50 protein-coding genes (2 of these 50 only partly in view) are annotated in these 57,671 nt (G+C 59.2%); 27 read left to right on the top strand and 23 right to left on the bottom strand.

All coding sequences use genetic code 11. From position 1 onward, the window contains the following. The 3 genes from N2601_RS27680 to N2601_RS27690 form a co-directional block, all read right to left on the bottom strand. Positions 1–407, bottom strand: partial view of a glucoamylase family protein gene (locus tag N2601_RS27680; protein WP_104827979.1) — the 5' portion only. Its footprint begins 913 nt before the window's first position; 407 of the gene's 1,320 nt are visible here — the first part of the coding sequence; it begins with the start codon at positions 405–407; its stop codon lies beyond the left edge, outside the window. Positions 408–530: 123 nt separating this feature from the next. Beyond that, positions 531–2,993 carry a phosphoketolase family protein gene (locus N2601_RS27685; RefSeq protein ID WP_104827573.1) on the bottom strand — a complete coding sequence of 821 codons (2,463 nt, stop codon included), beginning with the start codon at positions 2,991–2,993 and terminating at the stop codon, positions 531–533. Positions 2,994–3,472: 479 nt separating this feature from the next. Further along, a complete protein-coding gene (locus tag N2601_RS27690; RefSeq protein WP_260304406.1) occupies positions 3,473–3,607 on the bottom strand; it encodes a hypothetical protein in 135 nt (44 codons plus the stop codon). A gap of 265 nt (positions 3,608–3,872) precedes the next feature. On the opposite strand from N2601_RS27690, the gene N2601_RS27695 reads away from it, so the two are divergent. Both N2601_RS27695 and N2601_RS27700 read left to right on the top strand, forming a co-directional pair. After that, positions 3,873–4,562 carry a GntR family transcriptional regulator gene (locus N2601_RS27695; protein ID WP_104827575.1) on the top strand — a complete coding sequence of 230 codons (690 nt, stop codon included), beginning with the start codon at positions 3,873–3,875 and terminating at the stop codon, positions 4,560–4,562. Positions 4,563–4,564: 2 nt separating this feature from the next. Beyond that, a complete protein-coding gene (locus tag N2601_RS27700; RefSeq protein ID WP_245464128.1) occupies positions 4,565–5,269 on the top strand; it encodes a GntR family transcriptional regulator in 705 nt (234 codons plus the stop codon). A gap of 2 nt (positions 5,270–5,271) precedes the next feature. On the opposite strand, the gene N2601_RS27705 is transcribed toward N2601_RS27700, so the two are convergent. Beyond that, complete coding sequence (locus N2601_RS27705) at positions 5,272–7,161, bottom strand: bifunctional sugar phosphate isomerase/epimerase/4-hydroxyphenylpyruvate dioxygenase family protein (protein ID WP_260304407.1); 1,890 nt, start codon at positions 7,159–7,161, stop codon at positions 5,272–5,274. Positions 7,162–7,393: 232 nt separating this feature from the next. Here N2601_RS27705 and N2601_RS27710 point away from each other — a divergent pair, with 232 nt between their 5' ends. From N2601_RS27710 to N2601_RS27740, 7 genes are all read left to right on the top strand, one after another. Beyond that, positions 7,394–8,224: a transporter substrate-binding domain-containing protein gene (locus tag N2601_RS27710; RefSeq protein ID WP_104827577.1), complete on the top strand. Its 831-nt coding sequence runs from the start codon at positions 7,394–7,396 to the stop codon at positions 8,222–8,224. A 114-nt stretch (positions 8,225–8,338) separates the two neighbouring features. Continuing rightward, the gene (aroQ, locus tag N2601_RS27715; protein ID WP_104827578.1) at positions 8,339–8,788 is read left to right on the top strand and encodes a type II 3-dehydroquinate dehydratase; all 450 of its coding nucleotides are present in this window, start codon (positions 8,339–8,341) and stop codon (positions 8,786–8,788) included. Beyond that, the gene (locus N2601_RS27720) at positions 8,785–9,453 is read left to right on the top strand and encodes an amino acid ABC transporter permease (RefSeq protein WP_104827579.1); all 669 of its coding nucleotides are present in this window, start codon (positions 8,785–8,787) and stop codon (positions 9,451–9,453) included. The genes aroQ and N2601_RS27720 overlap by 4 nt, the downstream gene beginning before the upstream one ends. Positions 9,454–9,460: 7 nt before the next feature. Beyond that, on the top strand, positions 9,461–10,105 hold the full coding sequence (locus tag N2601_RS27725; RefSeq protein ID WP_104827580.1) for an amino acid ABC transporter permease: 645 nt from the start codon (positions 9,461–9,463) through the stop codon (positions 10,103–10,105). Between the two features lie 79 nt (positions 10,106–10,184). Beyond that, positions 10,185–10,913, top strand: coding sequence for an amino acid ABC transporter ATP-binding protein (locus tag N2601_RS27730; protein ID WP_104827981.1), 729 nt, complete (start codon positions 10,185–10,187; stop codon positions 10,911–10,913). Between the two features lie 18 nt (positions 10,914–10,931). Continuing rightward, positions 10,932–12,011 (top strand): Gfo/Idh/MocA family protein, encoded by a 1,080-nt coding sequence (locus tag N2601_RS27735; RefSeq protein ID WP_104827581.1) that lies wholly within the window; start codon positions 10,932–10,934, stop codon positions 12,009–12,011. After that, entirely contained in the window at positions 12,004–12,831 is an 828-nt protein-coding gene (locus tag N2601_RS27740; RefSeq protein ID WP_104827982.1) for a shikimate dehydrogenase family protein, read from the top strand. The genes N2601_RS27735 and N2601_RS27740 overlap by 8 nt, the downstream gene beginning before the upstream one ends. 49 nt (positions 12,832–12,880) lie before the next feature. On the opposite strand, the gene urtE is transcribed toward N2601_RS27740, so the two are convergent. From urtE to urtA, 5 genes are all read right to left on the bottom strand, one after another. Continuing rightward, a complete protein-coding gene (gene urtE / locus N2601_RS27745) occupies positions 12,881–13,576 on the bottom strand; it encodes an urea ABC transporter ATP-binding subunit UrtE (RefSeq protein WP_104827582.1) in 696 nt (231 codons plus the stop codon). A gap of 1 nt (position 13,577) precedes the next feature. Further along, positions 13,578–14,333, bottom strand: coding sequence for an urea ABC transporter ATP-binding protein UrtD (gene urtD / locus N2601_RS27750; RefSeq protein ID WP_104827583.1), 756 nt, complete (start codon positions 14,331–14,333; stop codon positions 13,578–13,580). A 4-nt stretch (positions 14,334–14,337) separates the two neighbouring features. Next, a complete protein-coding gene (gene urtC, locus N2601_RS27755; RefSeq protein ID WP_104827584.1) occupies positions 14,338–15,507 on the bottom strand; it encodes an urea ABC transporter permease subunit UrtC in 1,170 nt (389 codons plus the stop codon). After that, positions 15,504–17,129 (bottom strand): urea ABC transporter permease subunit UrtB, encoded by a 1,626-nt coding sequence (gene urtB, locus N2601_RS27760; protein ID WP_104827585.1) that lies wholly within the window; start codon positions 17,127–17,129, stop codon positions 15,504–15,506. The genes urtC and urtB overlap by 4 nt, the downstream gene beginning before the upstream one ends. A 150-nt stretch (positions 17,130–17,279) precedes the next feature. Further along, positions 17,280–18,569: an urea ABC transporter substrate-binding protein gene (urtA, locus tag N2601_RS27765; RefSeq protein WP_260304408.1), complete on the bottom strand. Its 1,290-nt coding sequence runs from the start codon at positions 18,567–18,569 to the stop codon at positions 17,280–17,282. Between the two features lie 217 nt (positions 18,570–18,786). On the opposite strand from urtA, the gene N2601_RS27770 reads away from it, so the two are divergent. From N2601_RS27770 to N2601_RS27795, 6 genes are all read left to right on the top strand, one after another. Next, positions 18,787–22,176, top strand: coding sequence for a hybrid sensor histidine kinase/response regulator (locus N2601_RS27770; RefSeq protein WP_104827587.1), 3,390 nt, complete (start codon positions 18,787–18,789; stop codon positions 22,174–22,176). Next, positions 22,169–23,092 (top strand): response regulator transcription factor, encoded by a 924-nt coding sequence (locus N2601_RS27775; RefSeq protein ID WP_104827588.1) that lies wholly within the window; start codon positions 22,169–22,171, stop codon positions 23,090–23,092. Before N2601_RS27770 ends, N2601_RS27775 begins: the two co-directional genes overlap by 8 nt. Before the next feature lie 279 nt (positions 23,093–23,371). After that, a complete protein-coding gene (locus N2601_RS27780; RefSeq protein WP_260304409.1) occupies positions 23,372–24,376 on the top strand; it encodes a murein L,D-transpeptidase catalytic domain family protein in 1,005 nt (334 codons plus the stop codon). A 227-nt stretch (positions 24,377–24,603) separates the two neighbouring features. Continuing rightward, the gene (locus N2601_RS27785; protein ID WP_260304411.1) at positions 24,604–25,653 is read left to right on the top strand and encodes an isopenicillin N synthase family dioxygenase; all 1,050 of its coding nucleotides are present in this window, start codon (positions 24,604–24,606) and stop codon (positions 25,651–25,653) included. A gap of 115 nt (positions 25,654–25,768) precedes the next feature. Continuing rightward, on the top strand, positions 25,769–26,104 hold the full coding sequence (locus N2601_RS27790) for a hypothetical protein (protein WP_104827591.1): 336 nt from the start codon (positions 25,769–25,771) through the stop codon (positions 26,102–26,104). A gap of 122 nt (positions 26,105–26,226) precedes the next feature. Continuing rightward, positions 26,227–26,484: a hypothetical protein gene (locus N2601_RS27795; protein WP_260304413.1), complete on the top strand. Its 258-nt coding sequence runs from the start codon at positions 26,227–26,229 to the stop codon at positions 26,482–26,484. Here N2601_RS27795 and N2601_RS27800 read toward each other — a convergent pair. Beyond that, the gene (locus N2601_RS27800) at positions 26,466–27,704 is read right to left on the bottom strand and encodes a cytochrome-c peroxidase (protein ID WP_104827592.1); all 1,239 of its coding nucleotides are present in this window, start codon (positions 27,702–27,704) and stop codon (positions 26,466–26,468) included. The genes N2601_RS27795 and N2601_RS27800 overlap by 19 nt on opposite strands. 161 nt (positions 27,705–27,865) lie before the next feature. Between N2601_RS27800 and N2601_RS27805 the strand changes: the two genes are divergently transcribed. Next, a complete protein-coding gene (locus N2601_RS27805; RefSeq protein ID WP_104827593.1) occupies positions 27,866–29,437 on the top strand; it encodes an acid phosphatase in 1,572 nt (523 codons plus the stop codon). A 435-nt stretch (positions 29,438–29,872) separates the two neighbouring features. Continuing rightward, positions 29,873–31,903 carry a methyl-accepting chemotaxis protein gene (locus N2601_RS27810; RefSeq protein WP_104827595.1) on the top strand — a complete coding sequence of 677 codons (2,031 nt, stop codon included), beginning with the start codon at positions 29,873–29,875 and terminating at the stop codon, positions 31,901–31,903. Between the two features lie 162 nt (positions 31,904–32,065). Here N2601_RS27810 and N2601_RS27815 read toward each other — a convergent pair whose 3' ends face one another. The 3 genes from N2601_RS27815 to N2601_RS27825 form a co-directional block, all read right to left on the bottom strand. After that, the gene (locus N2601_RS27815; protein WP_104827596.1) at positions 32,066–33,433 is read right to left on the bottom strand and encodes an acetyl-CoA hydrolase/transferase family protein; all 1,368 of its coding nucleotides are present in this window, start codon (positions 33,431–33,433) and stop codon (positions 32,066–32,068) included. Between the two features lie 992 nt (positions 33,434–34,425). After that, positions 34,426–34,728, bottom strand: a complete 303-nt coding sequence (locus N2601_RS27820) for an alkylphosphonate utilization protein (RefSeq protein WP_104827597.1) — start codon at positions 34,726–34,728, stop codon at positions 34,426–34,428. Between the two features lie 474 nt (positions 34,729–35,202). Beyond that, on the bottom strand, positions 35,203–36,090 hold the full coding sequence (locus tag N2601_RS27825) for a LysR family transcriptional regulator (RefSeq protein ID WP_104827984.1): 888 nt from the start codon (positions 36,088–36,090) through the stop codon (positions 35,203–35,205). 135 nt (positions 36,091–36,225) lie between these two features. Here N2601_RS27825 and N2601_RS27830 point away from each other — a divergent pair, with 135 nt between their 5' ends. Further along, positions 36,226–37,005 (top strand): alpha/beta fold hydrolase, encoded by a 780-nt coding sequence (locus tag N2601_RS27830; RefSeq protein ID WP_104827598.1) that lies wholly within the window; start codon positions 36,226–36,228, stop codon positions 37,003–37,005. A gap of 304 nt (positions 37,006–37,309) precedes the next feature. Here N2601_RS27830 and N2601_RS27835 read toward each other — a convergent pair whose 3' ends face one another. Continuing rightward, entirely contained in the window at positions 37,310–38,029 is a 720-nt protein-coding gene (locus N2601_RS27835) for a GntR family transcriptional regulator (protein ID WP_104827599.1), read from the bottom strand. 156 nt (positions 38,030–38,185) lie between these two features. Here N2601_RS27835 and N2601_RS27840 point away from each other — a divergent pair, with 156 nt between their 5' ends. From N2601_RS27840 to N2601_RS27855, 4 genes are read left to right on the top strand one after another with little or no spacing between them, the layout of a single operon-like run. Continuing rightward, a complete protein-coding gene (locus N2601_RS27840; protein ID WP_445945020.1) occupies positions 38,186–39,001 on the top strand; it encodes an ABC transporter ATP-binding protein in 816 nt (271 codons plus the stop codon). 13 nt (positions 39,002–39,014) lie between these two features. Further along, a complete protein-coding gene (locus tag N2601_RS27845) occupies positions 39,015–40,010 on the top strand; it encodes an ABC transporter substrate-binding protein (protein ID WP_104827600.1) in 996 nt (331 codons plus the stop codon). A 10-nt stretch (positions 40,011–40,020) separates the two neighbouring features. Continuing rightward, the gene (locus N2601_RS27850) at positions 40,021–40,791 is read left to right on the top strand and encodes an ABC transporter permease (protein WP_104827601.1); all 771 of its coding nucleotides are present in this window, start codon (positions 40,021–40,023) and stop codon (positions 40,789–40,791) included. Positions 40,792–40,803: 12 nt separating this feature from the next. Continuing rightward, entirely contained in the window at positions 40,804–43,176 is a 2,373-nt protein-coding gene (locus N2601_RS27855; RefSeq protein ID WP_104827602.1) for a hypothetical protein, read from the top strand. A 156-nt stretch (positions 43,177–43,332) separates the two neighbouring features. Here the strand turns inward: N2601_RS27855 and N2601_RS27860 are convergent, their stop codons facing one another. From N2601_RS27860 to N2601_RS27900, 9 genes are all read right to left on the bottom strand, one after another. Next, positions 43,333–44,580, bottom strand: coding sequence for an SfnB family sulfur acquisition oxidoreductase (locus N2601_RS27860; RefSeq protein ID WP_104827603.1), 1,248 nt, complete (start codon positions 44,578–44,580; stop codon positions 43,333–43,335). Between the two features lie 32 nt (positions 44,581–44,612). Continuing rightward, positions 44,613–45,407 carry an ABC transporter ATP-binding protein gene (locus N2601_RS27865; RefSeq protein ID WP_104827604.1) on the bottom strand — a complete coding sequence of 265 codons (795 nt, stop codon included), beginning with the start codon at positions 45,405–45,407 and terminating at the stop codon, positions 44,613–44,615. Positions 45,408–45,496: 89 nt separating this feature from the next. Beyond that, positions 45,497–46,831, bottom strand: a complete 1,335-nt coding sequence (locus N2601_RS27870; RefSeq protein ID WP_104827605.1) for an ABC transporter substrate-binding protein — start codon at positions 46,829–46,831, stop codon at positions 45,497–45,499. A 95-nt stretch (positions 46,832–46,926) separates the two neighbouring features. Continuing rightward, positions 46,927–47,970, bottom strand: a complete 1,044-nt coding sequence (locus tag N2601_RS27875; RefSeq protein ID WP_104827606.1) for a branched-chain amino acid ABC transporter permease — start codon at positions 47,968–47,970, stop codon at positions 46,927–46,929. A 1-nt stretch (position 47,971) separates the two neighbouring features. Beyond that, positions 47,972–48,868, bottom strand: coding sequence for a branched-chain amino acid ABC transporter permease (locus tag N2601_RS27880; protein ID WP_104827607.1), 897 nt, complete (start codon positions 48,866–48,868; stop codon positions 47,972–47,974). After that, on the bottom strand, positions 48,868–49,779 hold the full coding sequence (locus N2601_RS27885; RefSeq protein ID WP_104827608.1) for an ABC transporter ATP-binding protein: 912 nt from the start codon (positions 49,777–49,779) through the stop codon (positions 48,868–48,870). The genes N2601_RS27880 and N2601_RS27885 overlap by 1 nt, the downstream gene beginning before the upstream one ends. Before the next feature lie 120 nt (positions 49,780–49,899). Then, the gene (sfnG, locus tag N2601_RS27890; RefSeq protein ID WP_260304414.1) at positions 49,900–51,009 is read right to left on the bottom strand and encodes a dimethylsulfone monooxygenase SfnG; all 1,110 of its coding nucleotides are present in this window, start codon (positions 51,007–51,009) and stop codon (positions 49,900–49,902) included. Positions 51,010–51,041: 32 nt separating this feature from the next. Next, the gene (gene msuE, locus N2601_RS27895; RefSeq protein WP_104827610.1) at positions 51,042–51,617 is read right to left on the bottom strand and encodes an FMN reductase; all 576 of its coding nucleotides are present in this window, start codon (positions 51,615–51,617) and stop codon (positions 51,042–51,044) included. Between the two features lie 290 nt (positions 51,618–51,907). Continuing rightward, positions 51,908–52,621, bottom strand: coding sequence for a GntR family transcriptional regulator (locus N2601_RS27900; RefSeq protein WP_104827611.1), 714 nt, complete (start codon positions 52,619–52,621; stop codon positions 51,908–51,910). A 263-nt stretch (positions 52,622–52,884) separates the two neighbouring features. Between N2601_RS27900 and N2601_RS27905 the strand changes: the two genes are divergently transcribed. The 5 genes from N2601_RS27905 to N2601_RS27925 form a co-directional block, all read left to right on the top strand. Beyond that, positions 52,885–53,973, top strand: coding sequence for an ABC transporter ATP-binding protein (locus tag N2601_RS27905; RefSeq protein WP_104827612.1), 1,089 nt, complete (start codon positions 52,885–52,887; stop codon positions 53,971–53,973). A 29-nt stretch (positions 53,974–54,002) separates the two neighbouring features. Beyond that, a complete protein-coding gene (locus N2601_RS27910) occupies positions 54,003–55,301 on the top strand; it encodes an ABC transporter substrate-binding protein (RefSeq protein WP_104827613.1) in 1,299 nt (432 codons plus the stop codon). 69 nt (positions 55,302–55,370) lie between these two features. Further along, positions 55,371–56,282, top strand: a complete 912-nt coding sequence (locus N2601_RS27915; protein WP_104827614.1) for an ABC transporter permease — start codon at positions 55,371–55,373, stop codon at positions 56,280–56,282. 1 nt (position 56,283) lies between these two features. Further along, the gene (locus N2601_RS27920) at positions 56,284–57,105 is read left to right on the top strand and encodes an ABC transporter permease (protein WP_104827615.1); all 822 of its coding nucleotides are present in this window, start codon (positions 56,284–56,286) and stop codon (positions 57,103–57,105) included. A 4-nt stretch (positions 57,106–57,109) separates the two neighbouring features. Then, positions 57,110–57,671, top strand: the 5' portion of a protein-coding gene (locus N2601_RS27925) for an aspartate/glutamate racemase family protein (protein WP_104827616.1). The gene runs 182 nt beyond the window's last position; only the first 562 of its 744 coding nucleotides appear in the window; the start codon lies at positions 57,110–57,112; its stop codon lies beyond the right edge, outside the window.

Here is a 57,671-nt window from a genome sequence, read left to right on the forward strand (position 1 = left end):
GCACCGGCAAACAGAAAGGTCGAGTCGATCGTCGACAATTCGCATTGCCACACCCGCCGCCCTGTCTCGATGTCGAGGAAATGATAGAAGAAGCCCTTGTAGCCCGAGGCATCAGGTTCCGGCCCCTGGTGGCAATGCATCAGAAATTCCAGTCGCCGCCGAGCGATCTTGGCGGCAAACTCGCGAATGACGACGCCGCGCTCAACCACGACCGGGATAGTGGCAAGCCCCATGCCGACAGCGGCGATGCTTGCCGGTGCGCCCGCTTGTGTCTTGTCGCGCACTAGCCCGTTGTCTGGGTTGGTGCATTGGAGATAGTAAAGCAACGTCGTGAACTGAAGGCGACCGAGATCCTCTTCGGTTGGCATTCGGTTCAGATCGGGATCGGTCGACTGTAGTTCCGACATGACCGACCCATCACCAAAACGCAATCGGAAGGCGGACGGCTGGTTGGCCTCCAGATGTTTCAATTGCGGTCGACCGCAACATATGTCCGCCTCCTTGTTTAACGGTCATCGGCTTATCGCCATTTAAGTATTGTCGCCTTCCGTGGACGTCGTTCCCTTCACCTGCTCCATACTCTTGACGCCCCATTTCCAGCCGCTGATCTGAGGCATGTCATCGCCATGCTCCTCGATGTACTGCCGGTGCTCAATCAGCTTCTCGCGGATCGCCTGCTTGAAGTAGGCCGCGCGAGCGCCGAGTTGCGGCAGTCGATCGATGACATCTTCGACAAGGTGGAAGCGATCGAGCTGGTTAAGAACGACCATATCGAACGGCGTCGTCGTTGTTCCCTCCTCTTTGTATCCTCGAACATGCAGATTGTCGTGGTTGGTGCGCCGGTAGGTCAGGCGATGAATCAGCCAGGGATATCCATGGAACGCGAAAATGATCGGCTTATTCTTGGTGAAAAGCGCATCGAAATCGCGATCGGGAAGCCCATGCGGGTGCTCGTTCGAAGGCTGCAGCTTCATGAGGTTGACAACGTTGACGACGCGCACCTTCAATTCGGGGATATGCTCACGGATGAGTTGGACTGCCGCAAGCGTCTCCAGCGTCGGCACGTCGCCGCAGCATGCCATCACGACGTCGGGCTCCGATCCCCGATCGTTGCTGGCCCACTCCCAAATACCGACACCTTCGGCGCAGTGCTTGATCGCCTGATCCATTGTCAGCCATTGCGGAGCCGGTTGCTTGCCAGCCACGACGACGTTCACGTAGTTGCGGCTGCGCAGGCAATGATCGGTGACGGAAAGCAGCGTGTTTGCATCCGGCGGCAGATAGACGCGGATGACCTCGGCCTTCTTGTTGACAACGTGATCGATGAAACCGGGATCCTGGTGGCTGAAGCCGTTGTGGTCCTGCCGCCAGACGTGCGAACTCAGGAAGTAGTTCAGCGAGCCGATTGGCCGTCGCCAGGGAATGTGGTTGCACACCTTCAGCCACTTGGCATGCTGATTGAACATCGAGTCGATGATGTGGATGAAGGCCTCGTAGCAAGAGAAGAAGCCGTGGCGTCCCGTCAGCAGATAACCTTCCAGCCAGCCTTGGCACTGATGTTCGCTCAACACCTCCATCACACGGCCATCGGGCGACAGGTGATCGTCCTCCGGATAAATCTCCGCCATGTAGCAGCGGTCGGTGACCTCCAGCACGTCCTGCCAGCGGTTGGAGTTGTTCTCGTCAGGGCTGAACAGCCGGAAGTTCTTGCTGTCCATATTCAGCTTCATGATATCCCGCAGAAACTTACCCATGACGCGAGCGGATTCAGTCGTTACCGATCCGGGGCTGGGCACCGAGACGGCGTAGCTGCGGAAGTCCGGCATCTTCAAATCGCGCAGCAGCAGACCGCCGTTTGCATGCGGGTTGTCGCTCATCCGGCGATGACCCGATGGTGCCAAGGAGGCAAATTCGGTGCGCAACTTGCCATTCTCATCGAAGAGTTCTTCAGGCTTGTAGGTTTTCATCCAGTGTTGAAGGATCTGGATGTGCTCCGGCTTGTTCATGTCGCCCATCGGAACCTGGTGCGACCGCCAATAGTCTTCGCATTTCTTGCCGTCGATTTCGCTTGGGCAAGTCCACCCCTTGGGGGTGCGGAAGACGATCATGGGCCAAGCCGGACGGCTGACATTCCCTTTCCCTCTAGCGTCCGCCCAGATCCTCTTGATCTCCGCGACTGCCGTGTCCATGGCTGCGGCCAGTTGCTGCTGGACCTGGTCGGGCTCATGCCCTTCAACGAAGAGGGGGGCATAACCCATCCCCTCGAAGAATTTCCGCAGTTCCTGCTCTGGAATGCGGGCGAGGAAGCACGGATTGGCGATTTTGTAGCCGTTGAGATGCAGGATCGGCAGCACGCATCCGTCACGCGCGGGATTGAGGAACTTGTTGCCATGCCATCCCGTGGCGAGCGGCCCTGTCTCCGCCTCTCCATCCCCGACGACGCAAGTGACGATAAGATCCGGATTGTCAAAGGCTGCGCCGTAGGCGTGGCTCAGGGCATAGCCCAGCTCACCCCCTTCATGAATGCTTCCAGGCGTTTCCGGAGCGACGTGGCTCGGAATGCCGCCAGGAAAACTGAACTGCTTGAACAGCCGCTGCATGCCCTCCGCGTCCTGCCCGATATTCGGATAGACTTCGCTGTAAGTCCCTTCCAGATAGGCATGTGCGACGAGCGACGGTCCGCCATGGCCAGGCCCGATCACATAGATCATATTGAGGTCGTCGCGCTTGATCACACGGTTCAGATGCACGTAGAGCATGTTCAGGCCGGGCGACGTGCCCCAATGGCCGAGCAGACGCGGCTTGATATGCTCCCGCTTCAGCGGCTCTTTGAGCAACGGATTGTCGAGCAAATAAATCTGCCCGACAGACAGATAGTTCGACGCCCGCCAGTAGGCGTCCATCAGGCGGAGTTCCTCGGCCGATAGCACGCTTTCTGCGTGGGACTTGCCTGAAAGTTTCTCGTTTCTCACTGCGGTTTCAAGTGAAGTCATCTGAGCCTCCGATCAAAATGGCAATGCAGATTCTCTCCAGTTACTGTCACGCAAGCGAATGCAGTCTCACTACTCTACGATCATCGATCTCGCCGCTTCCCATACGTGGAAAATGTCGTTGATGCTCTCCAGCCTCTCCGTGGAATAGCGGCCGGTGTCAGCTTAGCGGCCAATCATTGTTCGCCGCGTACATGCCGTTAGAGCATACCCGTCACCTCATTTCCCACGACTCTTAGCCGGCTTAAGGAATTGGATCTTCCCTGGCGAATGGGCAGGGAACTGCCGAACGACAATCGCCTCGATCACCCATGCCATTTCGATTGCCCCCATCCCGTTTGATTTCAGAGATATTTCTGCAAGTTACCAAGCGTAAGCGGGGCGCTACAGAGGATGAGATGAAGGCGTCGCCTGTATCGTCGGAGCCAAGTGCCATGCTGGCCGTTAACCCAACGCTCGATTGAAAAAATTCCACCTTCGGATCAGATCGCCCTCACTGACGAGCCCTGCTCTTCAGCGTTAATGACTGGAACGCCGCCTTCGTGATGATCGAACTTGAGCTTGGCCGCCTGTCTGACGCCGATGTCAGGAAGCGGTTTGAAAACCTCGATCGTCATCACATCTTAGGAGAGCATGCTAGTCCAAGCCAACACATACCCCACGTTGCGCCATTAGTGAAATCTAAAGTAAACCTGCTGGAACCATTCCGCAACTGCTTCCATGCCGGCTTTTTTCGTGTTGGGGGCCGCTTCCGGCCGATCTGCCCGGCCCGCACTATGGATCGAGAGCGGCCGGCCGACCCCTCGCCGCAATCTTTTTGCGATTGAATTCGCCATAGTCTTCTCCTTATATAGGACGAACTCTAAAATCTCGGAGAGACTCATGCGGCAAGAAGATATCGAGGAAACCGTCGCCGAGAGCAGTTACAGGCAGATTCGTGCCGATATCATCTTCGGACGGCTTTCGCCGGGGCAGAAGCTGAAACTAGAAAATCTCAGAGGTGCTTATGGGACCAGCGTCAGCACGCTCCGCGAAATCCTCAACCGGTTGACCTCGGAGGGCCTCGTCGTCGCGGAGGGTCAGCGGGGCTTCGAGGTGGCGGGGGTCTCCGTTGCCGATCTCAGGGAGATTGCCGCACTTCGGCTTTTGCTCGAGGAACATGCGCTGGAGCAATCCTTCGAACAGGGCGATGTGGAATGGGAGGCGCAGCTCGTGTCAGCGCACTACAAGCTGGCACGCATGGAAGCGATGATGGCCTCTGGCGATACGGCCCGAGCCGAAGACTGGAAACGTTATGACTGGGAATTCCACCAGGCGCTGATAGCCGCTTGCGGCTCGCGACTGTTGATGGAAACGCATTCCTCCGTCTTCGACAAATATCTGCGCTATCAGATGGTTGCGCTCTCCTATCGCGGCGGCGTTGCCGAAGAGGAGCACAAACAGCTATTGGACGCAGCACTCAGGCGCGACAGCAAGACGGCCAAGACGATCCTTCAGCGCCATATCCAAGCGGGCGTCGAGCATGCGCTCGGCAAGGGCCTGCTCTCCTCATCTGCCAGACTGACGAAATAACAATGGCTGCGCCGCGCAACATAGACAAACCGATGCTCAAGGCCACGGCCGAAGCCTGGGAGACCATCAGCGATGTTGTCTTCCGGCAGATCCGGCAGGACATCATTTCCGGGGCGTTGGCGCCTGGGACCAAGATCAAGCTGGAACAAGCCAAGGAGCATTATTCGATCAGCGTCTCCTCATTGCGCGAGATTCTCAGCCGCCTTGCCATGGAGAATCTCGTACTTGCCGAGGGCCAGCGTGGCTTCGAGGTGAGCCAGGCGTCGCGCAAAGAGCTGGAGGAGCTTGCCGATCTCCGCACCGTGCTCGAGACACATGCGATCGGGCTATCCTTCGCGTCCGGCACATTGGAATGGGAAGGTCGCATCGTCGCCGCCCATCACAAGCTCGCGGCGGCCGAACGCAAGCTGCTGGCGGGTGACGCTTCGCGCACCATCGACTGGGTGCGCTACGACTGGGAATTCCATCAGGCGATCGTCTCGGCCTGCAATTCGGCAACATTGATGGCCACACTTTCGTCCGTCTTCGACCGCTTCCAGCGGTATCACATGCTGGCGCAGAGCTTTCGCGGCAAGGCGGTGGTCGACGATCACAAACTGCTATTCGAGCTTGCACTGAAGCGTGATGTCGAGGGCGCAAGAGCGGTCATTCGCAGGCATATCCAGAGTGGTGTAGAGCACGTGCTGACCAGCGGCCGGATCGGCTGAGGTCACATCGCATCCTTCGGAACCCCCTCGGGCCGCATCTGCTTCTTCAGCGCCGCAATCCTGAAAATCGCATTCGGTGCCCCATAACCGCGATAGGCACGGCGCTGCACGACCTCGAAGAAGAATCCCTCGCCATAAGTGCCGCTGTAGAGCTGGAAATACTCCCCCTCATCATCGCGGTCATAGAGAATGTTTTCTTCCTTTAGCCGTTCGGTGAGCTCCGGCTCCAGCCCGAAGCGGGCTTCGACGTCGTCGTAGTAATTGGGCGAGATCGGCAGGGGCTTAAAGCCATTGGCGCGCAGGCGTTCGGCGGTTGAAAAGATATCATCCGTCGAGAAAGCCAGATGCTGGATCCCGGAGCCGAATTTTTCGGCAATGAAGTGGCCGGCGAGTGTGCGGCGGTTTTCAGCGCCGTTCATGGTTATGCGCAAGCTGCCCGACTGGTTTTCGATTGCCTGGCTGCGCACCACGCCGGAGGGATCGATGATATCGACCATGGGGGTTTTGCGGGTCTCGAAAATCGAGGTGTAGAAGAGCAGCCAGGTCAGCATCTCGTCATAGGCGACGGTCTGGGCGATATGATCGATCTGCCGCAGGCCGGCGTCCGTGGTGGTCCCTTCTTCATTCACAGATTCAAAATCGATCTCCGAGAATCGCCCGAGCGGGCTCTTCTCATCGATGAGATAGATAAGTCCACCGCCGACACCGCGGATCGCCGGCAGTTGCAGCTCGCCCTCTGCGACGGCCTGGGCGAAGGGTTCGGCATCGAGCGCCAAGGCGCGGGCATAGGCCTGCCCGGCATCATCGACGATAAGCGCCATCGCGTAGGCAAACGTGCCATGAACGGCATAGGCGGCATTGGCAAATCCGGCGGGATCGACATTGACGAGGATACGGATCTCGCCCTGCTGGAAGAGCGTCACCTTCTTGGAACGATGCACCGCCACCTTGCGGAAGCCGAGCGCCTCGAGGATGCCGACGAGCTCCACGGCCTCCTCGTCATCGGTCGCAAACTCGATGAAGCCGATGCCTTTGACAGCCGCACGCGCAGGCATCTCGATGCCGACAGGCGTCTCCACCTTCCGGCGGATTTGGTCGGCCAGGTAGATCAGTGAGCGATGGCCATCGGCGGCGATCGCCCGCGTCGAGCCGCCGCGGAACTGGTCGTTGAAGATCTCCAGCGAGAAGAAGCCGTCATAGCCGGTGGAGGCCACCGCCTCGGTGAATTCGGTAACGGGAAGATCACCCTCGCCCGGCATGTTGCGGAAATGCCTGCTCCAGTAGAGCAGTTCCATATCGATCAGCGGTGCATCGGCAAGCTGCACGATGAAGATCTTTTCCTTGGGGATCGAGCGGATGGAGTTGATGTCGATCCTGCGCGACAGCGAGTGGAAACTGTCGAGAATCAGCCCGACATTCTGGTGGTTGGCGCGGCGCACGATCTCCCAGGCATCGCGGTGGTCGTTGACAAAGCGCCCCCAGGCGAGCGCCTCGTAGCCCACTTTCAGCCCACGTTTTGCCGCCCGCTCTCCCAGCTCATGAAAGTCGGCGGCGGCCCGGTCGATGCCGCCAAGGGCTGCCTGCGAGACATTGGAACAGACGAGCACCATGTCGGTGCCGAGCTCCTGCATGATGTCGAACTTGCGCTCGGCACGGTCGAACGTGCGCCCGCGCAAGGTATCCGGCATGCCCTCGAAATCGCGGAAGGGCTGAAAGAGCGTAATCGTCAGGCCGAGATCCCGCGCCATCCTGCCGACATCGGCGGGACTGCCGTCAAAGGCCAGGAAATCATTTTCGAAAATCTCCACGCCGTCGAAGCCGGCGCGTGCAATCGCTTCTAGTTTTTCCGGCAACTCGCCTGAGATCGTGACAGTCGCAATCGAGGTCTTCATGGCTCTCAAATCCTCCTCGTTGGGCCGCAACGGACAAAATCATCGACCCTTATGATGGGCATTATGGTGAATGTCGTGAGGATTTCAATTCAATTGACCAAATCAAAAGTCTCATATGATTTTAAAAAACTATGTTGATTTATGAGTTCTTCTCTTGCAAACATTATTGGGAACAGTCGGGAGAGGATGACTGTGAGGTCGCTTTCTACGACCGTCTAAGAGGGAGGATTTTATGCTGAAGTCTTTGCTGACGCGGCGTGGCGCCATGCTGGGCGCCGCCGCTCTCGTGGCCGCCATCGGGCTTGCAAACCCCGCTGCCGCCGTCACGCCCGAAGAAATCAAGGCCCGTGGCAAGCTGATCGTCGGCATCCAGGGCGATAACCCGCCATGGGGCTTCGTCACCAGCGCCGGAAAGCAGGATGGGTTTGATGCCGATATGGGTGCGCTCTTCGCCAAGGAACTCGGCGTTGAAGTCGAATTCGTTCCGCTCGAAGTCAATAACCGCATCCCGGCGCTGACAAGCGGCCGCGTCGATGTGCTGTTTGCGACCATGGCCATGCTGCCGGACCGCGCCAAGGCCGTCCAGTTCAGCCAGCCTTACAATGCCAATGCCATCGTTCTGATCGGCCCGAAGAACAAGTCGATCAAGACCAACGAAGACATGGCGAACCTGACCATATCCGTTGCCAAGGGTGCGGCGCAGGACACGCAGGTCACCAAGAATGCGCCGACTTCCGCTACCATCCGCCGCTTTGACGGCGATGCGGCCAGCGTCCAGGCACTTGTTTCCGGCCAAGTCGATGCCCTCGGCGGCAACATCTTCTACATGGACCGGGTGGAAAAGGCCCGCCCTGGCGAATTCGAAAACAAGCTGGAGTTCCAGAAGCTCTATAACGGTGCCTGCACGCGTCTGGGCGAAAAGGAAATCAACGCCGCGCTCAATACATTCATCGACAAGATCAAGGCCGATGGCGAATTGAAGAAGATCTACGACAAGTGGATGAAGGTGCCGGTTCCGGAATTCCCGAAAAGCCTCGACGGTATTCCGTTCGCGGCGAACTGAGCAACACGCTCCTGGCAATCCAAGCAACAAGGCGGGCATTGCTATGCCCGTCCACACCACCTTTTTGCCCAAGACCAAGACCAAGAAACTAGCCTATCCCGGGGTGAGGTGCATATGACCAGAACCATCTTCGTCCTCAACGGACCGAACCTCAACCTGCTGGGCGAGCGCGAGCCGCATATCTATGGCTCGACGACACTCGCAGACATCAAGCAGATGTGTCTCGCCAAAGCCGACAGCCTCGGCTTTACGATCGATTTCCGCCAAACGAATTTCGAAGGCGAGCTGGTAGAAAGCGTGCATCAGGCCCGGAAAGAGGCCTGCGGCATCATCATCAATCCCGCTGCCTATACGTTCACCTCGATCGCGCTGCTCGATGCGCTGAAAACCTTCGAGCCGCCGAAGATCGAGCTGCATATTTCCAATGTCCATGCCCGGGAGGAGATCTACCATAAATCCCTCGTCTCGCGCATCGCCACCGCCATCATGATCGGCTTTGGCGCCCGTGGTTACGAGCTTGCCATAGAGGCGATGGCCGGCATGGTGGGGGCAGCGAAAACATGAACTATCACCTGGATTTCACGCCCGTCATCGATGGCCTGCCGAGCCTGCTGCTCGGCTGTCTCGGCACATTCCTGCTTGCCATCTGCGGCATGATTCTCGCCGTCATCATCGGTATCGGCGGCGTGGCGCTGAGGGATTCGCCGATCAAACCGGTGCGCTGGCTGGTGATCGGCTTCGTGGAGCTTATCCGCAACACGCCCTTCCTGGTGCAGATCTTCTTCCTGTTTTTCGCCCTGCCGCTGATCGGCATCCGCCTCGACCCGACGCCGACGGCGATCATCGCGCTCGGCATCAATGGCGGCGCCTATGCAATCGAGATCATCAGAGGCGGCGTGCAATCCATTCCCAAGGGGCAGATGGAAGCGGGCCTGGCGCTCGGCCTGCACAAGGTCCAGGTCTTCCGACTGGTCATCCTGAAGCCGGCGCTGAGGGCGATCTACCCCTCGCTGACCAGTCAGTTCGTGCTCCTGACGCTATCGACCAGCATCGTCTCGGCGATCTCGGCTTATGAGCTCACTTCGGTGGCACAGCGCATCGAATCCGACAGCTTCCGCAGCTTCGAGGTCTATTTCACCATCACGGTCTTCTACCTCGTCATTTCCTGGCTGATGATGCGCCTCTTTGCGCTTTTCTCAGCCCGCTATTTCACCTATCCGGTCAATTGAGGGCACCATGGGCAGCGAAGAATTCATCTTCCTTCTGATCGGCCTGAAATGGACCGTGCTTCTCTCGGCCGTCGGCTTCGTCTGCGGCTGCATCGCGGGCCTCGGCGTGGCACTGGCGCGCACCTCGGGCATACCGCTTTTGGAGCGGGCGACGGCGACCTACATTGCTGTCTTTCAGGGCACTCCGCTCCTGATGCAACTCTTCGTCACCTATTACGGGCTGGCGCTCATCGGCCTCAAGCTCGATGCCTGGGAAGCGGTGGCAATCGGCCTGACGCTGCATGCCAGTGCCTATCTCGGTGAGATCTGGCGCGGCTCGATCGCGGCCGTGCCGCGCGGCCAGACGGAAGCGGCAAAGGCGCTCAGCCTGAAATATGTCTCGCGCATGAAGGATGTGATTCTGCCGCAGGCAATCCGCATCTCGCTGCCGGCGACGATCGGCTTCCTGGTGCAGCTCATCAAGGGCACGTCGCTCGCCTCCATCGTCGGCTTCACGGAACTGACGCGCGCCGGCAACATCATCTCCAACCAGATCTTCCAGCCGCTGACCGTCTTCGGCATCGTCGGCGCCCTTTATTTCCTGATGTGCTGTCCGCTGACGATCCTCGGCGCGCGCCTGGAGCGGCGCTTCAACGCCGCCCACGCGCGATGACACGGCCACAGAGATCGATGGAAACCAGACCATGACGACAGCAACAGCCCCCGTCCCGAACACAATCACCGGCGAAACCATGATCACCATGCGCCATGTGGAAAAATGGTACGGCGCCTTCCAGGCTCTCCACGATATCAACATCGAGGTGCGCAGGAGCGAGCGCATCGTGCTCTGCGGCCCCTCCGGCAGTGGAAAATCGACCCTGATCCGCTGCATCAACCATCTCGAGACCTATGAGAAGGGCGAGATCCATGTCGGCGGCATCCTGCTCGGCAATCAGGCGAAGGCGATCGATGCGATCAGGCGCGAGGTCGGCATGGTCTTCCAGCAGTTCAACCTCTTCCCGCATCTGACGGTTCTGCAAAACTGCATGCTGGCGCCGATGCGCGCGCTTGGCGTTTCGAAGTCTGAGGCGGAAGAGCGGGCGCGCAGCCTGCTGGCCCGCGTCAAAATCTCCGAACAGGCAGCCAAATATCCCATGCAGCTGTCAGGCGGACAGCAGCAGCGCGTGGCAATTGCGCGCGCGCTCTGCATGCGGCCCAAGGTGATGCTCTTCGACGAGCCGACCTCGGCACTCGATCCCGAGATGGTCAAGGAAGTGCTCGATACGATGATCAGCCTCGCCGAAGAAGGCATGACGATGATTTGCGTGACGCATGAAATGGGCTTTGCCCGCCAGGTTGCCAACCGGGTGATCTTCATGGCGAGCGGCGCGATCGTCGAGGAGGCCTCCCCCGCCGAATTCTTCACCAATCCCCACCATGAGCGCACCCGCAAATTCCTCGGCGAAATCCTGCGCAACTAGGGTCGAAAGGAAGCTTTCATGCTAGATTCGTCGTGCACACGCCCGCTCGAAATTGCCGTAGTTGGCGCCGGGCTGATTGGCCGGCGCCATATCGAGGGCGTGTTGTCAGAGCCGCGCACGGCACTCGCCGCCGTCATCGACCCCTCGCCCGCCGCCCGTGACGAGGCGCGGACCAACGGCATCACCTGGTTTGCAAGCCTTGCCGAAGCGCTGGAAAAAGGGCGTCGCCCCGATGGCGTCATCGTCGCAACGCCGAACCAACTTCACGTCGCAAACGCCACTGAGGTGATTACCTCGGGCATTCCTGTTCTCATCGAAAAGCCAATCGCTGACGATAGCGAGGCGGCCGCCGGCCTCGTCAGCCTCGCCGAGCGGGCCGGCGTACCCATTCTCGTCGGCCATCACCGCCGTCATAACCCTTTGATTAGGCAAGCCAAACGCATCATCGACAGTGGCCGACTCGGGCAGATCCGCGCTGTTCACGGCAGCTTCTGGGTCGCCAAACCCGACGATTACTTCAATGTGAAATGGCGCCGAGAGCTAGGCGCCGGGCCGACCTTCATCAACCTCATCCATGACGTCGATCTCTTCCGCTATCTCTTCGGCGAAGTGGAAAGCGTGCATGCGGTGGAATCCAATGCCGCAAGGGGTCATTCGGTGGAAGACACCGTCGTCGTGCTCCTGCGTTTTGAGAGCGGCGTTCTCGCAACACTTACCGCCTCCGATGCCGTCGTCTCACCCTGGAGCTGGGAGATGACGGCGGGCGAAAACTCCGGCTTTCCGCAGCAGGACCAGTTCTGCTACCAAATCGGCGGCACGGAGGCCTCGCTTTCGATCCCGCAGCTTGCACTCTGGCGCAACGCGCTGCGTCCCGACTGGCGCGAGCCGCTTGGCGAAGAGCGTCTTGCCGTGATGCCGGCCGACCCCCTGACCCTGCAGCTCCAGCATTTCTGCGATATCATTGAAGACAGCGCCACGCCGCTCGTCAGCGGCCATGAGGGGCTTGCGACACTGCGCGTCGTCGAGGCTATCAAGCAATCCGCCCGCTCCGGAAAGACTGTGTTCCCTGGTCAAACGAGAAGTCATGCCCATGATTAGCGGAACCACGCGGCTGATCGCTCATCTCGGCTACCCGACGGAAAGCTTCAAGGCGCCGCTGATCTATAATCCCTTTTTCGAGGAACAGGGCATCGACGCCGTCGTCGTGCCCATGGGCTGCAAGCCGGCGGATTACCCCGATTTCCTGAAGCTGATCTTCCGCCTGTCAAACGTCCAAGGCGCCCTCATCACCATGCCCCATAAGATTGCTACCATGGCGCTCCTGGACGAAATCTCCACCAACGCCCGCGTGGCCGGCTCCTGCAACGCCGTGAAACTCGGCTCCAACGGCAAACTGATCGGCGACATGTTCGATGGCGAGGGCTTCGTGCGCGGGCTAAAACGCAAGGGCCAGACGATATCAGGCGCCAAAGCCCTCATTATCGGCGCCGGCGGCGTCGGTTCTGCCATCGCGGCGTCGCTCGCCAGCGCCGACCTCGCCCACCTCGCCCTCCACGACGACAACAAGGAGTCCCTTGATGGCCTGAAAACCCGCCTCAACACCTACTACCCGGCAACCCAAGTCACGACAGGCTCAAACAAACCTGATGGCTTCGATATCGTCATCAACGCCACACCGCTGGGGATGCGCAAGGACGACCCTCTGCCGCTGGATGTGACGCGGCTAGCCCCCTCCACATTCGTCGGCGAAGTGGTGATGAAGGAGGAGATCACGCCGTTTCTGGCCGCGGCACGCGAGAAAGGATGCCGGTATCAGGTCGGGACGGACATGTTGTTTGAGCAGATACCGGCCTATCTTGAATTCTTCGGCTTTCCTACAACGACGGCAGACGAACTGAGACGAATTGCTCGGCTTTGAGAGCCATGACGATGATGCCAATTGGGAGCGTGTTGCTCCTTCCAGCTCGTCAAACGGTCAGATGGCGTCGGGCTTCCGGCGTCTCAAGCGTTTCCGCCTGCCCCTCGTGGACAATTTCGCCACGGTTCATGATATAAACGTAATCCGCAAGCTCCCGACAGAAATCAAGATATTGCTCGACTAGCAGAATTGCCATCCCGGTCGAGTCGCGCAGATATTTGATCGCTCGGCCAATATCCTTGATGATTGAGGGCTGGATTCCTTCCGTCGGCTCGTCAAGGACGAGGATCTTAGGCCGCGTCACCAACGCTCGGCCGATCGCTAGCTGCTGTTGCTGGCCGCCGGAGAGATCGCCGCCGCGCCTGGAAAGCATCGATTTTAACACCGGAAAGAGCGTAAAAATCTCTTCAGGAACGAAGCGGTCCTTGCGGGCGATCGGCGCATAACCTGTTTCCAGATTTTCCTTGACCGTCAGTAGCGGAAAGATTTCCCGCCCCTGCGGCACATAGCCGATACCGAGCTTGGCGCGAGCGAAAGGGGCCATACCGTTCAGCGTAATGTCATTGAAATTAATCGTGCCCCCGCTCAAGGAGTGTTGCCCTGTGACGGCGCGCAGCAGCGAACTCTTGCCGACGCCGTTGCGCCCGAGCACACAGGTGATCTTGCCCATCTCCGCCTTGATCGAGATGCCGCGCAGCGCCTGAGCGGCGCCATAATGCAGATTTGCGTTTTCGACTGTCAGCATCTCATCGCCCCAAATAATTTTCGATCACCTTCGGATCGTTGCTGACGAAATCGATCGAGCCTTCGGCCAGCACCGAACCTTCCGCCAGGCACGTCACCTTGACGCCAAGATCGCGGATGAAGCCCATGTCATGCTCGACCACCACGACCGAACGTGTCTTGGCGATCTCCTTTAGCAGCACGGCCGTCTCGGCCGTCTCAGCGTCGGTCATGCCGGCCACAGGTTCGTCGACCAAAAGCAGCTTCGGGTCCTGGGCGAGCAGCATGCCGATCTCCAGCCACTGCTTCTGCCCATGCGAAAGATTGGCGGCCAACTCGTCGCGCCGGTGGGAGAGGCGCACCGTGTCGAGGATTTCGTGGATGCGGGCGCGGTCTTCAGGCGTCAAGCGGTAGAAGAGCGTCGAGAAAACGCCACGCTTGCGGTTGAGCGCCAGTTCGAGATTGTCCCAAACGGTATGGCTTTCGAAGACGGTCGGCTTCTGGAATTTGCGGCCGATGCCGAGCTGGGCGATATCGGCCTCGTCCTTCTTGGTCAGATCGATCTGGCCGTTGAAGAACACCTCGCCCTGGTCGGGCCGCGTCTTGCCGGTGATGATGTCCATCATCGTCGTCTTGCCGGCGCCGTTCGGGCCGATGATGGCGCGAAGCTCTCCTGGCTCGATGACGATCGACAGGGAATTAAGCGCCTTGAAGCCGTCGAAGGCGACCGAGACGTTGTTGAGATAAAGCATGCTGTTGGGCTTGATGTCCGGGATCATGGTCTCACTCCGCCGCCTGGATCGTCGTCTTGCCGGCTTCGGCTTCATCTTCGTCTGCTTCAGGCTTCGGGCTCACCGGTTTGCGACCACTACCGATATGCTGCGCTATCGTGCCGACGATGCCCTTGGGCAGGAACAGCGTCACCGCGACGAAGAGGCCACCGAGAGCAAAGAGCCAGAAATCGGGAAACAGACCGGTGAAAACCGTCTTGCCGCCATTGACGAGGATGGCGCCGATAATCGGGCCGATCAGCGTCGCCCGGCCGCCGACCGCCGTCCAGATGACCACTTCGATCGAATTGGCAGGCGCGAATTCGCCGGGGTTGATGATGCCGATCTGCGGCACATAGAGTGCGCCGGCAACGCCGGCCATCATCGCCGATACCACAAAGACGAAAAGCTTCATGTGCTCAACGCGGTAACCCAAGAAGCGCGTCCGGCTTTCCGCATCGCGCACGCCGACCAGTACCTTGCCGAACTTCGAGCGCACGATGGCCGATGACAGCATCAGCGCCAGCGCCAGAAACAACGCGGTGGCGGCAAAGAGCACGGCGCGGGTGCCGTCGGCCTGGATGTTGAAACCGAGAATATCCTTGAAATCGGTCAGGCCGTTATTGCCACCGAAACCCATGTCGTTTCGGAAGAAGGCGAGCAGCAGCGCATAGGTCATCGCCTGCGTGATGATCGACAGATAGACCCCGTTGACGCGGGAGCGGAAGGCGAACCAGCCGAAGACGAAGGCGAGCAGACCAGGGGCCGCCAGCACCATGATCATCGCAAACCAGAAATGATCGAAGCCGTACCAGAACCAGGGCAATTCCTTCCAATTCAGGAAAACCATGAAATCCGGCAGGATGGGATTGCCATAGGTGCCGCGCGAGCCGATCTGCCGCATCAGATACATGCCCATCGCGTAGCCGCCGAGCGCAAAGAAGGCGCCGTGACCGAGCGAGAGAATGCCGCAATAGCCCCAGACGAGGTCGAGCGCCAAGGCGAGCAGCGCGTAGGTCAGATATTTGCCGAACAGCGACATCAGGTAGGTCGGCACATGCAGCGGACTGCTTTCCGGCAGAGCCAGGTTCGACAGCGGCACGAGCACCGCGACGGCCAGCAGGATCGCGATGGCGATGCTGATACGCCGATCGAGCGAACGAAGGATAAAGGCCGTGATCATGCTTCCACCGCCCTTCCCTTGAGGGCGAAGAGCCCGCGCGGACGTTTCTGGATAAAAAGAATGATGAGGACAAGAACCAGGATCTTGCCGAGCACCGCCCCCGCATAGGGTTCGAGGAATTTGTTGAGGATGCCGAGCGAGAAGGCACCGACCAGCGTTCCCCAGAGATTGCCGACGCCGCCGAAAACGACAACCATGAAACTGTCGATGATGTAGCTCTGGCCAAGGTTTGGCGAGACGTTGTCGATCTGCGAGAGCGCAACGCCTGCCATCCCCGCAATGCCCGACCCCAGGGCAAAGGTGAATGCATCGACCCAGGGCGTCCGAATGCCCATGGAGGACGCCATGCGCCGATTCTGCGTCACCGCCCGCATCTGCAAGCCGAAGGCCGAGCGCTTCAGCAGCAACAGCAGGGCGACGAAGGCGCCAAGCGCGAAAACGATGATCCAGAGGCGGTTCCAGGTGATCGAGAGATAACCGAGATCGAAGGAACCAGACATCCAGGAGGGATTGCCGACTTCCTGATTGGTCGGCCCGAAGATCGAACGCACCGCCTGTTGCAGGATCAGCGAGATGCCCCAGGTGGCGAGCAGCGTTTCCAGCGGCCGGCCATAGAGGAAACGAATGACGCCGCGCTCGATGACGAGGCCGACGGCGCCGGTGACCAGGAACGCGACCGGCAAGGCGATCGCCAGCGACCAGTCGAAGAGTTCCGGATAAGAGCTGCGGATAACGCTCTGCACCATGAAGGTGGAATAGGCGCCCAGCATCACCATCTCGCCATGTGCCATGTTGATGATGCCCATGACGCCGAAGGTGATGGCAAGCCCGATGGCGGCAAGCAGAAGCACCGAGCCGAGCGACAGGCCGTACCAGACGTTCTGCACCGCATCCCAGATCGCCAATTGGCTTTGGATGCTGGCTATAGCAGCCGCGATATCGGGCCTCAGGCTGTCGTCCACGGAAACCGAGGAGAGAACCCCGATCGCATCGCGGCCGCCTTCGTTCCTGATCGTCTCGATCGCTGCCTTCTTCTGCTCCGGCGAACGATCGGAGCTTAGCACGGCAACCGCGCGCGCCCTCTCGAGCACGCCGCGGATTTCGCCATCCTTTTCGCCCTGCAACGCTGCTTCCAACGCGTCCAGCGAATCCGCGCTCGGCGATTTCAGCACAGATTGAGCCGCCTCCAATCTGACGCCGCGATCCGGGCTCATCAGCGTCAGGCCGCCGAGCGCCGCACGGACCGAGCGACGAAGATTGTTGTTGATCTTGATCTTGCTGAGATTGCCCTTGGCTTCCTGGCCGGCCGCCTGCCCGGTCAACGGATCGACCAAGGCCATGCCATCACCGAAAGATTTGGCGATGAAGACTTGATTGTCGGATTTGCGGACATAGAGATCGCCGTCCGAAAAGGCTTGCAGCGCCGGGACTACCTTGGGATCGCCGGTCTTGGCCAGGTTCTTCACGATCTCGTCGGCCTGCTGGAAGTTTGCCGGACCTAGCGCATTGATGAGGCTATGCGCATCCTCCTCGGCGCGCAGCGCGGTCGCCGCCAGCACCAGCATCAGGCAAAAGCCGGCGGCAAACGCCAAAGCCTTGCGGTAAATGAATTTGTCGAACATCGCACGTCCCCTCATGCTGTCGCGGGCAGAGGAGCCTGCCCGCGACGATCTGCGCGCATGATCCCGAAAAGTGCGAAGCGGTTTTCGGGATCATGCGACGTCAAGGAATTATTCGAGGCGGCTTATCGCCGCCTCGATATCGGGCGGAACTCAGGAACCCTTGCCGCCGCACTTGCCGGTGGAAACGTTGAAGTTGCCGCAGTTCATCGGCATGCGCCAATCCGAGATCAGGTCCTTGCTGTCAGGCAGGTAATCCGACCATTCCTTGCCGACCACTGCGGGGGTTTGCGAAACGACGTCGAACTGGCCGTTTTCCTGCACTTCGCCGATCAGCACGGGCTTGGTGATGTAATGGTTCGGCATCATGGTGGCGTAGCCGCCGGTAAGGTTTGGAACGGAAACGCCGACGAGTGCGTCGATCACCTTGTCCGGATCGGTCGTACCGGCCTTTTCGACGGCCTTCACCCACATGTTGAAGCCGATATAGGCGGCTTCCATCGGGTCGTTGGTGACGCGCTTGTCGTTCTTGGTATAGGCATGCCATTCCTTGATGAATTCGGCATTGGCGGGCGTGTCGACGGACTGGAAATAGTTCCAGGCGGCGAGATGGCCAACCAGCGGCTTGGTGTCGACGCCGGCAAGTTCCTCTTCGCCGACGGAGAAAGCGACGACCGGAATGTCTTCCGCCTTGACGCCCTGGTTGCCGAGCTCCTTGTAGAAGGGAACATTGGCGTCGCCATTGATGGTGGAGACGACGGCGGTCTTCTTGCCGGCCGAACCGAAGGCCTTGATCTTGGAGACTTCCGTCTGCCAGTCGGAGAAGCCGAACGGCGTGTAGTTGATGATGATGTCTTCGGCCTTGACGCCCTTGGACTTCAGATAGGCTTCAAGGATTTTGTTGGTCGTGCGCGGATAGACGTAGTCGGTGCCTTCCAGAACCCAGCGCTGCACGCCTTCATTCTGCATCAGATAATCGACAGCGGGGATCGCCTGCTGGTTCGGCGCTGCGCCGGTGTAGAACACGTTGCGCTCGGACTCTTCACCCTCGAACTGCACGGGGTAGAACAGGATCGAATCCAGTTCCTTGAAGACCGGCAGGACCGACTTGCGCGACACCGAGGTCCAGCAGCCGAACACGGCCGAGACCTTGTCCTTCTGGATCAACTCGCGTGCCTTTTCGGCAAACAGCGGCCAGTCGGATGCCGGATCGACGACGACCGGCTCCAGCTTCTTGCCGAGAACGCCGCCCTTCTTGTTCTGCTCGTCGATGAGCATCAGCATGGCATCCTTCAGCGTCGTTTCCGAAATCGCCATGGTGCCCGAAAGCGAATGGAGAACGCCGACCTTAATGGTGTCGTCGGCGGCAAAAGCTCCGTGGAATGCGGTCGTCGACATGATGGCGCCCAGAAGCGCGCCGGAGACAAGAGTCTTCAGTTTCATGCGTAGTTCCCCTCTTTTTGTCTGCCCGCAACAGTTCGTAAACAAAGATTAACCGTTGCCTGCCGCGACTATCCGGCAGCGCCAGGGGATTCCACATACGTAATATGACGTAGGAGACGGGGCGAAATGTGCAGTATATCCGCAGTCCACGCACTTAAGGGCCGCTGCATTCCGTGTTACGACGTCGGTTAGATTTGAAGACTGCTGAAGGGTGGGCATGGCGGCGCGGCAACGCATCATTCCGGTGAGACGCGAATATAACCGCTGGGTGGCAAACCAGACGTTGGAAGACTATGCGCTGCGCTTCACCGCCAAAAGCGCCAGGCAATTTTCCTCGCAGCGCATTTCGCAGACGGCAATCGGCGCCATCTCCTTCCTGGCGCTGGAGGCAATCGGCGGCGCCACAACACTCTCCTACGGCACGACCAACGCCTTCTATGCCATCATCGTCGCTAGTATCGTCATGCTGGCGATCGGCCTGCCGATCAGCCGCTATGCCATCCGACACGGGGTCGATATCGATCTCCTGACCCGCGGCGCGAGCTTCGGCTATATCGGCTCGACGATCACCTCGCTGATCTATGCCGGCTTCACCTTCATGCTGTTCGCCATCGAGGCATCCATCATGTCGGGGGCGCTGGAGCTGACACTCGGCATACCCCTGTGGGTCGGCTATATCGTCAGCGCCGTCATGGTGATCCCGCTGGTGACGCACGGCGTCCGTCTGATCAGCCGGTTCCAGCTCCTGACCCAGCCGTTCTGGATCGTCCTCAACATCCTGCCCTTCGTCTTCATCGCCTTTTCCGATTGGGGGAAATTCGACCTCTGGCGGGCGTTCGCCGGTATACATCACGCGTCCGAGGCATCGGGAACGGCCGCTCCCTTCGATCTGGTGGAATTCGGCGCTGCTTCCGCCGTCATCCTGGCGCTGATGTCACAGATCGGCGAACAGGCCGACTTTCTGCGCTTCCTGCCGCCGGAAGGCCGCCGCAAATGGCGGCATCATCTGGTGATCTTTCTCGCCGGTCCCGGCTGGGTACTCATCGGCGCGCTGAAGCTGCTGGCCGGCTCCTTCCTCGTCGTGCTGACGCTAAGTTCCGGCGTGCCGGCCGATCGCGCCGCCGATCCGGCGCAGATGTATCTCACCGCCTTCGGCTACATGATTCCCTGGCACAACGCCGCACTGCTGTTGATGGCCGCTTTTGTCGTGGTCTCGCAGCTCAAGATCAATGTGATGAATGCCTATGCCGGCTCGCTTGCCTGGTCGAATTTCTTTTCGCGGCTGACCCATAGCCATCCCGGCCGCGTCATCTGGTTGGTCTTCAACGTTGCCATTGCCCTGCTGCTGATGGAACTTGGGATCTACAGGCTGCTGGAGGAAACCCTCGGCATCTTCTCCATCATCGCCATGGCGTGGCTCTGCACGATCTCCGCCGATCTCTTCATCAACAAGCCGCTCGGTCTTGCCCCTCCCGGCATCGAGTTCAAGCGCGCCCATCTCTACGACATCAATCCCGTCGGCCTGGGGGCCATGGCGCTCTCGGCGGCGATTGCCCTCATCGCCCATTTTGGCGCGCTTGGCACTATCGCCGCCTCGCTCGCCCCCTATATCACCTTGGTCATTGCCCTCATCGCCTCGCCCACACTCGCCTGGGCGACCAAGGGAAAATTCTATCTCGCCCGCAAGCCGCGCCAAAGCTGGAAGAACCTCGCCACCATCACCTGCTCGGTCTGCGAACATCCTTTCGAGCCGGAGGACATGGCCTGGTGCCCGGCCTATGCCGCGCCGATCTGCTCGCTCTGTTGCTCGCTGGACAGCCGCTGCCACGACATGTGCAAACCGAAGGCGCGGCTTAACACGCAGATCGGCACGGTCGCCAAGACCCTGTTGCCGGAGACCGTCGTCGCCAAGCTCGCCACCCGTCTCGGCCGCTACGGCATTGCAGTCGCGGTGGCGTTGACGGCCGTGGGCGCCATCCTGGCAATGATCGCGCATCAGGTCGGCTCCGCCTCGCCCGAGACGGCGCAAGTGGTCGACCGCACCATCCTGATCGTCTTCTTCGTCTTTGCCGTCATTGCTGGCGTCGTCTGCTGGTTCTATGTGCTCGCCCACGACAGCCGCGTCGTCGCCGAGGAGGAATCCTCGCGCCAAAATACGTTGCTGCTCAAGGAAATCGCCGCGCACAAGAAGACGGATGCGGCTTTGCAGAGCGCCAAGGAGGCGGCCGAAGCCGCCAACCGCGCCAAGAGCCGCTACGTCGTCGGCTTGAGCCACGAATTGCGCACGCCGCTCAACGCGGTACTGGGCTATGCCCAGATCCTCGAGCATGACGAGACCATTCCCGCGCCCCGGCAATCCTCGTTGAAGGTCATCCGCCGCAGCGCGGAGCATCTCTCCGGTCTGATCGACGGGCTACTCGACATTTCCAAGATCGAGGCCGGCCGGCTGCAGGTTTATTCCAACGAGATCAACATCCAGGACTTTCTCGACCAGATCGTCGACATGTTCCGCCCGCAGGCGCAGGCCAAGGGTCTTGTCTTCATCCATGAACGTTCCGCCGCCCTGCCCGATTATGTCCGCACCGACGAAAAGCGGCTGCGGCAGATTCTCGTCAACCTGCTCTCCAACGCCATCAAGTTCACCGATGCGGGCAGTGTGCGTTTCGAGGTCGGCTATCGCAGCCAGGTCGCGAGTTTCACGATCGCCGACACCGGGCGCGGCATCGCCGAGAAGGATCTCACCCGCATTTACGAGCCCTTCCAGCGTGGCGAGGCCGACAGCGTCCGCCCCATGCCGGGCCTCGGCCTTGGACTGACCATTACCCGGCTGCTCACCAATACGCTCGGCGGCGAAATCTCCGTTTCCAGCGAAAAGGACAAGGGTTCGGCTTTCAAGGTGCGCCTGATGCTGTCGGCGGTGATCCGGCCGATGAAGCCGCCGGCGCAGGAACAGCGGATCGTCAGTTACGAAGGGCCGCGCCGTACCATCGTCGTCGTCGACGACAATGAGGATCATCGCGAGCTGATGCGCGAAGTGTTGTCGCCGCTCGATTTCATCGTGCTGACGGCCACCGGCGGGCCGGACTGCCTGACCTTGATCGAGGGCATCAAACCGGATCTTTTCCTGGTCGACATCTCCATGCCCGGCATGAACGGCTGGCAACTGGTCTCGCGGCTGAGGGAGAACGGCCAGATGGCGCCGATCCTGATGCTGTCGGCCAATATCGGCGACCGCGCCGCTGCCAAGGACAGCGACGACAGCCATAATGATGCCATCGGCAAGCCGGTCGATATCCGCCAGCTTCGCGACAAGCTGGCGCTCCATCTCGGCTTGAAATGGATTTATGCCGACGCCTCCGCCCCGGTCGCACTGAGGCCGCCAGCGCCCTTGATAAGCCCGGGGCTGGAGCATGTACGCGAACTGATGCGGCTCGGCGAAATAGGCTATATCAGGGGCATCGAGGCAAAGCTTGCCGATCTCGCCAAGCTTGATGAAAACAAACCCTTTACCGACGCCATGCGCATTCATGTCCAGGCTTTCGATCTTGACGGCTTCCTGAATGTGCTGCGCACCTTCGACACTGAAAAGGTAGAACAGATTGACTGAGCCCGCACTTCCCCGCGACATAGTCTTGCTGGTGGACGATTCGCCGGAAGCTCTCGGTTTCCTGACAGATGCGCTCGAGCAATCCGGCTTCTCCGTGCTGATCGCCACCTCCGGATCGGCGGCGCTCAATATCGTCGAGCGCATCACACCCGATCTCATCCTTCTGGATGCCGTCATGCCGTCGATGGATGGTTTCGAGACCTGCCGCCGGCTGAAGGCCAATGCGGGCATCGCCCAGATTCCCGTCGTCTTCATGACCGGATTGACCGAAACCGAGCATGTTGTGCATGCGCTGGAATCCGGCGGTGTCGACTATCTCACCAAGCCGATCAATGTCGATGAACTGCGCGCCCGCATCCGCGTACACCTGCGCAATGCACGCTCCGCCCAGAGTTCTCGGGTGGCACTGGACGTCGCTGGAAGACATTTGATGGCGGTTCGCCGCGATGGCTCCGTTCTTTGGTCGACCCCGCAGGCAACTCGTCTTGTCAATGCCGCGTCCGGCACCGATGAAGGCTTGAACAGCCTAGCCGCACCGATTGCCGATTTCATCGTGGCACGTGAAAATGCCGGAGCTGTTTACGACACGACATTCGCCGTGAAAATCAAAGGAGAAGCGGCGCTGCAACTTTCGTTTTTGGGCACGATCGGAACCGACGAGTACCTATTTCGATTGACCGCTACGAAACAAGTGCCTGACAACGAGATCCTGCGGCAACGTTTCAAGCTCACGCAACGAGAATCTGAAGTGTTGCTTTGGATTGCCAAAGGAAAAGCCAACAAGGATATCGGAGAGATACTGGGTCTTTCCGCCAGAACCGTGAACAAGCATCTGGAACAAATCTATATTAAGCTCGGCGTGGAAAATCGCTCTTCAGCAGCGGTGATGGCGGCATCCGCGTTTCACGAAAATTGAAATGTCAACTTTTGAGCTGATGGAACGCTCGTGCTCCCATGTGCTCACCGCCGGGTGGGCCGGCCAGAATACCAGGTCCATCGTCCACAGTATTCGCCCGAGTTGCGCGGCTATCCGGCAAGTGGTTTCGCTCACCGCAGCAGCGACGAAATTGGAAATGCAGTGTTAACGATTGCTCAAGCACAATGGTAAGCTATTAGAACCTTTCGCCACTTTGATTCCGAAACCGCGAGCGACATCACACAGATGATCGTCTCGACGTCTCGGGGAGACACCCGCATGCTCCCAAGATTTAGCATTTTCAAGCGCCTCGGCTTCGCTGCCGTGGTGGCATCGCTCTGCGGTGCGGGCCCGGCATTTGCCTCGAGCAATGCATCGGCCATTCCAGGCTGGCTGGCGGGATATGTTGGCGAAGGGAGCGGGCAGATTGCACCAGTCGTGCTGGAACGGGCTCGGGCACTTTATCTGGAAAAGGTTGCAGAGGGACGTGTGAGAAACACATGCTATTTCGCGATGGACGCCACGCGTCCTAACGATCGTACCGGCGGAACGACAGGCGGCCGGTTCTACATGATCTGCGAAGCATCCCGGTCATTCCGCGTGATATCGTCAGGGCATGGTGGTGGCCGCAATCTGCAAGGGGTCGCCAACTTTTCCAATGGGCGGGAGTGTGCAAAAAACTTCGGCAACGCAATGGATTCCAATCTGACGGCCGGTGGCGCATATCTGACAAATGAGATCAAGACGACCTTCAAAGGCTATTATCGTGCCTCTCCCAATCAGGATGCAGTTCTGACGCGCTCGTTCGTGCAGTTCGATGGCATCGGCGACACTGCAAACGCCAGGCAGCGTGCCATCGGTGGACACGCCGCGGCGCTCGTCTCGGGGATATGCATGCAGAAAAAGCCGGAAAGCCCCTACGCAAATCGTCAGGGGTACGTCCCATTCGGCAAACTGGTCACCTATGCGGGCGGCCGCAGCGATGGCTGTACCAGTTGGTCGCCGGAAGATGCCGCGCAAGTGCTGTCGATGGTCAAGGATAACCCGACGACCCTTTATATCTATCCGGAGGCCCGTGACATCAGTGCCGTTGCGCGTGCCATAGCATCTGGCCAATCGCCGGCCAAAAACGGTTCTTACTGGAACGCCTCATGCCTCAGCGAGATCGGCGCGCCACAGTTCTGGCCGAAGGAGAAGCTCGAGCCAATCATCGCCCAATACAAGCAAGATCATCCAGCGCCGCCACCGCGCCCCATTCCCCTTTGCGAAGCTGTGTCCAACTGAGAAGCCGCACGTTCCGGGCAGGACGGCTCTCCATTGATGAAGTTTGCGTTTGCCGAGGCTTGGCACGCGGACAGCAAAATCGTTCCAAGCAGTGTTCCATCTTTAAGATGATCTTGTTTGCCGCGGCTGATTGCGTCCTCTAGCGTCCCCGTTAGTGCTGGCCGCTGAGTTTGCCGCGTTTTGGCTTGCCCGCCCTGCCCTGCCTTTGAGGATAGTGAAGATAAACCATGACCGTCGCACAGTTACCAAACGAGACCGCACTGCCGACACTCGATCTCTCCCGCTTCTACGGCACCTCGGAGGATCGCCAGGCTTTCGTTGCGGAGCTGCGCGGCGTCCTCCACGACCATGGCTTCTTCTACCTGCAGAACCACGGCGTCGATCCGGACTTGATCCGCGATGTGGTGGCGACCGCGAAACGTTTTTTCGCGCTGCCGCTGGAAGAAAAGCTCAAGATCGAAATGGTGAAGTCGCCGCACTTCCGCGGCTATAACCGTGCTGGGCAGGAACGCACTCGTGGCCAACAGGATTGGCGAGAGCAGCTCGACATCAACACTGAAAGCAGCCCCTTCGAGATCGGTCCGGACACGCCAGCCTGGCGGCGTTTGCAGGGGCCAAACCAGTGGCCGGAAGCGCTGCCGGAACTCAAACCGTTGTTGCTTGCCTACCAGGCGGAGGTCACGCGGATCGGTATCGATATTCTCAAGGCGATTGCGGTGGCTCTCGGCCAATCTGAAAACGTCTTTGCGGAGATCTATCAACCGCAGCCTTCACAACTTTTGAAAATCATCCGCTATCCCGGTCGCGACGCTGCCGAGACGGACCAGGGCGTCGGCGCCCACAAGGACGGCGGCTTCGTGACCGTATTGCTTCAGGACACGGTTCCGGGCTTGCGCGTGCGCACGGAGGACGATCTTTGGATCGATGCTCCACCGGTTCCCGGCACCTTCGTGATCAACACCGGGGAACTGCTCGAACTGGCGACGAACGGTTTCGTGCGCGCGGATGTGCATGACGTCGTTGCGCCGCCGGCGGGCGTCGAACGCTTCTCGGTGGCATTCTTCCTCGGCTCGCGACCCGACGCGACAATTCCGGTCATCGATCTTCCAGATGATTTGAAGCTTGCCGAGCGAGGCGTCTCGGTCGATCCGCTCAACCCCATTTTTCGGGAGGTCGGTATCAATCAGTTGAAGAGCCGCTTGCGTTCACATCCCGACGTCGCCCTCGCCCACCATGCCGATTTGCTGACGACGGAGCAGCTTGCTGCCGGCAAATAGGCTGATCGTAATCTTACAAAAGCTTCACTCGCGACGGAGCGCAGTTTGATCTATTAACGTCATTGCTCGGTTGGCGCGAAGCCGAACTGCGTCTCATGAAGGACCATGAGGCGTGATGCGCCTTGTGTTTCTTCTGGAGGAACCGCTGATGCTGACGGACGACAAGACATCATCGATCCCATTTTCACTGTTGAATGTGACCGAGCGGCTGAATTGCATCGACTTCCTGACGACGACAATTACGGATCTTATCTACACCGTCGCGGCCGATACCGATTCAAACACCGTGTTGACGCTCCTTGAGATCAACTGGATGCTCACGGTGATGCGCGAGGAACTCGCGATGTTCGACAATCCGTCAAGCGCCGAGATTATCGACCGTGCCTTTGGCCTGATCCGCGCAATGCAAACGCTGGCAGACGATCGCCCTCTTCCTGGAACCTTTCACTAGCGATCCCGCCTCAGATTCCGTCGTTCTTCCAGGTCTTACCTGCGATCGTCGTGGGGTTCGGCGCTCGACACTTGCGAGCCGTCAGGACCCTTAGTACAAATGTTCAGGATGTTCTTGCGTGAGTGATGATCATGGACGTCGAAAAGGCGATCGCGCTGATCTCTGCGGCCGGTATCGAACTAACGGACAGGCGCCGCATAGCCACCGATGACGGCTGGTCCCTCAGCTTCTCAAACGGAACTGAACTCCAAATAAGCGATACCGGCAAGATGGCGGTTTCTGGCAAAGGCGCCGAGACCGTCGCCCGTCTGCTCGATCTGCCCAGCAAGCGGCATCGAGCAAAACACGACCGCTCACGTCCTCACTCCAACGGTTCGTAGCCGTCGGTGAGTGTTCCGAGGAAAGATACGACATCGTCGATTTCGGCGGGCGAAAGCGCGGGCTCGTCGCCTGCCTTGCGGTCGAAAGGTGGGTCGGTGTTTATGTTGGCTTTTGCCGCCTCCGGCAGATCATCGTATTTATCGACGCTCCCGTCGGGTTTGCGGGGATACCAGCGCTCCGGATGGGTCTCACGTTCCACGTAGAAGCGTACGGCGTCCCGCAAAGAATGAACGTCGCCATTGTGGAAGAAGGTCTTGCGAAGAGCGACGTTGCGCAGCGTTGGTGTGCGAAAGAGCCCGCAATAATCCTCGCGTCCAATGAAATCGGTGCGCAAGGGACCGCATAGGCCAAGATCGTAGAACGCCGGATCCTTGTTCGCAGGAATATCGCGATTACGGGGCACGCCGATGGCGATCAACCCATAATCGGTGAACTGCGGCGGCGTGCCATCATTTCCGCGCTGACTGACATGACAGGAAGCACAATTGCCCTTCTCGGCTGCATTGAACAGGTCCAGCCCCCTTGCCTCCTGTGGCGTGAGCTGAGCCTTGCCGGCCAGTACTGCGTCATATTTGCTCGAATAGGGATAGAAGGTCCGATAGTCCTGCTGAAAGACTTCCAGTGCCTTAACCGAGGTGCGAAAGACGATCGCCGGATCATCGACGGCCTTTGAGCCGGCAATATCGGTGATTGCCTTGGCGTAGCCCGCCGCGAGCACGCGGCCGGCGACCTCCGCTTCGCCTTTATTGCCCATCTCGAAATCAGAAAGCAGGGGAATCCTGGCTTGCTCCCAGCCGCGATCGACCCGGCCGTCCCAGGTCAGACCACCCGTCGGCCCGTTGTCGATGCTTTCGTCGGCTTCGTCCTCGGATTCAAAAAAATGCTCGGTGAAGGGCGGCACCACCTGCAGATATTTGAGCGAGGGCACCGCCCGCAGCCCGGCCTGATGCAAGTCGCCACCGCCAAGCTGCACCGCCAGGTCATTATTCGGCCCAAAGGCGTGGCTTGGGTCGTGGCAGGAGGAGCAGGCCATTTTGCTTGACGCTGACAGGGAGGGATCGAAGAAGAGGGTTTTGCCGAGTGCATACAAGGCCTGTGTTTTCAGCCGCACATCGGCCCGCGACAAAGCTTGGCCTGTGTGGACCGAGGTCATCATGAGCAACAATGAAGCGGCAGCACAGATCCCCACCCACTGTCTTGTACGCGGTTTGGATTGCATCGCTGTGCTCGCGTCCCTTCACTGCAATCTCAGGTCTCCACCTCAAAATCGATAGCTGGGTTTTAGAATCATTTCAATTAGGACTTGCGTTAGCTTCTGCCCCGGATAAGCTGCCGCGTCAGGTGAGGCACGCCCACCCGAACCAGGGGAGATCAGTTCAAATGAAATCGATCACTGCCGCGGCCGTCTGCGCGTTAAGTCTTTCTGTGACGGCTTTTGCCCCTGCCGTCGCCGGCGCCTCTGGCGCAAAGGCGGGACCTGCGCGGAATTCCGCCAGTGATCTGAAGCTGATCGACACCGTGGTCGTGATCTACGCGGAAAATCGCAGCTTCGACAATCTCTATGGCAGCTTCCCAGGGGCTAACGGGGTTTCGAAGGCGCCGGCAAGCGCACGCATCCAGCGCGATCGCAACGGCAAGCCTTTCCGTGAGCTGCCGCCGATCTGGGAGGGTCTCACCGCCAAAGGCGTGACACCACCAGTGACCCAAGCGGAGACCGAGCATCTCCCCAATCGGCCATTCCGCGCGGACGATCCCAAGGGCTTCAACCTCACCTCGAATACGATCACGCGCGACCTCTGGCACCGTTACTATCAGAACCAGATGCAGATCGACGGCGGACGCAACGACAAATTCGTCGCCTATGCCGATTCAGGCGCGCTGGCGATGAGCTCGTGGGACGGCTCGAAGACGGCGATGTGGAAGGTGGCCCAGAAATATGTGCTGGCCGATAATTTCTTCATGGGCGCTTTCGGCGGCTCCTTCTTCAACCATCAATGGCTGATTTGCGCTTGTGCACCCTATTATGCCAACGCCGACACCAGTACCGCCAAGCCTTCGATCGCAGTGGTCGAGCCGGACGGGGTGACGCTTAAGGCCGCCGCCAATTCGCCAAAATCGGCGATCGACGGCATTCCGAAATTCGTCGGCGACGGCAATCTCACGCCCGATTTCTACGCCGTCAACACCATGCAGCCGCCCTATCAGCCGAGCGGTAACGGTCCCGCGCCGGATGGCGACAAAGCATTGGCAGACCCGAACAAGCCAACGACATTGCCGCCACAGACTGAGCCAACCATCGGCGATATGCTCAGTCTCAAGCACGTGACCTGGGCTTGGTATGGCGGGGCTTGGCAGGATGTGCTCGACCACGGCAACAAGGAGCCAGTGCCGAATCTTCAATATCACCACCAACCTTTCAACTATTATGCCAATTTCGCTCCCGGCACCGCAGCCAGGACCGAGCATCTGAGGGATGGCGGCTTGGCCGGCGCTGAGTTCATCAAAGCGATCGATGCCGGCACGCTGCCGCAAGTCTCTTTCTATAAGCCGCAAGGCAACCTTAATGAGCATTCTGGCTATGCCGATATTGAGGCTGGCGACGCCCATATCGCCGATCTGATTGGGCATCTTGAAAAGAGCCCGCAATGGCCGCATATGCTGGTCGTTGTCACCTATGACGAAAATGGCGGCCTGTGGGATCACGTGGCACCGCCTAAGGGCGACCGTTGGGGACCGGGTTCGCGCATTCCAGCAATTATCGTCTCGCCCTACGCGCGGCACGGCTATGTTGATCACACGCCCATGGACACGACCTCGATCCTGCGTTTCGTCACGCGCCGCTTCGAGCTCCCGACGCTGCACGGCATCACCGTGCGCGACGCTGCTATCGCCGCCCATAAGCAGAAGCCACTCGGCGATTTGACCAGCGCACTCATGCTCAAGAACAAGTGAGATGTAGCTGCAGTTTTGGTCCCATCGCTCAGTGAAATGACGGCCCGTGGCTTTCGTGCGACGTTTGTCTGTACCTCTTCGGTGAAGATCGTGGCTCAGACGTTGTATATTGAAGAGGCATTGGACGAGCTTCATGCACTGGTAAGGCCCGCTTCCCTTAAGCGAGACATCAGCCTTTGTCAGTCGCTGTTTTCTCCCGACTTGACTATCACCAGTCTGATCCGCGCAATGACTATCCATTTTACGAAAAAGCGCCCGAATTACCTCCGATTGAAGGCACTTTTTTACCTTTATGACAGCTTCATGACAGCCTGAGCGCGACCTAAATCTCTGATATTCGCGCAATATTCGTTGACGCATTGCATGACGCTGCGCGCAATTTTCGCTTCTGCCGGTCCTATGATGGTAACTTGCAGATCATTTGAGTGATTACAAATGCTGTCGGCTATTTCATCCCGTATTGGCACAAAATTAGCGGTGCTTTCCGCAATCGGCATTCTCATGGTCGCGACCATGCTTCTCGTCGTCTTGTATGGTGGCCAGATGATCGGCGAACGCTCGGCGCTTCTGAAGGATCAACTTATTGTTTCCCGCAATTTGGTTGATGCGAAAGCGTCGCTGCGTGGAATGCAGATCGGCGTTCGCGATCTCCGATTGGCCTCGTCACCGGAAGACCTAGCTAAGGCCGTGGACTATTTGGCAGCGCGCCATCATTCGGTGATCAACTATCTCGATCAAGCGTCAGCCGAGGTAAAGCTACCCACTGATCGGGACCGAGTGCAGACGCTCAAATCCCTGAGTGAAAATTTCTTTGCCATGACAGCCGAACTCGTCGATGTCATGAAGACGAAATTACAGAGCCAAGATGCCTCCCCCGCCATCCAAGCCAAAACAGCGGAGATCCAGGCAAAACTTCTGCCCATCTCCGATCAGGCAGCGAAACTATTCGACGAAGGTGTTGAGGCGGCAAAAAAAGCGGCGAGCCAGGCTGACGACGACGCGAAAGCGGGTGCAACACTGATCCTGCTGCTCAATCTTGGAATCGGATTGCTGGCGATTGTCACACTGATCGTCTCCGCCCTGTACGGTTCAAAGGCGATTGCACGCCCAATCAACGTTTTGACCAACAGCATGAGCGAGCTCGCCGCGGGAAATCTCGACGCAGGAGTTCCCTACGCCAACCGTCACGACGAAATCGGCGCGATGGCGCACGCGATCCAGGTGTTCAAGCAGAATGGGATCAAGGTTCGAGATTTGAACGCCCAGGAAGCCGCGTTGCAGGCCAAGAGCGCCGATCTGCAGACGAGTATCGCTGCAGTTGTGTCCGCCGCTGTTGCGGGCGATTTCACGCAGCGGATCACGAAGACTTATGACAATCCAGACCTCGACCATTTTGCGGCGGGCGTCAACGAACTGGTGGCCTCCGTCGACAGTGGCATTGCCGAGACCCGCCGGGTTATTGCAGCCCTTGCAGAAGGAGATCTGACCGAAACGATGAGCGGAGATTTCCAGGGAGCATTTGGCGAACTGAAGGACAACGTCAACGCAACGATGATCAATTTGCGCTCCATACTTGGCGAGGTATCCCGCGCAATCGAAACGATCAACAGCAACGCCGGAGAGATGCGGACCGCATCTGACAGCCTGTCCAAGCGCACCGAGCAACAGGCGGCCTCGCTCGAAGAAACATCCTCTGCACTCGAGGAAATCACCGTTGCCGTGAAGAATTCCACCGCCCGGGCGTCGGAAGCCAGCCATATGGTCGACGAAGCACGCAAGAGCACGGAGCAATCAAGTTCCGTCGTCAAGGAAGCCGTTGCGGCGATGGGCAGGATCGAGCAAGCCTCAGGCGAGATTGGTCAAATCACCAATGTCATTGATGAGATCGCCTTCCAGACAAACCTGCTTGCACTAAATGCCGGCGTTGAGGCCGCCCGTGCCGGGGACGCTGGCAAGGGCTTCGCTGTCGTTGCTCAGGAAGTCCGCGAACTGGCACAGCGATCGGCAAATGCCGCCAAGGACATCAAGACGCTCATCAATCGCTCCGGCGAGGAGGTCAGCTCTGGCGTAAAGCTTGTCACAGCGACGGGCTCGGCGCTCGCAGCGATTGAAAGTCAGGTCGTCAAGGTGAACGAGCATGTGTATTCCATCTCGACTGCCGCGCGGGAGCAGTCGACGGGTCTTTCCGAAGTCAGCATCGCTGTGAACCAGATGGATCAGGCCACGCAACAGAATGCGGCAATGGTGGAGGAATCGACTGCTGCCACCAACGGCCTGGCAGACCAAGTCAGAACGCTTCGCGATCTCATTGCACAGTTCAAGCTCGGAGCAGCGATGGCGCCGCGTCTGGTTGTTGGGACAGCGAAACCAGTTGCGTCGCCGGCACGGGCACTCGGCCGTAAGCTAGCCAATACCTTCTCCGGCAACACGGCGGTTGCTCGCAAGGCCGATTGGGAGGAGTTTTGATGCGGGACTGGCTGCCCCCTAGTTTCGGCATCGCAGCGGGATACAGAAGTAGGTAGTCACAGACGAAACACGACCCGACATAGCTCGGGTTGTGCTCGCTTTAGAGTTTTGAGGTGCGGTACGGGCGTCATCATACGTGCTGCAGAGAACGGCCTTCTCGTCTCAACGGTGGGTGTCTGAAGTTCGTGAATTCAACACGGTATCAGCATAAAACCCCGCCCCATGGGCTGCCCGATCCAGCTCCTCGCGGAAATCCGGGTGGGCCAGCGCAATCAGTGCCCTTGCTCGCTCGGCCACGGACTTGCCCTTGAGGTTCGTCCATCCATATTCCGTGACGACGATATGCGTGTCGTTGCGCGATGTCGTCACCGGCCCGGTCAGTGCCGGAACAATGCGCGAGAGCGTGCCCTTCGCCGCGGTGGAATGACAGGCGATGATTGACCGCCCTCCCCGCGAAGCATAGGCGCCACGCACGAAATCGACCTGACCGCCGGATGCACTGAACTGCCTGCCGTTCATGAATTCCGAATTGCATGCCCCATTCAGATCGATCTGCAGCGTCGCGTTGACTGACACAGCCCGGTCGTTCCGAGAAATGACGAAAGGATTGTTCACATAGTCGACAGGATGGGCTTCAATGTCCGGATTGTTGTGCAGGAAGTCGTAAAGCGACTGATCTCCCAGCGCAAAGGTGAAGATCGACCGCCCGACATGTGTCTGCTTGCGGCTATTGTCGACCACGCCCGCCTTGACCAGATTGGCAAGCCCCACCGTCATCATTTCCGTATGGATGCCAAGGTGGCGATGTTGCGAAAGCCGCGAACACACCGCATCCGGCAAGGCGCCGATACCCATTTGCAGGCAATCGCCGTCTTCCACCAGGCCTGCAACGATCGCACCGATGGCATCGTCCACTTCATTGCTCGGAGCGGCCGGCAGGATCGGCAGACCGACGTCATTTTCGACCACCGCCGTGACGGCCGATACGGGGATCATGCAATCGCCTCGCACATAGGGCATCTTGGCATTGACTTCGAGGATCAGCCGAATTCCTGGCTTTCGCGATACTGTGAGCGCATAGTCGGTACTTGCGCCGAGGCTGAAATTGCCATCCGCATCCATCGGCGCGACTATTGCAATCAGGGTATCTACTCCGACGTGCTCCACCAGAGAGCGCGGCACCTGGCTGAAATGGCAGGGCACCAGGTCGACAGCCGGCAATGCTTCCGCCGATCGCCTCTTGTCGAGCGCACGCTCCACGCCTCCGTGAAAGTAACTGATCGGAATGATCCGGTGGCAGAGGTCGAAATCGAAGACGCTGGTTCCCGCAACGCCAGTACAAAGAAGATAGTGGAGCCGCACATTGTCGACGGCTCCCGCCCGAGCTCGCTCGGCCAATGCCGCAAGAATGGCAGGCGGCTGACCGGCAGCTATCGGCATCGCCACCTTCGCGCCAGACGGGATCAGAGCGACGGCCTCCTTTGCGGATCTCAGCCGTTCGCGATACTGCATCTGATGGATAGTCGTCATTGGGCCCTCCTCCCGCTGCTATTTTTCAGAATAAATCAGCATCGATTTCCATGTTCACATCCTCACCGGCATTTACGACGGTTGCGGGCGTTATCGTCTGCCGCAAAACATGCTTTATCAAAGCAGCGATCATGCCCTCATAGCAATTCCTGCACAACATCCAGCGAGGATACGGTTGAGCGCATGAAAGCGAAGAATTTCGCTCGATCCATGAGGTTTTCTTTCTTAAGAGGGATACGGCCGCGTGAAGAGCCAGCCATACCGCGACCTGTCTTCAGTTTGGTTTCATCTGGCGGTGGTACCAAACCTCGCGCGAACCAAACGCCCACCCGGTAAATTGTACGCGCAGCATGAGCCATAACCGGTGCTCTGGTCCTGCCTCACTGCCACGAGGCAGGACCTCTTCGTTCGTTTGCGTCCCTTTCGAGGGGACGGCTATTTCCGTCCCCTTGCCATACGTTGGGAGGCCGCTAGGTCACATTACCCAGGCCAGCACTCGGAGGGATAAGTTGGTGTATGATTGGAGCGGCGTCAGGACACGCCGGATAAAGGTACTGAAGGTGGGAATTTCACTTATGATCGCGGCCGCTGCTCTGGCAGGCCCGGCGATGGTGCTGCTTCGGTCGCATCATTGAAGCCCAAGTGCCACATGCCCATGGGCGGCCTGCACAGCCGCGATCCGAAACGGCACACGCCTCAGTGGATATTAATCTCGCATTTCTGAAGCTAGGAGGTTTGCTCTGGTTTAAGCACGCAGCCGGCGATCTACTGTACGTGCTGAAGCGGGGCTCCCATGCGACGGCCGGGAGTCCCGAAACAACCTTGGTCGGGAATGCGGGACTCCCGTCATCGAGCCTGGAGTTTCGCGGCCGCTGTCAAGAAGTCATCGATCTGCTGGGAGCGCCTAGTATTGATGCCGTTTGAAGCCACGTCCCAAGGTTAAGCTGCAATCGGCGCATCACCAGCCAATGCCTGAACGCTAATTTCTCCGATCACCGCTTGCGCACGAACTCGGTGCGCAGGACCAACCCCTTGATCGCGTCATGCCGGCAGTCGATCTCTTCCGGGTTGTCGGTGAGCCGGATCGACCTGATGACCGTCCCTTGCTTGAGCGTCTGGCCGGCGCCCTTTACCTTGAGATCCTTGATCAGAACCACGGAGTCCCCATCGGCCAGCACATTGCCGGATGCGTCGCGGACCTCCGCAGCTTTCGCGGCCTCCGCGGCGATCTCCGAAGCCGGCCGCCATTCGCCGCTCAGTTCGTCGTAGATGTATTCATCGTTCTGGTCGCTCATGTATGCCCGCCGGGTTGCCTTGTTAACTGTGTCAGTTGCCGTCACGCTCGTAGCATGGGCGGCCAAACTTGTGTGAGCCCTCTATCTTGCAAGCGCCATAAAATCAAATCGGCTAGCGTTGTTCGAACTCGGTCGGGTGGTTGCATCAGCCGCTGGAGTGCTTCCTGTTCGGTAACTCCTGTGGAACCTGGCCCTTGTCCCACACAAAAAGCCCCTATCCGGTTAGGGATAGGGGCCAGTTGCCATGAAGTGCTTGATTTCAATCGTCGGAGGCACGTCCGACCATTGAATTAGAACATGATAATGTCGTTTGTGATATACACCCTTTGGCCTGCGGATAGGGCCTGTTCGACATAGAGGCCCTATTCTTGATGGTGCGTGTCGACCGATTTTCGTAGCATCGGTGAGAAACGCGACGACAGCACCCGTTAGCGAAATTCCGGATGAGCGCAATCAGCGCTCTTGCCCGCTCGGCTACTGCAGACCGAACTTCCGAACGGCAAAATCCAGAAAGCTTCGCAGCTTCGGCGTCATCCGCCTGTCAGGTGCATAAAGCACATGCAACGGGCGGGCAGGCGGTTCGTACTCTGGCAAGAGCCTCACCAGGCGCCCGTCCCGGATTTCTTCGACCACCAGCTCGTGCGGCTGCAGTAGTACCCCCATACCGGCAACGGCAGCGGCGCGTAGCGCTTCGCCGCTGTCGGTCGAAAACCTGCCAGCGATCGGGACGGATATGACGCCACCCGGTCCTTCGAACGCCCATTGCGTTCTAAGTGATGTGTGCGAAAACACCAGGCATTCGTGCTGTTGCAGCTCTTCGGGCTTGGTCAGTTTTTCGGCCGACTTCAGATAGGAGGGTGCGGCACACAAAACCAAACGAAGAGGCGCCAGCCCTCTCGTCAGCAGTCGGCTGTCCGGGAGCTCTCCAGTCCGGAAGACAACATCGAAACCCTCCTCCACAAGGTCTACGGTGCGGTTGGTCAGGCTAAGGTCCAATGACACTTCCAGGTGCCGCTTCAAATATTCCGGTATTTCAGGCGCGAGCGCGTGACTGCCGAAAGTGATCGGTGCACTGACTCGAAGTCGTCCTCGCGGGATTGAGCGGGTTTCAGCAATCAGTGCCTCGGCTGCCTCCATCTCCGCCATGATGTTCTTGGCATGATCGTAGAATATGCGGCCACTGTCGGTGAGGCTTTGTCTACGCGTGGTGCGGTTCAGCAGCTTGATGCCGAAATCCTGCTCCAGCGCCCTTAGTTGCTTGCCTGCCAATTGGGATGACATACCGAGTTCAGCGGCAGCAGCCGAAATTGAACCTGCTTCGACGGCTTTCACAAAAACCTGCATGCAAGCCAGTCTGTCCATTTGAAACTCATCGTTTGTTATCATGATCCTGTTCGAAAATTTATTCCCAATATTTTCATATGTACAAGTGCCTTCCATCTGATCGCGGTTGCCTTCCGCAAAGCCTGCGGTAGGCCCAATTCAAAGGAGCACTTGATGTCATCATTCGCGAAAAAAGCAGTTGTAGCCGCCGTCATGGGCAGCACTGCGCTGGCCTCAAACGCAGCACCCACCAGTGCGTCCGAGGTCGAAAAGCCTGTCGTTGTGCTTGTGCACGGCGCTTTTGCCGACGGATCGGCATGGAACAAAGTCATTCCACTCCTCCAAAAAGAAGGGCTCAAGGTTGTTTCGGTGCAGAACCCGCTTACGTCGCTGGCAGATGATGTAGCAGCCACGCGGCGCGCGCTGGATACGCAGACCGGTCCGGTCGTTCTGGTGGGTCATTCCTGGGGCGGCGTCGTCATCACGGAGGCTGGCCAGCACGAGCACGTCAAATCGCTGGTTTATGTCGCCGCGTTCGCTCCCTCGGAAGGTCAATCGGTTGCGGATTTGTCCAAGGACTATCCGGTTCCCTCGGGTTTCGCCCACATCATCGCGGATAAAGAGGGTTTCCTGACACTCAGCCTTGAAGGGGTCGCACAGCACCTAGCCCAGGATCTTCCGGCGGATGAAACACGGCTGATGGCGGCCACGCAAGGTCCTGTCCGCGGCAAGAACTTCGAGGAGAAAGTAAGCGATGCTGCCTGGAAGACGAAGCCTTCATGGTACATCGTCAGCGAGCAGGACCGCATGATTCAGCCGGATCTCCAGAAAGCGATGGCAAAGAAAATCTCGGCCCATGTCGTGAGCTTGCCGGCAGGACACACGCCGCAACTATCGCAGCCTGCGGAAGTAGCAAAAGTGATTCTGGCGGCGACGGCCGATCTGTCGAAATAGCAACACATGATGCGCGCTGGCATCAGCGTGCCGCTGTTAATCTATGCCTTTCGTGAGCTCAGTGCAGTCTGCGCTCACAGAACGCACGCTTGGCAGCGTTGCGACGACTTTGCCCATCGCCAACCGGGCGCCTCCTGACAGCCTTCTGTTCAAGCATCCACTTAGATGCAAGCCTTGCAGGGATTTGGCTTCCGCTTCGATCATTCCGCTGCACTAACAAGCGAAAGCCATAGATGACCGCTCTTGAGGAACACGAACCGTGATCCCAAGATCAGCGATGCTGAAACAGCTTGAAGTGCTCGATTTAAGCGGACATTCGATTGCCGAGGACAAATTTGTATCGCTCTGGCCGGATGAAAAATTCCGACCACTCAGCGCAGGCACCATGATCGAAATAAGAGGTTCGTTCGAGGACAAGCAAGACCGCATTTGCGGCAACGCCGATCAAGGACGATATTCGAGATGGGACAGCGCGCGCGCCGATCGCTATCTCGGCGGAGCCAATATCGGCGCCCGCTTTGTCTTTGAGGAGGGCATAGGTCGGTCGTTGTTCGGCCGTTTCCAGATCCAGCTCGGCCATGACGGCGGGCATGAGACTTCGGCCTAAGGCTATGGGCTCGTCATCTACCATGTGAAGGCGCTCCAACAGCGCGCATTTTGCTCCTAACAACGAGACAAACGCCGACGGCGTTTCAATCGCGGTCAGTTCGACGATCCGCATCGTGGCATCGAAGCCCTGCACTTTCAGTGACTCGTGAAAGCTGCGCAGGGTATCGATCTGATGGCGGACCTGCTTGCCGGCGACGAACGTGCCCTTGCCTTTCCTACGCTCGATCAGCCCGTCCTTATCGAGCTGCTCAAGCGCGAGGCGGACGGTGACGCGGCTGACGTCGAAGCGCACCATGATCTGCGATTCCGATGGCAGTCGCCCCGAGGGCTCATATGCCCCTTCGGCGATCTCGCGACGAAGGCGATCGGCGATCTGGAGATACATTGCCACCGGATTGTTGCGTATCAGGCTCATCTATTTTCCATCGAGGTTAAAAAGACCACGGACTCTTGCAGCTTTGGAATACCGTTCTCCTTTGCCGCCGGACAAGGGAAGGCTCCGCGTTGATAACTTGTATTATAATGTATTAAAAACTGGGGCAATTCCAACGTCGGATTATTCGAACGCGATATGGCATTTGTTTCCCCAGCACGGCAGCTTTCACGCGGCGCGACTTTTTCGGTGAATGGCATGGGTTTCTACTATCCCGAAAGCCGACGCAGCATATTCGAACGGTTTTCCCTGGAAGCCCGTCCGGGAGAATTTGTCGCAGTCCTCGGTCCCTCCGGATGCGGCAAGTCGACATTGCTCAATCTGTTGTCCGGCTTCCTGCGCCCACAAGCGGGTCATATCACCATAGACGGGGCGTCGGTTGTGCCGGAGCATCCGGCACTCGGATATGTGTTCCAGTCACCCAATCTTTTCCCCTGGCTGAGCGCCCTGGAAAATGTCCGCTTTGGCCTTCGTATGAATCGTAAGGGATCGCTACAGGAGCAAAAGGCCGTCGCCCTGCATTTTCTGCGGCTTGTCGGCCTGGGAGAACATGCGGACGAACCGCCTCACCGATTGTCGGGCGGCCAGCGTCAGCGCGTCGCGCTTGCGCGCTCGCTGGCACTTGAGCCGCGCCTTCTGCTCATGGATGAACCGTTCGCAGCACTCGACGCCATGACGCGCTCTTCCCTCAACGACGAACTGCTCCGCATCTGGTCGAGCTTGGGCCAGACCGTGCTGTTCATCACGCATGACATCGACGAAGCGATCTATCTGGCGGATCGCGTCCTGGTCCTCGGTCTGCCTCCGACCGGCATCACGGCAGAAGTGACAATCGATTTGCCGCGTCCTCGCGATCAGCGAGGCACGCGAGCCAATCCTTTGTTTGCGCAACTGCGCGAACGGCTCGCCGAACAAATCGCCGCCGTCATGATCAGCAATCAACGCGTTACCTGAAGGGAACCATCCGATGAAACGCATTCTACCTGCAGCTCTTCTCGCGCTTGCTGCTGCCTGGCCCGCTGGTGCGCAGGAACCTTCGCCGCTTCGCATCGGCTGGGTCCAAGCCATGGCGAATGCGCCGGCCCTCATCGCCGAGGAGAAAGGCTACTTTCGGGAAGAGGGATTGAACGTCGAGCTCAAGGGTTTTGGCGACGGCCCCGTCATTCAGCAGGCGGTGGCGGGAGGGGAAATCGACGTGGCCTATATCGGCGCCCCGCCCGTCTATCAATGGGCCGCGCGCGGGCTCGAAGCGAAGATCATCGCCAAAGTGAACTATGGTCAGGCAGCCTTGATCGCAAAAGCGGATGGCTCCATTCAATCGCTCTCAGACCTCAAAGGCAAGAAACTCGCTGGCGTCAACAGAGGAAGCGGCATGGACGTGCTGCTGCGCGGCTTCGTCCTGAAGGAGACTGCCGGCCTCAATCCGGACACCGACCTCCAATTATCGCAGATGCCCGTGGGCAACATGAACTCTGCCCTTGATACAGGCGTGGTGGATGCAGCCTTTTCATGGGAGCCATTCATCAGTCAGTCTGTGCTTCGCGGCACTGGCCGGGTCGTATTCGACGTGAATGGCGCCCTGCCGGGCTATCCATGGTATGTCGTGGCAGCACCTGCAAAAACGTTGAAGGAGCGGCCGGACGACCTCGTCAAATTGCTGCGGGCCAATGCCAAGGCCATCGCATTTCTCCGGGAGAACCCCGAGGAGGCCAACCGGATCATCGCCCGGAGTTTCAAGCTGGAATCCGTGAAGGCCGCGGACGGAAGCGTGGTTCCGCCGGAAGCGATCGTTGCGGAAGCCAGGAAACGCCTTGGCTGGTCCGCTGAAATCGAGCTGTCCGACCGCGCCTTCATCCAGCGCCTCATCGATTACTCCGTTAACCTCGGCATTCTCAATAAGCCGTTGAACGTCGATGACATCATTGACGACAGTTTTGCCGCGAAAGCGGCCGCTCAGCGGTGAGATCCGATCGATGAAGAAATTGACAGCGCGGCGGCGTTTTCCGCAGCCGTCCTGGCGCTGGGCAGCGCTTCCCTTCCTGCTTGCCGTGTGGTGCCTCGCCGCCAGCAGGGTTCCGTCTTACGTGCTGCCACAGCCCTGGGAGGTGGCAGCCGAGGGATTGCGCTGGATCCAGTCCGGCGAGCTCAGCCGCCAGTTTCTGGCCAGCTTGTTGCGTGAGTTCGGCGGCTTCGGCGCGGCTGTCCTGGCGGCTCTGCTCATAGGGGTATCCGCCGGACTTTGGCGGCCGTTCCGGGAGTTCGCTCAGCCTTTGCTCGGCCTGTTCATGGCGATCCCTCCGATTGCCTGGGCGCCGCTCTCCCTGATCTTCTTCGGCCTCGGCTATCTCTCGATCGCCGTTGTCATATTCATAGCGTCGGCTTTTCCGATGGCTTTGACGATCCAGGAGGGCGTGCTTTCCATTGGCGGTGGGGAGGTACGCGCAGCCCGCATTCTGGGTGCCAAACGGTTTCAACTGCTGGCCCACGTGTATTTTCCTGCCTCCCTCCCCTTCCTGATCGCCGCATTGCGCATCGGCTTTGCGCAGGCATGGCGCGCGCTCGTCGCCGCCGAGATGATCGGCGCCTCCCAAGGGATCGGCTGGATGGTCGCGATGGGCGGGCAGGTCGGCAATTCGGCGCAGGTGCTTCTCGGCATCGCGCTGATCGGACTCATAGCGTGGCTCATGGAGAGCCTCGTATTTCGACGGATAGAGCGCAGCTACGAAGGCTGGCGCGGACAATAACGGACTTCTCCCATGACAGAGACTTTGCAGCACAAGGCATCCGAGGCCACCGCCCATTCCCCGACGGGCCTTGCCGCCTATTTCGACACCCTCCCCTTCCTCGGCCGTCTCACCTGTCAAAGACAGACGCTGACCGCGGGCGAGTGGACCGAACTGGAACTCGTCTATGAAGTCGGCGCTGTCGGTCTTGCCGATGGGGCATGGCTGAAGCTCGCCTTCAAGTTCTATTCCGATTGGGCACTGTTTCAGACAACGGACCCGACTGGCGCCAACTACGTTTCCGCCGAATATCACGCCGGGCCACTGGCTCCTGGCCAGAGTCCGGCAACTGTGCAGGCGCTGAAGGTGCGTTTCGATCAGAAGGGACACGAGCGTCCTTTCCAGAAGGCCGTTATCGTCGATGTCGTCGATGGCTACATCAATCCCGGCGACAGGATCGTCATCCGCCTTGGAGATCGACGACAGGGCGGCGCCGGCACGCGGGTGCAGACGTTCGTGGAAAAGGCCTTCCGATTCCGGCTGTTCATAGATCCGCTGGGCAGCTCGAAATTTGCCGAAGTGCCGGGCGACTGCAAGCTCGAAATCCTGGCCGGCCAGCCCCACGCCCTTCAGGTCATTGCGCCGCGCCTTGTTGGCCTCGGCCAATCCTTCGATGCGATTGTGCGCGTCGACGACATATGGGGAAACACCTGCCGCGATCGCAATTTGCGGGGCACGCTCGTGATCACCGCTCCGGACGCGACCCAACGCACAGAGCCGATCGCGCTAGCCGCGGAGGACTGGACATTCGCGCGGATTTCCGGGCTTTCCTTCACCGAAGCCGGCGAGTGGAAACTGGAAGCATGGCTCGACGGCGAACCCTTTGTCGCAGCGGCCATCGCCTATGTCCAGAGTGAAGAAGGCGCATTGCGTCCTCTCTACGCGGATCTGCACGTTCATTCCGACGACACTGTCGGAACCAACGACGCGACTTACAATCTCACCTACGGACGAGATATCGCCGGGCTTGACGTAGTGGGCTACACCGTCAACGACTTCAACATCACCGAAGCGAATTGGAACAAGGCCGTGGAAATTATCCATGGCCTCAACGAGCCCGGCCGCTTCGTCTGTTATCCGGGAACAGAATGGTGCGGCAACTCTGCAGCCGGCGGCGACCGCAACGTCGTCTTCCTTCGTGATGGCAAGCCGCGCTTCCCCTTTGATGAAAAAGGACAGTCCCTCCGCTCTTTCGAATGGAATGAGACGACGGCCGGAACGATCCGACCCGGCGTGTGGCCAGTAGACCGGCTCCATGCCGCCTATGAGGACGATCCGGAGGGCCATTTGCTGATCCCGCATGTGGGCGGCCGGCGCTGTATTCTGGATTGGAACCATCCGGAGCTGGAAAGGCTCATCGAGATCGGTTCCGCCTGGGGGCAATTTCACTGGCTCTACACCGAGGCGCTCGCACGCGGATACAGGGTCGGCGCCTCGGCCGCGAGCGACGAGCACCAAGGCCGATGCGGCGGCGGCGCGCCGGCAACCGGAACTTTCGGTTCGCGCGGCGGGTTGACGGGCGTCATCGCAGACCGTTTCGACAGGGCCGGCGTCGGCAGCGCACTCAGGGCACGGCGCACCTTCGCCACGACAGGCGAGCGGAGTTTCGCTGTTCTGTCCCAGGGAAAGCATTTCATGGGCGAGGCGTTCAACGCGGAACCTGACGAGCCGCTCTCCTACCGTCTGCTCGGCCATGCCGGCTGGGAAGAGGTTCAACTCTATGATGGCGATCGCCTCGTGTGGAGCCGCGATCTGCATGCAGAGGCCGGCCTCAGCGAACGCAACGTCCGTATCCGTTTCGGTGGCGCTCGCATCAAGGATCGCTATCGGGCAGCCTATTGGAGCGGCGATGTCGCCGTGACTGGCGCGGCGCTCCTTGATCTGTATGGGGTCGGCTTTGACCATCCTGAACAGAGCGTGTGGCGCACCGGCCTCGGCAAGCTCGGCTTTAGAACGGCAACGCACGGCGATATCGACGGAATTGAGTTCACGCTTTCGGACCTAAGCGACGCTCACATTACCATCGACGCCAAACTCCACGGCTACAGCAAGATCGGCGACCCGCTTCAGCCACCACCACATGTGCATGCCCCCGAAGCAAGGCTGGAAGTCAGTGGGAAAAATCTGATTGCAAAGGGCTCGATCACACTCGATCTGCTGGGCGTCGAGCTGCGTCTGATCGTGGAAAGGGTTACAGACCAACCGCTACCAAGAGATCTCGCGGGCGAGATTTCGTTGCACAAACTTGAACTCGATCCGGGACGAGAACACCCGCTGTTCCTGACGGCGCGTCAGCGGGATCAATCTCGAATTTGGACGTCTCCGTTGTTCTTGAAGTCTCGGTAGTTGATGCTCCTAGTTGATGGTGCAGGTCATATTGGCATATTCGTCAGCGCCTCCGCCATGTGTTTGGCAGAGGCCGCCGTATTTGTTTCAGGCTTGCTTTGCCACGAGCCTTGAGGTCTCCCACACCGCTACGACGCGGGAGACCTCTTGGGATCGTCAACTCCACGCATGCAGCGGGGGCTTTTCGCCATTCAGGAAATACCTTCCGAGAATGGCGTATTTCCAGCGCACAGGGTCATGGAGCGTGTGGGTGCGCGCATTGCGCCAATGGCGATCGAGATTGTGCTCGGCAAGCGTTGAGCGGGTGCCTGCCAGTTCAAACAGCTTATTGGTCGCCGCAATTGCGATTTCGGTCGACAGGATCTTGGCCTCAGCCGTTACGATCTGCGCTTCGGCGACCGTCTCCGCATTGGGGTTCAGCACGGCGCGGTCGATTGCATAGCCGGCTTTTTCCAGAAGCGCTTGCGCGGCATGCAGGCGCAGCGTCAGGTCGCCGACGGCCTGGATTGTATAGGGATCCTCCCAGGCATGATCCTGGCCGCTATCCACCCATGCCCGGCTCTTGGTGCGCACGAAGGCGACCGTCTCGTCAATGGCGGCCTGTGCGATACCCGTGTCGACGGCAACCTGGATGATCTGGAATATGGCGCCATCGGCGGTCGGCACTTCATAGCCCTTGTATCCGGGCACGAGATGGGTCTTCGGCACCTTGACGTTGTCGAGAAGCACCGTACCGGAGAGCGTCGTTCGCTGCCCGAACGAGGACCAGTCATCGATGACAGTCAGCCCTGGCGCATCGCGCTCGGCAATCGCATACCAGGCCCGCCCCTCGTCATCGAGCGCGACAATCGGCACCAGATGCGCGAGCAGTGCGCCGGAGGAGTAGAACTTGCGCCCGTTGACGACGACGTGGTCGCCGGCATCGGTGAAGCGCGTCTCGAAATCGACTGCCCGTTTGGAACCGAATTCCGAAAAAGCGTTGCCGAAGCGGGTGCCCTTCAGCACCTCAGCAAACAGAAGTTTCTGTTGGGCGGGATCCGATACGGTCCGGATGGCAGCAACGACGCCCAGATGGTTCTGGGCGATCTGGCCGATCGAGGAATCCGCTGCCGATATGATCTCGATGACCTTTGCGAGCGTTGCGTACGAAACCTCCGGGCCGCCGAAGGCTTTTGGCACATTGATGGACCATAGGCCGCTTTGCGAAAAGGCATCCAGCTCGGCGACGGGCCAAATGCGTTCGCGGTCGCGCTTGGCCGAGTCCTTCACGAATTCGGTCGCAAGCCGCCGTGCAACGGCGATTGCCTCAGCATCGTCCTTGATGACATGGGCAGGCTCAGCCGGTCGAGGAACCGCCGGTACAGCCTTGACGGCATTTTCGGTGTTGACCTGTGAGAGCGTCATGATGGTTTCTCCTTGTTGAGGATGGCGGCCGATCAGGCCGGTGGGAGGTTTGTTGCGGCGGGTGTGGGTGCGGGTGTCGATTTCTGACCGAGATAAAATGCTTTGACGTCGTCGCGCCCGCGCAACTCGGCTGCATCTCCCGAAAGAACGGCGGTGCCGTTTTCGAGAACTGTCGCGCGGTCGGCATAACGCAGAGCGATCGCCGAATTCTGTTCGGCAACGAGCATGGAAAGGCCGCTTTCAACATTCAGCCGCCGCAGCATCCGGAAAATGTCCTGCACGACGATCGGCGCCAGCCCCATGGACGGCTCGTCGAGCACCAGCAGCTTTGGACGTGACATCAATGCACGGCCGATCGCCGTCATTTGCTGTTCACCGCCTGAAGCAAGGCCGGCCAATGCGCGGCGCTTCTCCTTCAGCCGGGGAAAAATTGCGTAGATTCTCTCTAGATCCGCGGCGATCTCAGCGCGCGAGCTGCTCCGTCCGAGACCGCCGGAAATGAGATTTTCCTCGATGGTCAAATTGCGGAAGCAATGCCGGCCCTCGAGGACCTGCGCGAGACCGGCGCGCACCAATTCGGCCGGCGTTGCCGTTGTAACGTCACGGCCATCGTATAAGACGCCTCCAGCGGTAATCTCGCCGCGCTCGGCCGGAAGCAGATTCGAAATCGCCTTGAGCGTCGTCGTCTTGCCGGCGCCATTGGCACCCAGCAGCGCCAGAATCTCGCCGCGGCGCAATGTGAAGCTGACACCGTGAAGCGCCGTGATTGCTCCATTGTAGGTCGCTTTGATCCCGTCCACGCTCAGCAGAACGTCTTTTCCAGCCATGGTCCACCCAATCTCAGTGTGGTTTCGTGTGCGAGCGGGGCATCGGCAGAAAGCGGCATTACCGTGCTGCCGATGCCCAGCCACCGGGCTCAGTTCGTCACGGCCTGTGCGTCTTCAGACGTGCGCAACTTGATGCCTCTTTCCTTGGCGTAGGCTTCCGAGGATTTCTCGATAATCGGCCTCAACAGGGCCCAGTCCGGCGCAATCCAATCGGAGACGACGTTCCACTTCTTGCCGTCCCACTGCTGAAAGGTCACGTAGCCGTTGCCTTCGTGATTGTCCCAGGTGACGTTGATGGAATGGAACAGGCCCTTGGCGCCGAGCGCCTCGACTCGAGCCGGATCAAGCTGCAGGTGCTCGAAGCCCCAGCGGACCTCGTCGCCCGTCAGAGTCCGATGTCCGAACTTTTCCTGGGCAATACGGATCGCCTCGACGTTCAGGATACCGTTGACGATACCGAGATTGTGGTAGACGGAGCCGATGCGCTTCTTGTCTTCCAGATTGCCCTTGCCATTGTCATAGAGCGTCTTCACGATCTCCTGGACGATCGGATATTCCGTGCCGGAGGCTTGGGTCGTGATGGCGGTATATCCCTTCGCGGCGTCGCCTGCCGGGATCACGTCCTCTTCCGAGTTAGACCAGACGTTGCCGATGATATGGTCGGCAGGAAAGCCGGTCTTGGCCGCGGTTTTCAGGGCGACCGGGTTCATGACACCCCAGCCGCGCAGCACGACGTAATCCGGCTTGGCGCGGCGGATCGTCAGCCATTGTGCCTGTTGCTCGTTGCCCGGATGCGGCACTTCGATCTGCTGCAGTTCGAAGCCATATTTCTGCGACAAGAGTTCATAGATCGGGATCGTTTCCTTGCCGTAGGGCGAGCCGTGATAGAGCACGACGATCTTCTTGCCCTTCAGCTTGTCGAGACCGCCGAGCTTCGAGGCGATGTAGTTCACGATGCCCGAGGTCTCGCTATAGGGATTGAGCAACAGCGGAAAGACATAGGGGAAAACGCGGCCATCAGTGGAATCCGTGCGACCATGGTTGATGGTGATCAACGGCACCTTGTCCTGCGTGATGCGGTCGATCATGGCATAGGCGATACCGACGGAAAGCGGGTTCCAGGCGGCAATATTCGGATTGCTCTTGAGACGCTCGTAGGCCTCGACGCCGCGTTCAACCTCGTATTGCGTTTCCGCTTCCGACCAGGTGAGCTTGACGCCGTTGACGCCGCCATCCCGCGTGTTGATGAGGTTCAGGTAATCGATGAAACCGCCGAAGAAACCCGTGCCGCCGGCCGCATAGGGCCCGACGCGATAGCTTTGCAGCGGGAAATATTGTTCATCGGCATGGGCGGCCGGTACCGCGGCCGAGACGGCCAGTCCAGCCGCAATGACAGCGGCCTTCAATTTCGCAAGCATGGTCATGTTTGGATACACTCCGGGTATTGTCCGGTGTGATGGCCGGAACTGGGTTGAATGAGCGATGGGTTTGATGTTTGCGGAGCTTGTGCCCAGCTTGGTCAGGCCGGCCTGTCGATGGCAGAGCCCAACCGCCTTCGGATCTTGCCCCAGAGCGAGGAAAGCCCGTCCGGTTCGAGGATCAGAAACAGAATGATCAAGGCGCCGAGCACGATGCGCTGGCTCATGTCGAGCACGCCGGAATCGAAGACATCGCCGAGCAGGAACGAGCCCAGTCGGGATAGCACGAGCGGGAAGGCGACGATCAGAGCGGCGCCGAGAAAGGCGCCCCGCGTCGAGGCAAGGCCGCCGATGATGATGATGAAAAGGATCTGGAACGATCGGTCGAGGTTAAAGCCGGCCGGCTCGACGGTCCTCAGATAGGCAAAGGCCCAAAGCGCTCCCGCAACGGCGATGATGAAAGAGGAGATAGCAAAGGCCAGCAACTTGGTTCCCAGCACGGGCACACCGATGATGCGCGCCGCTGTCTCATTATCCCGAACGGCGATGAAGTTGCGGCCGGTTTGAGAGGTCGTCAGCCGATGCGCCAGGAAGGTCAGCACCACCACGATCGTAAGTGAAAAGAGATAGCGACCTACCGGGCCTGTAAATTCCACGCCCGCAAGCGTCAGAGGCGGCGCATCGATGACCCCGGAGGCAGAGTCGTTGGAAAACCAGCTAAATTTGGTGAGAGCCCACTGCACGAAGAACTGCGCAGCCAGCGTCGACACAGCAAGATAAAAGCCCTTCAATCTGAGGCTAGGCAAGCCGAAGACGATACCGATCACCGCCGCCAGAAGGCCGGCCAGCAGGATGCTGATGATCAAAGGCAGGCCATCGACGCGCAGATTGAAATTGTAAGCAGCAAAGGCACCGACGGCCATGAAGGCGGCGCTTCCGAGCGAGACCTGGCCTGCATAGCCGGTAAGCAGATTCAGCCCGAGGCCGGCAAGGCTGAGCGCCAGGAACGGCAAAAGGATCGCCTCGAACAAATAGGTCGAACCGACAAAGGGAACCACGAGGTACGCGCTGGCAAGGATGGCAATCGGTGTCAGCCAGCGGCTGAAGAGCCATGTGGGATGAAGATCGACGGTGACGACAGCCATATCAAACCCTTTCCACGAGCTTTTGCCCAAACAGGCCGGAGGGGCGGATGAGCAGGAAGGCGAGTGCTGCGACATAGGCAATCCAGCCTTCGATGCCGCCGCCGAAATATTCGCCGATATAAACTTCCGCGAGCTTCTCGGTCGCGCCGATCAGCAGACCGCCGACGATCGCACCCAAAATGGAATCAAAGCCGCCGAGAACGAGGACGGGCAGCGCTTTCAGCACCACCAGCGACAGAGAGAACTGCACGCCGAGCCGCGCGCCCCATAGCAGGCCAGCCACCAGTGCTACGACACCGGCAGCCGCCCAGACCGTTGCCCAAATCCAGGGCAGTTTCAGCCCGACAGCAAGCGCGGCGAACTGATCGTCCGCTACAGCCCGGAATGCCAGCCCAATTCGGGTGTAGCGGAAGAAGGCGGACAGCGCCGCCACCATCGCGGCAGCGACCGCCGCCGCAAAAAGATCGAACTGGCTGATGAACACGCCGCCGATGTCGAAGGGAACATCCTCGATCCCGAGCTCCAGACCGTGGACCTGCGTGCCCCAGATGAGTTGAGCCGCCCCCTCGATGATATAGGAGAGCCCGAGCGTCGCCATGAAAAGCGTAATCGGCGGCTTGTTGGTCAATGGTCGCAGCACGGTACGCTCGATGGCAATGCCGATCAGCACCATGACAGCGAATGTAATGACGAGCGCCAAGGCAAAGGGAACGCCACGCTCAAGAAGGCTGACAAAGGTCAGCGCGGCAAACAGCAACATTGCCCCTTGAGCGAAATTGAGCACGCCCGACGTCTTGTAGATCAGCACGAAACCGATGGCGACGAGCGAATACATAACGCCCGAGAGCAAGCCGCCAACCAGCACTTCGATCAGAAACGGCCAGTCGAAATCTGCCATCAGATGCCCTCCCCATCCTCGTTTTCCGCAACGACGCCGAGATAGGCGTCGATGACGCGCTTGTCGGCACGAATTTCGCCCGGACTGCCGTCGGCGATCTTGCGGCCGTAATCGAGGACCGCGATCCGGTCGGAAAGCTGCATGACCACGCCGATATCGTGTTCGATGAGGATCACCGTCGTGTCATACCGATCTCGGGCAGACCGGATGAAGTCGGCCATGTCGTTCTTTTCGCTCGCCGTCATCCCCGCCATAGGCTCGTCTAGAAGCAGGATCTTCGGTTCCGCCACCAGGGCGCGGGCGAGCTCGACGCGTTTTTGCAGTCCGTAGGGCAGCGTGCCTACGAGACGATGACTGACCTGGCCCAGATGCAGGAACTCGAGAATACGGGCCGCCCGCTCGCGTGCATCCGCCTCTTCGCGGCGCGCGCGGCCAAGCCCGAGGATCTGTTCGGCAAAGGTCGAGCGCACGGTATAGGCTCGACCGGCGATGACGTTATCAGTGACACTCAAGCCCTTGAACAAGGCGAGGTTCTGGAACGTGCGGGCAATGCCAAGCGATGCCAGCAGTTCCGTCGGCACATGGCGATAGGTGTTGGAGCCGATACGAACATGGCCCTCGTTCGAGCGATAGACACCGCTGATGATGTTGATCAGCGAACTCTTGCCTGCGCCATTTGGACCGATAATCGCCCGGATCTCCCCCGGCTCAACAGAAAGGTCTACATCGACCAAGGCAGCGACCCCACCAAATGACAGGCTGATGCCATGCAAAGAGAGAGCATGGGTCTCTTCGTCATGCTGCGGGATGCCGCCGGTCTTGCCCGGTGGCAACGCGCGAGCAATCTGGTCGCCGGAGCCCCGCAGCGTACCAGGATCCAGCACGTCAAGGGAATAGGTCGCGGCAGGCATTCAGTGTCCTCCATTCGGCTCGGGCGCGGCTTGAACATGGCACGCCAATCCCGTTGGCGTGGACCAATCGGCCCACGCACCCATCATGTTTCACTTACGAGGTATTTTGCTGCAGCGAGCCTATTCGGCCGCCACTGGCTGGGTACTAGCAGCCTCTTCGAGCTCACGAACCAGCGGGATCACATGCTTGCCGAAATACTCGACCTCCTCCTGGAAATGCAGGAAGCCCAGCAGGATCAGATCCGCACCCGCCTGCTTCAGCGCCACAACCCGCTCGGCAACCTGCCGTGGCGTGCCGATGAGGTTCGAGCGGAAGCCATCATTATATTGAACGAGGTCTTCGAAAGAGGATTTCGCCCAGTTTCCTTCGCCTTCCGGCGACGCCTTGCCGGCGTTCTTAACTTCATGCCCGAAAGCATTGACCGCCTCGGGATTGGCCTTCTCGATGATCTCGGCAAGCACTGCCTTGGCTTCTTCCTCCGTTTCGCGCACGATTGCGAAGGCGTTCACCCCGATCCGCACGGAATGGCCATTCTCCTTGGCCTTCGATTGGATGTCGTCAACCTGCTTGCGGATCTCGGCCGGCGTATTGCCGTTGGTGAAATACCAGTCAGACACCCGGGCCGCCATGTCGCGAGCGGCACGGGAGGAGCCGCCCTGGAAAATCTCCGGCTGCGGGTCGATCGGCTTCGGCTTCAGCGAATAATTGTTGAAGCGATAGAAATCGCCGCGGAAGGTGAAATTGTCCTCGGTCCAGATGCCGCGAAGTGCACGGATGAACTCCTCCGAGCGACGATAGCGCTCGTCATGATCGAGCCAATGCTCGCCAATGGCGGCGAATTCGCCGCGGAACCAGCCGCTCACGATATTGACCGCGACGCGCCCGTTGGTCAGGTGATTGATGGTCGCAATCTGCTTGGCGGCAAGGGCCGGATTCCAAGGACCGGGCAGGATCGCCGCGATCACCTTCAATGTCGTGGTCGATTCAAGCAGGGCGTGACTAAACGAGACGGACTCATGCTGAAACTCCGCTCCATAACCTGCCGTGAAACGGATCTGGCTCAAGGCATATTCGAAACCGCTCGCTTCGGCGATCTGCGCAAGCTTCCTGTTGTATTCGATCGTCCAACTCGTACGCTGTTCGATATTCGAAATCACCAGGCCTCCCGAAACATTCGGCACCCAATAGGCAAATTTGACCGGATCGTTCGCGGCATTGGAAAAAGTCATGTAAAGCTCCCTCTTGAATTTCGTTCTATGGGCTAGGCTGCCAATCCGCTGTGTTTTCCCGGGGCGGCGATCGCTCCGATGTCGAGCGCTGGCGTGATTGTCGCGACCTCTTCGACGGCTCGATCGATGCGCTCGAGGACGGCGGGATTCGTGAGTTCGTGATCGGCGAAGTCGGCCTCAAGCGCATAGATTGCGGTCGGGACGGTCAGCGCATTGAAGAAACCGAAGAGCGGCCGCAATTGGTGCTCAAGCATCAGGCCATGCAACAGTGTCCCGCCGGTTGCGGCGAGAATGACCCGTTTGCCCGCGAGTGCTCGATAATCGACGAGATCAAAGAGATGCTTCAGCGCGCCGCTGTAGGACGCGCGATAGACGGGCGATCCAACAATTATGATATCGGCGCCTTCCACCGCGGCGATGATCGCCTTGCCTTCGGTATCGAGTTGATCCGCTCTAAGCGCCCGAAAGAGCACGGGGGCCGCGTCGACAAGCTCGATGGACTGCACATCGCCACCAACGCGCTGCCGCAGCCGATTGGCGGCGACGTTCACCAAGGACGCCGTCCTGGATGGTCTTTTGACATTGCCACTCAGCGCGAGGATGTTCATGATGATGATCTGTCCGGTTAATTAGATAATTTACCCTATATATTTAGTAGATTTTTGATAGGCGAAGATGTTCTAATCTTCGAAGCAAAGTGGATTGAATTCCTATTTTCAGTGGCGGCTTATCGGAAGAATTTTCTCAAACCCAAAGCATCAGGGATAGCGGATGTGCTGAAGAATTGAGGCCAGAGCGCGACCAGGGAACTGAATGACATATGGAATTGGAAGCGCAATCGTCTTAAGAGGTCCGGCAACCTCTCAGGCGCCTGCTCGCGATCTGAACGCCACGGCCCTCAGATGTCGAATGCTTCTTTCAGATTGAAGCCCTTGCGTTCACGCATGTCGAGATCGGTCTCGATATGGGCGATGTGCTGCAGCATAAGGCGGCAGGCCCTGTCCGAATCCTTCTGCTCAAGGGCATCGACGATTTCGCCGTGTTCATGATGGCCGCAGCTCGAGGCTGTCGACTGGCCGTAGAGCGCGATCACCAGCGAGGAGCGAGCGACGAGTTCCTCCATGAAGCGCTGCATGATGGCGTTGCCTGATATCACCGCGATTGCCAGATGAAAATCGCCTGAGGCCTTGATCTCCGCGCGGCGGGCGGCCGATCCGTGCTCTTCGACCAGCCTGCCTTCCAGCAATAGAAGCTGCCGCAGATGCTGGATGTCCGCCGGCGATATCCTGGCTGCCGCCTCAAGCAGGATGCCTGGCTCGACGAGCCGGCGTGCGGCGAAGATCTGCCGTGCCTCCTCCGGGGACGGATAGGCGACAAAAGCGCCGCGATTTTTCTCGACACTGACAAGCCCTTCATAGGAAAGCGCCTGCAAGGCGGCACGCGCCAGCGTGCGGCTGACATTGAAGAGATTGCCGACATCTGCCTCGGAAAGCTTCGCGCCAGGAGCAAGGCGTCTTTCAACGATCGCGTCGCGAATGGCGTCGCGGATCTGCTGCGTGCTTGTTTCGGCTGAATCGTCGGCGGCTTGGAGGGCGCCCGCAGTTGGCTTCATGAAATACGACCTGATTTTCCCTGAACATACCCAGGTTCGTCGCAAAAATCCAATAGATTTGAGTGCAGTTACGACGCCAAATTGTATACAATCATGTGATTATTTTGTGTACGAAAGCCTATTTGATGTGCACTCGTCGAATTACCGATGATATCCATTCAATCTAAGAATTCCAAAAACTTCGATTGTTATCAATAGTTTGCTGCAATGCACCGAAATTGGCATGGCTCGTGCATTGTCTCTTTTAAACAGAGGAAGGCATGATGTCGAAAGCGGCAGAGATCGATATAGTATCCGTTTCGAAGATCTATGGCAGCACGACAGCCGTGCATGCCATCAGTCTGAAGATTCCTGCCGGTTCTTATTGCTGTTTTCTCGGTCCATCGGGCTGCGGCAAGACGTCGACCCTTCGCATGATCGCCGGGCACGAAAGCATTTCGTCGGGCGATATCCGCCTCGGAAACACCGTCGTCACCGACTTCCCGCCAGCCAAGCGCGGCACGGCCATGATGTTCCAGTCCTATGCGCTCTTTCCGCATCTCGATCTCATCGACAATGTCGCCTTCAGCCTGAAGATGAAGGGCGTGGACAAGGACGAGCGTCGGGCCAAGGCGCTTGAGATGCTGAAGCTGATGCAGATGGAGGCCTATGCCACACGGCGTCCGGCGCAGCTTTCCGGCGGGCAGCAGCAACGCGTGGCCCTCGCCCGCGCGCTGATTACCGATCCGGAAGCCCTGCTGCTCGATGAGCCGCTCTCGGCGCTCGATCCGTTCCTGAAGATCCGCATGCGCGCCGAGTTAAAGAAGCTGCAGAAGACGCTCGGGATTACCTTCGTGCATGTGACGCACAGCCAGGAGGAGGCCATGGCGCTCGCCGATATCATCGTCATCATGAACGATGGCCGGATCGAGCAGGCGGCCACGCCCCGTCAAGTCTTCGAGCGTCCTGCGACAGCCTTCGTCGCCCGCTTCATGGGAGACCATAACGTGCTTTCCGGCCGGGTGGCATCCAGCGAAAACGGCGTGCTGACGATGACAGTGCCCGAGGGGCAGAGTTTTTCTGTGTCAGGAACCGGTAGGGACGTGGGCGAGGCCATCGATATCGGCATCCGCACAGACCGCGTGCGCCTGCAAGTGGCTTCCGAAAAAACCCTCGGCTTCAACGGCATCGTCTCCAACATCGAATATCGCGGCGCGTCGGTGAAAATCACCGTCAACGGCGCGGGCAGCGACGACTTCACGGTCATCGCGAGCGACGGCGATTACTTCGCCAAACCCGTATCGGTCGGCGATGCGGTGTCTCTGAGCTGGGCTCCGGAGGACGTCGTCCTCCTTGGCCGGGTTTCCGCATGAATTCCAAGCATCACAACAGGGGAACTGACATGACGACTGAAACGAAGACCACTAAGGCGGCCAAAGGAATTTCCCGCCGCTCGCTTTTGAAGACCGGCGCTGCCGCCGCCGGCGCGATCGCCGGCTCCGGCCTCATCACCGGCTTTCCGACCATCTGGGCGCAATCGAACATCACGCTTCGCCAGTTCGGCACCGGCGTTTCGAACATCAATGCCATTGCCGAAAAGTGCAAGGCCGATCTCGGCATCACACTGGAAATGACGGCAACCGACTCCGACGCCGCCGCCCAGCGCGCCGTCACCCAACCTGACAGCTATGACATTGCCGACATCGAATACTGGATCGCCAAGAAGGTCTTCCCAACCGGCGTTCTGCAGCCGATGGACGTCAAGAAGCTCAAATATTACGACAAGATCGTGCCGCTGTTCATCAACGGCAAGCTGAAGTCGGACAGCGTCATCGCCCAGGGCACGGCGCCACACACGGTCGGCTTCGTCGAAGCGCAAGGCTCCAAGAAATTCGCCAAGGAGCCGACGCAGTGGATGACGATGGTTCCGACCATCTACAACGCCGACACGCTCGGCATCCGTCCGGACCTGACCGGTCGTCCGATCACAAGCTGGGCCGACATTCTCGATCCCGCTTTCAAGGGCAAGACCGCGATCCTCAATATCCCGTCGATCGGTATCATGGATGCCGCGATGATCATGGAAGCCGCCGGCAAGATCAAATATGCCGACAAGGGCAACATGACGAAGGCGGAGATCGACAAGACGATCGACTTCCTGATCAAGACCAAGGGTGACGGCCAGTTCCGCGCCTTCTGGAAGTCATTCGACGAAAGCGTCAACCTGATGGCGTCGGGCGAAGTCGTCATCCAGTCGATGTGGTCGCCGGCCGTTGCTGCTGTGCGCTCCAAGGGGATCGCCTGCACCTTCCAGCCGCTCAAGGAAGGCTATCGCGCCTGGGGCGGCGGCCTTGGCCTCGCCTCGCATCTGAAAGGCGCGCAGCTCGACGCCGCTTACGAATACATCAACTGGTACACCTCCGGCTGGGTCGGCGGCTACCTCAATCGCCAGGGCTACTACTCGGCCTGCATGGAAACGGCCAAGCAATTCATGTCGGCCGACGAATGGGGCTACTGGATCGAAGGCAAGCCGGCGCAGGGCGATATCCTGTCTCCGGAAGGCAAGGTCATGGAGAAGGCCGGCGCCGTTCGCGACGGCGGCTCGTTCGAAGCCCGCATGGGCGCGGTCGCCTGCTGGAACTCGGTGATGGACGAAGACCGCTACATGGTCCGCCGCTGGAACGAGTTTATCGCCGCCTAAGCACCACCCCCAAATCAAATCCTCTCCCCGCAAGCGGGGGGAGGAAGCCGCTAACGGAGAGACCGGGACATGGCGACGATCGCCTCCTCAGAAACAGATCAGGCACCACGGAAAGCAGGTGGCCATTTCGGCGTGCCGCTATGGCTCGTCTCCTATCTGCAGGCAGCGCCGCTCTTTCTGATCCTGGGTTTCTTCTTCCTGCTGCCGATCGCGATGATCGGTGTCGTCAGCTTCTGGGACTATGATTTCGCCGGTCTCTATCCCGCCTTCCTGACCACGAATTACACCGATACGCTCGGTTCTTGGGTCACCTGGAAGACCTATCTCAATACGCTGAAATTCACCGCCATCGTCTGGGTATTGACGCTGGTGATCGGCTTCTGGGTTGCCTATTTCCTCGCCTTCCACATCCGCCGCACATCGACGCAGATGGTGCTTTTCCTCGTCTGCACAGTGCCTTTCATGACATCGAACATCATTCGCATGATCTCCTGGATCCCGGTGCTCGGACGCAATGGCCTCGTTAATTCGACCCTGATCCAGATGGGCCTCATACCGAAGCCGATCGAATGGCTGCTCTATTCCGATTTCGCCGTCGTGCTCGCCATGGTGCATCTCTATACGCTGTTCATGGTGACGCCGATCTTCAACACGCTGATGCGCATCGACCGCTCGCTGTTCGAAGCGGCGCGCGATGCCGGCGCCAGCGGCTGGCAAATCCTCTGGAACGTGGTGATCCCCCTTGCCAAGCCCGGCATGGCGATCGGCACGATCTTCGTCGTAACGTTGGTCATGGCCGATTTTTCGACCGTGCAGGTCATGTCCGGCGGCCAGAGCGCCTCTATCGCGCTGATGATGAAAAACCAGATGTCGCTTCTGCAATACCCAGCCGCGGCAGCGAATGCCGTCGTACTGCTGGTCCTCGTCCTGCTGATGGTCTCCGCCATCCTGCGCGTCGTCGATATCCGCAAGGAGCTTTGAGATGAACCGCGAAAAGCGCAGCCTGGAATTCTATGTCCTGGCGATCTTTTTCCTTGTCTTCGTGCTGTTTCTCTATGGCCCCCTCTCGGCGATCCTTATCCTTTCCTTCCAGGGACCGGATGGCGGCCTGACCTTTCCGCTGAACGGTGTCTCTCTGCATTGGTTTGCGAATCTGTTCGAGAAGCAGGCGGTCGGCGATTTCGGCGCCTCGTTCCGCCGATCCCTCATGCTCGGGCTGATGGTGATGATCGTCACCGTCGTCGTGTCGCTGCTGGCAGGCCTGGCCTTCCGCCGCCGCTTTCGTGGATCATCATTGCTGTTCTACGCGACGGTCGCCAGCCTGGTGGTTCCGTCGATCATCATCTCGCTCGGCATCGGCGTCGTTTTCCAGCAGGGCGGTCTTGCTCCGGCCTGGTATTCCTCGGGCTTCGGCGCGCATCTGACCTGGACGCTGCCCTTCGGCGTGCTGATCATGTTCGCCGTCTTCAACCGCTTTTCACCGGCTTACGAGGAGGCTGCGCGCGATCTCGGGGCGACCTCATGGCAGACCTTCCGCCATGTCGTGCTGCCGATGATCACCCCGAGCCTGATCGGCGTCGGCCTATTCGGCTTTACGCTGTCCTATGACGAGTTCGCGCGCAGCCTGATGACATCCGGCACCTACAACACGCTGCCGCTCGAAATCTACGGCATGACCACCAACGTCACCACGCCCGTGCTTTATGCGTTGGGAACTGTGACCACCCTCTTTTCCTTCACCATCATTCTCGTGGCGCTCGGCATCATGGCCATGCTCGGCCGCCGGCAGGCCAAGAAAAGCTGAGATCATGCGTTTATTGCTCATCAATCCGAATACCAGCGCGTCGATGACCGAAAAGGCTGCGATTGCCGCCCGCGCCGTCGCTGCGTCTGGAACGGACATCATTGCCGCCACGTCACGGATGGGACCAGCTTCTATCGAGGGATATTATGACGGCGCGCTCGCCGTTCCCGGCCTGTTGAGCGAACTCAAGGAACGACTGACGATAGGCTATGATGCGGCAATCATCGCCTGTTTCGATGATACCGGCCTCGAGGCCGCCCGGTCGTTTTGCGATGTCCCCGTTCTGGGGCTTTGCGAGTCCGCCGTCGCGACCGCTGGCTTTCTCGCCCAGCGCTTCACGGTCGTGACAACGCTGGAGCGTTCACGTGTCCTGATCGACAATCTCGTTCAACGCTACGGCATGGGCGGTCGGGCGAAGGTGCGTGCTTCCGATATCGCCGTGCTGGAACTCGAACATGCCGCATCCGGGGCGATCGGCAAGTTGCGAGCGGAAATCGAACGAGCGCTGGAAGAAGACGGGGCGGAGGCGATCGTGCTCGGCTGCGCCGGCATGACTGATCTTGCGC

Source organism: Rhizobium sp. CB3060, from assembly GCF_025200735.1.
Classification (GTDB): Bacteria; Pseudomonadota; Alphaproteobacteria; order Rhizobiales; family Rhizobiaceae; genus Rhizobium.

Coding starts and splice junctions, on each gene's coding strand:
- N2601_RS27685 (WP_104827573.1), bottom strand. CDS start 2,993: ATGACTTCACTTGAAACCGCAGTGAGAAACGAGAAACTTTCAGGCAAG.
- N2601_RS27690 (WP_260304406.1), bottom strand. CDS start 3,607: ATGACGATCGAGGTTTTCAAACCGCTTCCTGACATCGGCGTCAGACAG.
- N2601_RS27695 (WP_104827575.1), top strand. CDS start 3,873: ATGCGGCAAGAAGATATCGAGGAAACCGTCGCCGAGAGCAGTTACAGG.
- N2601_RS27700 (WP_245464128.1), top strand. CDS start 4,565: ATGGCTGCGCCGCGCAACATAGACAAACCGATGCTCAAGGCCACGGCC.
- N2601_RS27705 (WP_260304407.1), bottom strand. CDS start 7,161: ATGAAGACCTCGATTGCGACTGTCACGATCTCAGGCGAGTTGCCGGAA.
- N2601_RS27710 (WP_104827577.1), top strand. CDS start 7,394: ATGCTGAAGTCTTTGCTGACGCGGCGTGGCGCCATGCTGGGCGCCGCC.
- aroQ (WP_104827578.1), top strand. CDS start 8,339: ATGACCAGAACCATCTTCGTCCTCAACGGACCGAACCTCAACCTGCTG.
- N2601_RS27720 (WP_104827579.1), top strand. CDS start 8,785: ATGAACTATCACCTGGATTTCACGCCCGTCATCGATGGCCTGCCGAGC.
- N2601_RS27725 (WP_104827580.1), top strand. CDS start 9,461: ATGGGCAGCGAAGAATTCATCTTCCTTCTGATCGGCCTGAAATGGACC.
- N2601_RS27730 (WP_104827981.1), top strand. CDS start 10,185: ATGATCACCATGCGCCATGTGGAAAAATGGTACGGCGCCTTCCAGGCT.
- N2601_RS27735 (WP_104827581.1), top strand. CDS start 10,932: ATGCTAGATTCGTCGTGCACACGCCCGCTCGAAATTGCCGTAGTTGGC.
- N2601_RS27740 (WP_104827982.1), top strand. CDS start 12,004: ATGATTAGCGGAACCACGCGGCTGATCGCTCATCTCGGCTACCCGACG.
- urtE (WP_104827582.1), bottom strand. CDS start 13,576: ATGCTGACAGTCGAAAACGCAAATCTGCATTATGGCGCCGCTCAGGCG.
- urtD (WP_104827583.1), bottom strand. CDS start 14,333: ATGATCCCGGACATCAAGCCCAACAGCATGCTTTATCTCAACAACGTC.
- urtC (WP_104827584.1), bottom strand. CDS start 15,507: ATGATCACGGCCTTTATCCTTCGTTCGCTCGATCGGCGTATCAGCATC.
- urtB (WP_104827585.1), bottom strand. CDS start 17,129: ATGTTCGACAAATTCATTTACCGCAAGGCTTTGGCGTTTGCCGCCGGC.
- urtA (WP_260304408.1), bottom strand. CDS start 18,569: ATGAAACTGAAGACTCTTGTCTCCGGCGCGCTTCTGGGCGCCATCATG.
- N2601_RS27770 (WP_104827587.1), top strand. CDS start 18,787: ATGGCGGCGCGGCAACGCATCATTCCGGTGAGACGCGAATATAACCGC.
- N2601_RS27780 (WP_260304409.1), top strand. CDS start 23,372: ATGCTCCCAAGATTTAGCATTTTCAAGCGCCTCGGCTTCGCTGCCGTG.
- N2601_RS27785 (WP_260304411.1), top strand. CDS start 24,604: ATGACCGTCGCACAGTTACCAAACGAGACCGCACTGCCGACACTCGAT.
- N2601_RS27790 (WP_104827591.1), top strand. CDS start 25,769: ATGCGCCTTGTGTTTCTTCTGGAGGAACCGCTGATGCTGACGGACGAC.
- N2601_RS27800 (WP_104827592.1), bottom strand. CDS start 27,704: ATGCAATCCAAACCGCGTACAAGACAGTGGGTGGGGATCTGTGCTGCC.
- N2601_RS27805 (WP_104827593.1), top strand. CDS start 27,866: ATGAAATCGATCACTGCCGCGGCCGTCTGCGCGTTAAGTCTTTCTGTG.
- N2601_RS27810 (WP_104827595.1), top strand. CDS start 29,873: ATGCTGTCGGCTATTTCATCCCGTATTGGCACAAAATTAGCGGTGCTT.
- N2601_RS27815 (WP_104827596.1), bottom strand. CDS start 33,433: ATGACGACTATCCATCAGATGCAGTATCGCGAACGGCTGAGATCCGCA.
- N2601_RS27820 (WP_104827597.1), bottom strand. CDS start 34,728: ATGAGCGACCAGAACGATGAATACATCTACGACGAACTGAGCGGCGAA.
- N2601_RS27825 (WP_104827984.1), bottom strand. CDS start 36,090: ATGGACAGACTGGCTTGCATGCAGGTTTTTGTGAAAGCCGTCGAAGCA.
- N2601_RS27830 (WP_104827598.1), top strand. CDS start 36,226: ATGTCATCATTCGCGAAAAAAGCAGTTGTAGCCGCCGTCATGGGCAGC.
- N2601_RS27835 (WP_104827599.1), bottom strand. CDS start 38,029: ATGAGCCTGATACGCAACAATCCGGTGGCAATGTATCTCCAGATCGCC.
- N2601_RS27840 (WP_445945020.1), top strand. CDS start 38,186: ATGGCATTTGTTTCCCCAGCACGGCAGCTTTCACGCGGCGCGACTTTT.
- N2601_RS27845 (WP_104827600.1), top strand. CDS start 39,015: ATGAAACGCATTCTACCTGCAGCTCTTCTCGCGCTTGCTGCTGCCTGG.
- N2601_RS27850 (WP_104827601.1), top strand. CDS start 40,021: ATGAAGAAATTGACAGCGCGGCGGCGTTTTCCGCAGCCGTCCTGGCGC.
- N2601_RS27855 (WP_104827602.1), top strand. CDS start 40,804: ATGACAGAGACTTTGCAGCACAAGGCATCCGAGGCCACCGCCCATTCC.
- N2601_RS27860 (WP_104827603.1), bottom strand. CDS start 44,580: ATGACGCTCTCACAGGTCAACACCGAAAATGCCGTCAAGGCTGTACCG.
- N2601_RS27865 (WP_104827604.1), bottom strand. CDS start 45,407: ATGGCTGGAAAAGACGTTCTGCTGAGCGTGGACGGGATCAAAGCGACC.
- N2601_RS27870 (WP_104827605.1), bottom strand. CDS start 46,831: ATGACCATGCTTGCGAAATTGAAGGCCGCTGTCATTGCGGCTGGACTG.
- N2601_RS27875 (WP_104827606.1), bottom strand. CDS start 47,970: ATGGCTGTCGTCACCGTCGATCTTCATCCCACATGGCTCTTCAGCCGC.
- N2601_RS27880 (WP_104827607.1), bottom strand. CDS start 48,868: ATGGCAGATTTCGACTGGCCGTTTCTGATCGAAGTGCTGGTTGGCGGC.
- N2601_RS27885 (WP_104827608.1), bottom strand. CDS start 49,779: ATGCCTGCCGCGACCTATTCCCTTGACGTGCTGGATCCTGGTACGCTG.
- sfnG (WP_260304414.1), bottom strand. CDS start 51,009: ATGACTTTTTCCAATGCCGCGAACGATCCGGTCAAATTTGCCTATTGG.
- msuE (WP_104827610.1), bottom strand. CDS start 51,617: ATGAACATCCTCGCGCTGAGTGGCAATGTCAAAAGACCATCCAGGACG.
- N2601_RS27900 (WP_104827611.1), bottom strand. CDS start 52,621: ATGAAGCCAACTGCGGGCGCCCTCCAAGCCGCCGACGATTCAGCCGAA.
- N2601_RS27905 (WP_104827612.1), top strand. CDS start 52,885: ATGTCGAAAGCGGCAGAGATCGATATAGTATCCGTTTCGAAGATCTAT.
- N2601_RS27910 (WP_104827613.1), top strand. CDS start 54,003: ATGACGACTGAAACGAAGACCACTAAGGCGGCCAAAGGAATTTCCCGC.
- N2601_RS27915 (WP_104827614.1), top strand. CDS start 55,371: ATGGCGACGATCGCCTCCTCAGAAACAGATCAGGCACCACGGAAAGCA.
- N2601_RS27920 (WP_104827615.1), top strand. CDS start 56,284: ATGAACCGCGAAAAGCGCAGCCTGGAATTCTATGTCCTGGCGATCTTT.